We start from the raw sequence: 53454 nt of genomic DNA on the forward strand, positions 1-53454 counted from the left end.
CGTCGGAGTCGACGGCTCCGACTCGAGTCTGCGCGCCCTGGACTGGGCCGTGGACAGGGCCGAGGCGTACGGTGTGCCATTGCGTGTGGTCCATGCCTCCAGGTGGGAGTGGTACGAGGGACACACGCCGTCCTTTGACATCAACAGGTCGTCCGTGCAGGTCCTGTCGGAACACATCGTGGCCTCGGCGGTCGAGCGCGCGCAGAGTCGCGCGGGCGCCATGAAGGTGACCGGTGAAGTCCTGCCCGAAGATCCCTCCTTCGCCCTGGTACGGGTCGGTGCGGAGGCGGGGGCCGTTGTGGTCGGGAGCCGGGGGCGCGGCGAGCTGGCCGATCTGCTGCTCGGCTCGGTGAGCCTGTCCGTCGCCGCGCGTGCCACGGTGCCGGTGATCGTCGTACGTGGCGAGGCGAAGAACGTCGCGAGCGGCTTCCGCACCGTGGTTCTTGGTGTGGACGACGCGCGGGACTCGGCCCTCGCGGTGGAGTTCGCCTTCCAGGAGGCGCTGACGGCGCATGCCTCCCTGACCGTCCTCCACGCCTGGCGCTGCCCCGCGCGGGAGGTGCCGGATGTTCCCATGGCGGACCACGAGGAGCACCGAGACCGGGCCGAGGAGCAGGTGGAGCTGGCAGTTCGGGAAGCAACGGCCGCCCACCCCGAGGTCACGGTCCGCCGCGAGGTCGTCGAGGGCCACGCACGCACGGTGCTTCTCGACGCCGCCCGTGGGGCGGACCTCCTGGTCGTCGGCGCCCGCCGCCGCAAGGGGCACGTCGGCATGCAGCTCGGCCCGGTCAACCACGCCGTGCTGCACCACGCGGACTGTCCGGTGGCTGTCGTCCCCCACGGCTGAACACCGTGCCACCGGACCCGAAGCCACCGACCGGTCCTGGGCCGGCCGGCTCTCTCCGACTCACCGCAGGAGTATGTATCGTGCCCGATCGACAGCTCATCACGGCAGGTATCGACGGCTCGGCCGAAAGTTTGGCCGCTGCTGACTGGGCCGCACGCGAGGCGCTGCTCCGTGGCCTGCCTCTGCACCTCGTCCACGCCTTCGATCAGCCATCGGAGCGGACGCATCTGCCTGAGGTCGAGGTCCCCTTCCACCGCGAGAGCGGTGCGCTCGACCGCGCCGTGCTCAGGCTCTCCTCCTCACATCCCGCTCTCGGGATTCTCGATGAACAAGTCACCGCGTCACCGGTCGAGGCTCTGGTGGAATCAGCAGGGTCCTCCAGCATGCTCGTGCTGGGCTCACGCGGATTCGGCGCGTTCACCGGAACCCTGGTCGGCTCGGTCGCCCTGGCCGTCACGGCCCGTGCCTCCTGCCCCGTCATTCTGGTACGCGCCGTCGAGGACCCCGAAGACGCAGGATCCGCCGACCGGTTCGGGCCGGTGGTGCTCGGTCTTGATCTGGAACATCCCTGCGACGAACTCATCGAGTTCGCCTTCGTGGCGGCCACGCTCCGCGACGTGCCGCTCCAGGTCGTCCACACATGGGCAGTTCCCCTGGTACCCAGTGCCGCAGCCACGGATCCCGAGGCAGCGAAGTCGCGTCTGCTGACGGCCGCACTGGCTCCCTGGCGGCACAAGCACCCCAAAGCGCAGGTCACGCAGCGGCTCGTGCACGGTCTAGCACGTCACCACCTCGTCAAGGCCGCCGCGGACGCCGGGCTGCTGGTGATCGGCCGCCGCATCACTGCAGGAGAACGCCTTGGGCCGACGGCGCACGCGGCCATCCACCACGCCAAGAGCCCGGTCGCCGTCGTGCCGCACAACTGAGGGCGCCCGCGCGATCGGACCGACTCGGTCGCGCGGGCGAGTGCGGCACGCGCGCGCTGCGTCGCCGCATCGGAATGGTCCTGGTTGCCTGCTCTGCCACCGGGACCCTGATGGTCAGGACGTGGATCGTCGGTATGGGGTGGAGGGTCAGTAGTGCGGAACCACCACCACCGGGCACCGAGCGTGCTGCATCACTGCATGGACGGTGGGGCTGCTGTGCAGACCGAGATACGGGTGCGCGCCGAGCCGGTGGCCGACGACGAGCAGATCCGCGCCGTCGGTGTCCCGCAGCAGGGTGGAGGACGCCTTGCCTCTCCGAACGCTCTCGATCACCGGCACCTCCGGGTACTCGCCCCGTCGCACTTTCAGTACCGCGGTGAGGAGGCCACTGCGCTCCTCCTCTCGGTGTTCGGCCTCGACGAGCCCGATCTCCGTGGCCTCTCCTTCCGAGGTCGGGGGGTCGGACCAAGCGTGGACAACGCGCAGTCCACAGCGGCGCAGCCGTGCTTCCTCGAAGGCGAAGCCGATCGCCTCGGCACAGGGGTTGCCGAGGTCGACGCCAAGGACCACATCGCCCGTCCTCGGCACGTGTGCGCTCCGCCCCTGCCCTTCGCCCGCCCTCACCAGTGCGACGGGGCGTTCCACGCGACTGATGACGCCCCTGGCGACCGAGCCACCAGGGAGACCTGCCGGGCTCCGCTTCGTGCGCCTCCCCAGCGCCAGTAGTTCGGCTCCGTCCGCCAACCGCGACAGGGCCGTGACAGCCGGGCCCTCGACCTGGTCGGTCTTGACCCGCAGTCCGGGGCAGGCCCTCGCGATGCGGTCCGCGGCAGCGTTCAGAACACGCTCCGCCTCCGCCCTTTGGGCCGTGTTCGCCGCAACTGACACCATCGAGTACGGGCTCCGGCTCCAGGCATGGACCAGCAGCAGCGGTCGCCCTTTGTAGACGGCTTCTCGTGCCGCCCAGTCAGCTGCCGCCAAGGACTCCGGCCTTCCGTCGATTCCGGCGACCACGGATCGCGACATGACCCACCTCCAGCTCCCGGGCGAGCGGAACTCGTCCGGATCGTGAGCGCCGTTACCTTGCCGAGCCCACCTCGATGCCCGAGATATCCCTGCTTGCCACGTCCGACTGAACGGTCAGGTAGCTGTGGTGAGTCCGGTGCCGCGCGTCGCGCCACGTCAACCGGACGACCGTCCAGCAGTGCCCCATGCCACTGTCCTGATAGGTCACCTTCCACGCGCTCGGCACGGCTTTGCTCCGGAGAACTCCATCGCGATGGTGCGCGGACTCCCACTGCGCGAGGCTCTTGCGCAGTCCTGCCGTGAGGTATTGGTGTCGCAGGCTGTTCGCCAGCGAGTTGTGGCCCGTGTCATGGAGGACGTCGACGTACGCACCGTAGAAGTTCGCAACATGGTCCACGGTCGACGTCGGGCTACCGCTGCGCGCGGGGACAGTGCTCATGTGACGGGCCTGTGGGTGCACCGAGGCCGAGCTCGCGCCGACGAATGGCACGGTCAGTGTGAGCAAGGCCACCGACACACCCGAGACGACGCGTCGGGTCTTGGGGTCCAAGCTCATGGAGACCTCCCTCATCACCTCTATTGCAGTCCCGGAGACGCATTCTCCGTAGAGGGCAAGTGGCCCTCGAAGCAGAGCCGTTCGGTCCGCGTTCAGTGCCGAACAGCGAGCCCTGTGGGGGCCGAGTCGGCACTTCAGGTGCCCGACCGGCCCCACGCATGTGGGAGTCACCTGCGGCAGTGTCCTTGTTATAGGCACGGCACGTTCCGAGCGAAGGAGGGCACTCTCATGACCACGTTCGTCTTGGTCGGCGCCGCAGTGCTCGGTGCCGTCATGATCTTCGGTGCGACGCCTCCAGTGGTGGGCTGGACCTTGCTCATCGCGGGGCTACTCGGGCTGTTGGCAAGTGTCGACCGCCGGCACTACCGCTGAGCCGTTCGACTCCGGACGGGAGGCACCGAGAGCGACCAGCCCTGCCGTGGACCGGGTCGAGGGCACGGCAGGGGCGAGACCGGGAATCGGCGAGGAACATCTGAGGGAGGGGGAGGGGTATGTCGGCTCAGCCCGACGGCTCCGACCACGCGATCCACTACGTGGTCCGTGCGGCCATCACCGCGCCTTCGCTGCACAACTCGCAGCCCTGGCTCTTCGTCGGCCGCGGCGGGGACATCCTGCTGTACGCAGATCTCACCCGCCGTCTCCCGTCCACCGATCCGAATGGACGCGAGCTCGTTGTCAGCTGTGGCGCCGCCCTGTTCAATCTGCGTCTCGCCATGCGCCATCTCGGCTTCCGACCGGTGGTGCATCCCCTGCCCACACCTCGGCTGCCGCGACTGCTGGCCCAGGTGAGCTGGGGGGCGTACGCGCGCCCCACTGCCGGCGAAGAGTTGTTGTACCGCGCCATGCGCGAGCGGCGCACCCATCGCGGCCCGTTCCAGTCCACCCCTCTCCCCGCTCCGCTGATCGAGGCTTTACGACTGCAGGCCCTGGCAGAGGGCGCCGAACTGCACACGGTCGTCGATCCGGCCCAGCAGCACCGTCTGGCTGCCGTGGTGCACAGAGCCGAGAGCTTCCAACGCTCGGACCCCGACTGCACCGCTGAGCTGATGGGCTGGACTCAGCCTCACCGAAGCTGCCGCTACGACGGCGTGCCCTCGGAAGCGACCCCTTTCCACCCGGACTCGGCTCTCCTGGCCGGACGGGACTTCACCGGATGGAGCCGGCCGTCTCGCGGTGACGGCTCCGCCGGGCCCCTTCTCACGAGAACGGGACTCGTGGCGCTGCTCAACACACCACGTGACACCCCGCAGGACTGGTTACGCGCGGGCCAGGCCCTCCAACGCGTCCTGCTCTACGCCACCAGTCACACGATCAGCGCCGGTTTTCACACCCAACCGCTGGAAATCCCATCCCTGCGCGCGGATATCCGCACCATGATTCCTTCTCGGCAGTCTCCACAGATGATTCTTCGGCTCGGCCACACCAACTGGACGTGGCGCACCCCACGTCGCCCGGTGGAGGACGTGATGTTGGCCGACGTACCTCCACGGGCGTGCCCCCTGGACGTCTGACGGGGCATCCCGCAGACGTCGGCTGACCGAGAACGACGCTGGTCGGGTCAACCACCCGGTCCTAAGGTGGAAATGCTCCGGGTCTCCCGGACGGCGACGGAGAAGACTATGGCAGCAGCGGTACTCGCACGTCACGTGCCCCGTGGTGATCTTGCCGGTGCCTGAACACGCACCGCGTCGACCGTACTTCGTCGTCGGTGCGGACCTGGGCTGGGACGGTCGGCATCATTCCGCGGCCGCGCTCCATCATGCCTTCGAGAGGGCCGCGCAACAGGGGGCAGAACTGCGGGTACTGCACGTGTGGCATCCCCCCGTCCTCGGCGTTCTGGACGAGCGAGCAGCGTTGCGGGAGTGCCGTCGCCTGCTGACGGATACCGTGGCGTGCCTGCAGACCTTGCACCCGACCGTGAACGTTCGGCACTCGGTGCTCCGCGGGTCTGTGGCAACGGTACTGGCCGCGGAATCCGCGCAGTCGCTCGGTCTGATCGTGGGGTTCCGCAGATGCAGTGGCGCTCCCCGTCCCATCGTCGGCTCGGTCGCTGCGCGTGCCCTCCGTGAAGCGCAGTGCCCCGTCATCGTCGTGCCACAGGCCGGCATGTACGAGCACCCACGGAGATGGTCACGCGTCAGTCGACTGGCCTGCCTCGGCAGGAAAGCCGTCGGCCGTTGCATCTGCCTGCCCGTCCGCTCCGGCGCCCGTCTGTGCCGTTGGTGCTGGTGCTGGTCAGCGGTGCGGCGGACTGGATCCTCATCCTGTCCGCACCGACCGACATGACGCAGCAGGTCATCCGCCCCGGCCGGCCCGCCTTGGACTGCCGTGCTTTCCAGCAGCAAAGCTCAGCCGGAAAGCATGAGCCGACACGTATCCCCTGGTTGTAAGCGGATGGTTCGATTCGGAAGCCGTACGTCCACGGCAGACCGGTCGGATGCGGGCAGCGAGATCTTCAGCGTTTCTCGCTCCAGACGTAGTCGCAGGCCCCAGTGGCCCCGGTAGCGGAGGGCGAAACCGTAGGAGGAGAGCTCCGGCAGCGGCGCCGGGTCGAGCCACAGAGCACCGCTGCGCGTTTCCAGGCCGGAGAGGCCACGCTGGACGAAGTCGAGAGTTCCGGCCATGGCTCCGAGATGGATGCCTTCGCCAGTGGTTCCGCCCTGCAGGTCGGCGACGTCTCCCTGGAGCGCCTCTTGACAGTATTTCCACGCGTCGGACCGTCGGGCTCGTGCCAGGACCCAACCGTGGACCAGGCCGCTCAGGGTGGAGCCGTGACTGGTACGGCTCAGGTAGTAGTCGACAGTGCGTCGCCAGGTGGCCTCGTCGAGTCCGTAGCCCAGTCGCCCGAAGACCCGTTGAAGTTCCCTCGGCGAGAAGAGGTATCCAAGCATCAGGACATCGGCCTGCTTTGAGGCCTGGTAGCGATTTACGGTGTCGCCCTCCGCCTCGAGGATCCGGTCGAGCCGACGGATGTCTGCGTATCGCTCTCGATACCTCTCCCAGTCGAGCTCCGTGAGATCGCCGTATCCCTCGAACTGACTGATGACGTCGTCGTGGAAGGGCACATGAAGGGTGCGGGACACGTCCTCCCAGAGTTCGAGCTCTCCGCCGTCGAGACCAGCTCTCTCGACGAGTTCCTGGCGGCGTGGCGCGGGCAGGCCCCTCAGCACGTCGAGCGTACGGGCCAGCACCCACGCTGCGGTCACGTTCGTGTAGGCGTTGTCGTCGAGCCCCGGTGACGAGGCCCCCGGGTAGGCGTCGTGGTATTCGTCAGGGCCGAGGACGCCCCGGATCCGATGCCGCCCGAGGCTCTCGTCGTAGGTGGCCGAGTCCGCCCAGAAGCGGGCGATCTGCAACAGCATCTCAACGCCTTTGGTGTGCAGGAACTCGGCGTCCCCACTGGCCTCGCAGTACTGCCAGACGTTGAACGCGACGGCAGAACCGACGTGGTGCTGGAGCCGCGAGTGATCCGGGAGCCAGCGTCCGGAACGGGGGTTGAGGTGAAGCTCCTGTGTCTCCTCCCGCCCGTCGCTACCGCTCTGCCACGGATACAGGGCGCCGCGTCTCCCCATGCACCGGGCAGCGGCACAGGCTTGTTCCAGTCGACGATGGCGGTACCGCAGCAGCGCGCGGGACACCTCGGGGAAATGCAGGTTGAGGTAAGGCAGGACGAACAGTTCGTCCCAGAAGACGTGACCGCGGTATGCCTCACCGTGCAGCCCCCGGGCCGGGACCCCCACGTCGAGCTCGGCCGTGTGTGGAGAGAGGGTCTGCAGCACATGGAAGAGGTGCAGCCGCAGGATGCTGCCCGCTTCTCCGGGGACGTCCAGTTCGGCACGTCGCCAGAGCTGATCCCAAGCGCTGATGTGCGTATCGAGCAGCTCGTCGAAGCCGGCTGCCGCACGCATGCGATCGAGCGCGGCGCGCAGCGGATCACTGATCGCGGGGTCTCTCGAGGTGTGCAGAGCGACCGTTTTGTCGACGGTCGCCGTGCACCCGGGCTCCAGCTGCAGAAGAGTGCGTTGGGTGGCCTTCAAGGGTGTTCCTCCACTCGTGACGTCGCCCGTCACGGTGAGGCGGGCCGCGAACGCGATGCGGATGTCCGAAGTGCGGGTGCGACAGCGCAACCACACGGCGTCAGGCCCGGCGGTGCCGGTGTGCACATGAATCAGGTGGTCGGCGGCCAGGTCGTGGTAGCGAGGCACGCCGGCGTTGGTGACATCGCCGTCCAGAGCTGCCTCGACCTGCAGAGTCCCGGAGAAGTTCTCGGCCGTGAACTCGGTTCGCAATGCGGCCAGATGCGGGTCGCCCATGTGGACGAGGCGCAGTTGACGGACCGCGAGTCGCCGTCCCTCTGTGTCGGTGTACCGGCTGCGGCGCTCCAACAGGCCGCTGGAGAGGTGAAGGGTCTGACTGTGATCCAGCAAGGTCGCGGTCTCCGGGGAGAACCACGCTCCGGTCTCCTCGCCGCTGTACAGACGGAAACGGAGCGGCAGCCAGTTCGGCAGATTGACCATGTCCTCGTTCTCCACCCGGCGCCCGGCCACGTCCGAGATGAGGCGGTCGTAACAGCCAGCGACGTACGTGCCCGGATAGTGCACGTCGTCCGCACCGCATTCGGGCACCGCGCCGCGGGTCGCGAAGTATCCGTTGCCCAGCGTGCACAACGACTCTCTGAGCCGCTCCTCCGCGCGATCGTAACCTGCGTACTTCCAGGTCCAGTCCGTCACTTCGGCTTTCCTCCCAGAAGCAGTTCCCCCAGGTCGCCTACGACGAGGTCGGCCCCGTGGCGCAGCAACCTCGCGCGCGAGTCCCCGGTTCCCGCGCGGTCCACGCCGACGACCAGAGCGAATCCGCCCCGCCTGCCCGCCTCGACTCCCGCGAGGGCGTCCTCGACAACTGCCGTACGGCGGGCGGGCACACCGAGCCGACGCGCTGCCTCCAGGAAGAGGTGGGGCTGCGGTTTGCCCGGCAGTCCGAGCCGGGCCGCCTCACCGCCGTCGACGAGAGCGTCGAACAGCCCCGCCACTCCGGCGCGGGTGAGGATCTCACGAGCGTGACGGGAGGCGGAGGCTGCGGCAAGGGGCGTTCCCGCCAGCCGGAGAGCGTGCAGCAGGCGGACCGTTCCGGGGTACGCGTCGATGCCGTGCTCACTCAAGCGCCGCACGAACAGCCGCTCCTTCTCCTCCGCGATGCCCCGTACCGTTCCGGCGGAGCGATCCAGCCCTCGCGAAGCAAGGAACGCCTCCGCGCCGTCGAGGCGGGATCTTCCGTCCACGTACCGCAGGTAGTCGTCGTGCACATCGAACGGACGCCGCCGCATCGGATCGTCCGGCGTGAGCTCGCTCAAGTAGGCGTCGAAGGCCGTCTTCCATGCGGCGGCGTGCACGCGGGCGGAGTCGGTGAGCACGCCGTCGGTGTCGAAGACGACCGCGCGCACGTCGCGAAGCACGGCCGCCAGCTTGTCCAGGGGGTCGTCGGCTTCAGCGCTCGCGACCCGCGCGGTGACCTCGCCGCGGTCGCGGCCGAACCCCTCGGTGCTCCACGGTGAACGCATCACGTACTCCTCGCTGAATGGAGCGGGCGGCGGAAGCGGTGGTTCACGACAGTTGCGGCACGATTGCCACCGGGCAGTCCGCATGATGCAGCAGTGTGTGTCCCACCCTGCTGAGCTGGAGCCCGAAATGGCCGTGCCGGCGCCGGGCTCCGATGATCACAAGGTCCGCGGCGGCCGAGTGGCGCAACAGGACCTTGCGGGCCGGCCCGAGTATGTTCTCCGGCATCACGCGTGCGGCAGGGCCCTCCGGGCCTTCCTGACGCGCGGCACCCTCATAGAGCTCCCAGAGGGATGCGTACAGCAGTCGAAGCGGCAGACCGAGCCGGGCCGCCTCATCCACCGCCCAGTCCACGGCCAAGAGGCCCGCCTCGGACCCATCGACTCCGACCACCAGAGGCAGCACCATCACCCCACCGCCTTTCACGCTGTCGTGCGAAGCGCACGACGAAGGGGCGCCCACCCCACCGTGACACCGGCGTCCCGCACAGAGGAAGGACGGTTCGACCCCCGACTCGGGACCATCGGCCCATGCCGGGATGCGGGCCGGGCCCGCTCGCGCAGCGTCCATGAGGGCCAACTGGGCCTGCAATCAGGCTGATTTGCACTCGCACCCTGCGCGATCCAGTACGGCGTCGCCACCACATCGAAGTTCACCCAGGGAGCGTGGCTCGCTGTCCCCGCCACAGTCGTGCTCTGGGTCATCATGCGGGGTATCCACCACCATTACGACGCCATCTCTGCTGATGCCGCGCCCCGTTCCATCGGCGCCCGGTGCCGTCCGCCGCGGCCACCCCTCGGGCCGGCACAGGCACTGAACCATGAGCCGCCCCGCACCGCGCAGGATCCGCCGGTCAGGTCCTGGTCACGTCAGGACAAGGGTCCGGTCGGGCCAGGCAAGGGGCCGAACGATCCGGTGCGGCGATCACAAGCGCGGGCGTGCGTCGAGGACGGATGCCCACCCGAGCACCCGTCACGGCCGCTCCTCGAAGAGGGCAGGTCCGGTCACCCTGCCCCAGGCCGGGCCCGTGCAGCGCCGGGAGGGTGAGTCCCTCGGGCGGCGCCATCGGGCCCGGTTCGGCACGATCACCTCTGTCAGCGCTGCGGCAACCGGGCAGCGACGTACTCCGTGAGGTCGAGGAGGCGATTGGTGTAGCCCCACTCGTTGTCGTACCAGCCGAATACCTTCACCAGATCACCGCTGGCCTGAGTGAGCGGCGCGTCCAGAACGCATGAGGCGGGGTCACCGATGATGTCGCGGGAGACGATCGGCGCATCGGACACCCGCACGATGCCCCGTAAGGCCCCGTCGGCGGCCTCGCGGAAGGCCTCGTTGACCTCGTCCACGGTCACAGGCCGTTCGAGCACCGCACTCAAGTCGGTCAGGGATCCGTCCTCGACCGGCACCCGCACAGCGATGCCGTCCAGCGTCCCCGCCAGCTCGGGCAGCACGACACCGACCGCGCGGGCGGCTCCGGTGCTGGTCGGGACGATGTTGACGGCGGCTGTGCGGCCGCGACGTGCGTCCTTGTGCGGGCCGTCGAGCACCACTTGGTCGTTGGTGTAGCCATGGATCGTCGTCATCAGACCCTTCACGAGGCCGAAGTGGTCGTTCAGCACCTTCACCATCGGGGCCACACAGTTGGTGGTGCACGAAGCGTTGGAGACCACATGGTCCTTGTCATGGTCATAGGCGGACTCGTTGACGCCCATGACGAGCGTCGCGTCCACACCCTTTCCGGGGACGGAGAGCAAGACCTTTCGTGCCCCGCTCTTCAGGTGCAGTCCGGCGTCGGCGTGCGTGCGGAAACGGCCGGTCGCCTCGATCACCACGTCCACGCCGAGCTCGCCCCAGGCCAGACCGGCCGGATCGCGCTCGGAAGTCACCACGATTCGGCACCCGTCCACCGTCAGCGAGCCCTCGTCGTGTCCGATGGTGCGCCGCAGCCGTCCGTAGGTCGAGTCGTACTCCAGCAGGTGGGCCAGCGTGGCCGGTGACGTGATGTCGTTCACCGCCACCACCTCGACGGCACGACCACCGACAGCGTCGGCACGCTCCAACACGCAGCGCAGGTAGTTGCGTCCGATGCGCCCGAACCCGTTGATTCCCACGCGCACGCTCATGGTCGTCATCCTTCCGGGAGGGTGTGCGGTCTCCCGCGCAAGCCTGAGAGAGGGCGGACAGGCCGAACATGGGCCGCACGGGGACGAAACGGGGCCGTTCGGCCCAACGTTGAGGACCGGTGGGAACTGCCGTACGCCCATGCCCCCACACGAACCTGGGACCACGTGCTGCCGAATCGACGATCGACGTGACTGATGCGTCCCGAGCCAGACCCCGCGAGCGCCGGATCTGACCAACCTCGAAAGGAAGCAGGCATGCCCACGACTGCGTTCGTGTACGAGTTCACCGAGGGCAACCGCGACATGGCCGACCTGCTCGGCGGGAAAGGCGCCAACCTCGCAGAGATGACTCGGATAGGCCTACCGGTCCCCCCTGGATTCACGGTGACGACTGAGGCCTGTCGGGCTTTCATGACCACCGGTACGGAGCCGACCGGTCTGACGGAAGAGATACTCCGCCACCTGGAAGCGCTCGAAGAGTCCCTCGAACGACAACTGGGCCAGCCGGACGACCCATTGCTGCTCTCCGTTCGGTCAGGAGCCCGTTACTCCATGCCCGGCATGATGGAGACGATCCTCGACATCGGCCTGAACGACGACTCGGTGCGGGGCCTCGCGAAGTCGTCCGGGAACGAACGGTTCGCCTGGGACTCTTACCGTCGTCTCGTTCACATGTTCGGCAGCACGGTCCTCGGGGTCGACTCCGCCCTGTTCGAGAACGTCATGGCCGACGCCAGGGAAGTCCGTGGAGCCCCGGACGACCTGCACCTGGACGCCAGGGACCTGGCCCGCCTCGTCGAGGATTACAAGAGCCTCATCCATCGGGAGACCGGCAAGGACTTCCCCCAGCTCCCGGCGGAACAGCTGCGGCAGGCCGTCCTCGCGGTCTTCGCATCCTGGAACGGCGAACGCGCCCGACTGTACCGACGACGTGAACACATCCCCGACGACCTCGGCACCGCCGTGAACGTGCAGGCCATGGTCTTCGGCAACCTCGGCTCCGACTCCGGCAGTGGCGTCGCCTTCACACGCGACCCGGCAACCGGCAGCCCCGGCGTGTACGGCGACTACCTGCCCAACGCCCAGGGCGAGGACGTCGTCGCCGGTATCCGCAACACCATCCCCCTGGACCGACTGCGGGACCTGGACCCGTCGTCGTACGCCGAACTACGAGCTCACCTGGCGATGTTGGAGGAACACTACCGCGACCTGTGCGACGTCGAGTTCACGATCGAGCGCGGCACACTCTGGATGCTGCAGACCCGGATCGGCAAGCGGACCGCACAGGCGGCGTTCACCATCGCGGCACAGCTGGTGGACGAGGGACTGATCGACGAGAGCGAATGGCTCGCCCGGGTCACCGGTGACGGGTTGGCCCGCCTGATGTTCCCTCGGTTCGACCTCACGGACGCCGAGCGCCCCCTGGCTCGCGGCATCCCGGCTTCGCCCGGTGCCGCTGTGGGCGCGGCGGTCTTCGATTCCGCGGAAGCGGTACGACGTGCCGGTGCCGGAGAGCACGTCATCCTCGTGCGGCAGGAGACAACGCCCGACGACCTTCCCGGCATGATCGCCGCAGACGCCGTGCTCACCAGCCGCGGAGGTAAGACCAGCCACGCGGCCGTGGTCGCCCGCGGCATGGGCAAGGTCTGCGTCTGCGGCGCCGAAGCACTCACCGTGGACGCTGCGGCCCGGCGCTTCACCGCCGACGACGGAGTGGTCCGAGAAGGCACGGTCCTCTCGGTGGACGGGACGGACGGCACCGTGCGCCTCGGCGCGGTTCCCCTGGTGGACTCCGAGATCATGCGGTACTTCGAAACCGGAGACCGGCACGGCCAACTGGTCGGATCCGTGGCCCGGGTCATGGAACGGGCCGACGGCGTGCGGCGGCTCGGAGTGCGGGCCAACGCCGACACCCCCGAAGACGCCGCCCGGGCCCGCCGATTCGGCGCCGAGGGCATCGGCCTGTGCCGGACGGAGCACATGTTCCTCGGTGACCGCCGCCACTTGGTCGAGGAGATGGTCCTGGCCCGCACCGCGACCGACCGCGACCGAGCACTCGGCGCTCTGCTGCCCCTGCAGCGCGCTGACTTCGTCGGCATCCTGCGAGCCATGGACGGCCTGCCCGTCACCATCCGCCTCCTCGATCCCCCGCTGCACGAGTTCCTGCCCGACCGGACCGAACTGGCTGTGCGCATGGCCGCCGCCGAGGCCCACGGCGATCCGCCCGGCTCCCGCGACATCCAACTGCTCGACGCGGTGAATCGCATGCACGAGCGGAATCCGATGCTGGGTCTCCGCGGGGTGCGCCTCGGGCTGATCACACCTGGGCTGGTCGCCATGCAGGTGCGTGCGGTCGCTGAGGCAGTCGTCGAGCGCAAACGGGCCGGTGGCGATCCGCAGGCCGAGATCATGGTCCCGCTCGTCGGCACGGTGGAGGAACTGCGGCTCGTCCGCGTGGAGGTGGCCCGTGTACTGGCCCAGGTCTCCGAGGCCTCGGGGATAGGCGTCACATGCCCGGTCGGCACGATGATCGAGTTGCCGCGGGCAGCCCTGACGGCGGGCCGCATCGCGCAGGAGGCCGCCTTCTTCTCCTTCGGTACGAACGATCTGACCCAGACGACCTGGGGGTTCTCACGCGACGACGTGGAAGCGGCGTTCTTCTCCGCCTACCTCGACCAGGGTGTCTTCACGGTGTCCCCCTTCGAGACGATCGACGGTGAGGGCGTGGGCCGGCTGGTGCGCTTCGCCGTCGACGAAGGCCGCGCCGCACGCCCCGGGCTGAAGATCGGCGTGTGCGGCGAGCACGGCGGGGATCCGGAATCGGTGCACTTCTTCCATGCCGCGGGTCTGGATTACGTCTCGTGCTCGCCGTTCCGCGTTCCCGTCGCGCGCCTGGAGGCCGGGCGGGCCGCCCTCGAGGAGAGCCGCTTCACCGCACCTTGATCCGACGTCCGGACAGCACGGCAACACCAATGCGCACCCACAGCTCGCGCAGACCACCGACCCACGGTTCGCTGTGCGCAAGTCCTGCCAGACGGCGCACCGTGACGGGGTCCGTGACCGCCTCGGCACGGCCGCGTACGAGAACGCTCCAGCCCTGACTGAGCGCGTCGTCGATGCGGTCCACCTCGAAGGCGACACGCTTACCGACGGCCGCCGCAGGCGTGGTGCCGGGCGCGGTCCGCAAGATGACGGTCCCGTCGACGACGGTGTAATTGACCGGTACGACGACCGGTCCGTCCTCGTCGTCGTGCGCGAGCCGTCCGATGCCGTGCGACGCCAGTCGCTGCCGGCACTCGTCGTCGCTCATGACGACCAGAATCGGGTGCGAGGCGGCCCGGCCGACCCCGGGCGGCAGATCCGCGTTGGCGCCGCACAGGGACTTCACAGTGGTTTCCAACGCACCTGCCAAACGCATGAGGGTGCCCGGGCTCGGCGTGGCCGTGGCCTGTTCCTCCAGGTACTTGAGGTAGCCGGACACCATGCCCGCCCGGTCGGCTGCCGCTTGCCTGCTCAGACCGAGTTCCGTACGGCGCGCCGCGATCCGCCGCCCGGTGTCCCCTCGCGCCGTGTTCTCGGCGGGGACGGCGCTCGGTGGAGACTGTTCGGACATGGCTTTGCCACCTCTTCGGGTTACGCCATCCTGCGAGCCAGGAACCTTGGGGGGGAGCCCCCCGGCCCGGGGCTGGCGGGCTTCCTCTCTGCCTGCCCCGGGCCACGTTCAGCTGTGCTGTACAGGGATAGTCCGGGTGCCGGACTTCATTTCCGGCACGGGGATCCTGACGGTCAGCACCCCGTCCTTGTAGTCAGCGGTGGCGTCGTCTCCTCGAGCTCCCGCAGGCAACCGCACCGCACGGGCGAAGGCCCCGTAACGGAACTCGGTGTGGTGCTTCTCCGTGGTGTCCACCGTCCGTTCCGCGCGCACGGTCAGAACGCCCTCGGTGACGGCGAGTTCGACGTCCTCGGGGTCGACTCCGGGGAGCTCGGCGCGAAGCACGTACGCACCGTCCTCGACGGACTCCTCAATGCGGATGTTGTGCACTCCTGGGGTCTGGTGAACCCCGGGAAGCCCCGACTCGATCCATCCGAACAGTTCGGGCAGCAGGGGCGACCACCCCGGCAGCCTGTCCATCATGCCACTCATCTCGCCCTCCCTTTCTCGCCTCATTCCGTGCTCAGCCTCTCTCCATACCCTCTTCGGAACGAGTGCCGGACGACTCCGACGTGGGGCCCTCCGGCCCCTTTCCCAACCGGATCAACGCATCGGCGATGCGCTGCGCCCACCCCTCGATCTGCGTGAAGTCCCGGAAGTCGCCGCCCTTGCCGGAGTCCACCAACTTGCGCGCGATGAACCCTTTGGCTCCTTCTTTCAAGCATCCGCCGAAGGTGCGGTGCTCCTCCGCTTCCAGCCGGAACAGCACTGCCTTGGCTCCCCGCACGGGCGGGATCTCGCGCTGTGACGCCGTGGCGTCGAGCGGGCCGCTGCTGAAGAGCCACAGCGGGCGCGTGGCCAGCGCCCGCCGGTGCCGGCGGGCGAACCGGCGAGCGTCCTTGTGCCAGCGGCCGGCGTAGAGCGCGCCGCCCAGCACCACGGCGTCGTAGGAACCCACGTCCGCCACGGAGCGGGCCGGAATCGCCTCGGCTCTGAGTCCGTTGCGGCGCAGCACGTCGGCGATGGCTTCGGCTATCTGGGCGGTCGAGCCGTTGGTCGTCCCGTAGGCGACCAGCACCTTGCTGAGCATGGGAGCCTGTCTCCTCTCGCGATCTCAAGGTGTCCGCGGCCGTGCGTCGGCGTCACCGGCACGGGCCCGAGCCGACGATGGGCAGTTCGACGCTCGTCACCGTCGGGCCCCTGCCTCAAGGGTGCGCGACGACGGCGACCGGGATGGAGGCGTGGTGCAGCACGGCATGCGTGACGGGGCCGATGTGCAGGCCCAGCGCCCGTCGGCGACTGCGTCGCCCCACCACGAGCAGGGAGCCCTCGCGGGAGGCCTCGACGAGGTGCTTGGCCGCTGCGCCGAAGGGGGAGACCTCGACGATGTCGACGCCGGGGAACTTCTCCCGCCATGGCCGCACGACCTCGCTCAGAGCAGCGGCCTGCTGGTGGGAGAGCCTCTCGTAGAGCCCGGGTTCGGCGGAGAAGCCGTAGGGATAGTAGGGCGGACAGTCCCATGCATGGACGACGCGCAAGGGAGCGAGGTGCCGGGTTGCCTCGTCGAAGGCGAACTCTATGACCGAGTCGTCGGGCTGGTCGATGTCGAGCCCCAGGACGATGGGGCGGTGCGCGTTCGCGGTGGGCGCGACATCCGGCAGATCCGTGGTGTGCCCCTCGGCGGACTCCTCCTCGGCTCGAACCAGGACCACCGGCGTGGCGGTGCGCGCCACGACGGCCTGGCCGACGGAACCGACCAGGTAGCCGCCGACCCCGCTCAGTCCGCGGGATCCCAGTACGAGAAGAGCGGCGTCTTCCGCTGCGGCCGTCAGGGCGTCAGCGGGGCGGCCGACGGCCTGCTCGTCGACGATCTCGACGTCGGGGTGGCGCAGTCGAAGATCCCCGGCGGACTTACGGGGCACGCGTTCACGCCAGTACTGCAACGTCTCGGCGCCGATGAGCGGGGCCTGAGCCGTAGGAACCGGGATCGGATCCAAGACGTGAACCAGCTTCACCGGCATCCCGCGCAACTTCGCTTCACGGGCCGCCCATTCGGCCGCGGCAAGACTCTCTGGTGAACCATCGAGACCAACGGTGACGGTGACTGGCATGATCTCCACCTCCTGCTGTACCAGCCTTGTGGCCAAAGGGCAGGTCGTGCAGGGGCCGTAAGTCCCCACCGGGGACCGACCGGCCCAACGAAGCCCGCGGACCGAGCGGACCAGTCACGGGGGCAGACGGTCTTAGGCCCACTGGGTGCTCTGCAGGGTCAAGCCCGCGGCGAAGAGCCGCTGGATCGCCAGGTCGTGCAGGTCACGCACGATGTGGTCACGGTCTTGGGGCAGAGCGATCTGTTCGACGTCGCGGCGCCGTTCGGCAAGCTCCAGCACCATCGCCGCCTGGCAGACGTCGCCACAGGCCCGATCCTGCGCGCCAGGAGGAGACCGCCTCGTGGTCGCGCGAGTGACGCACTCGATGCATCCGCATCCGCATCCGCAGACATCGAGGCGTCGCTGTTCGCGTTGTTCGCCACCGGCATCAGTGCCTTCGGTGCCGCGCCCGCCTCGGTCCCGAGCTGGTCCGGGCGACGTGCTGGGCCTGTGCTCCTCGTCCGAATCTTCGCCCCGCTCAGCCCGACTTCAGCTGCCGCACCGGTTTCCCGCCGTTTCGCCGGCCTGGCCCCGAGGGCCATTGCCGCAAGGAACGAGAGAGCCGACACTGGCGCTGAGGGTGCCCTCCCGACGACGCACACCCGTTCCGTCCGAGAGGAGCGAAAACGTGCTCATCACCACCATCAAGGCCAGCGTCTGGACAGCGGACAACAGCGGTGCCGACACCGACGGCAACGTGGCCCTGGGCATCTGCGGCCGGGAGTTCGTCCTGGACACGGGGACGAATGACTTCCAGCGCGGCCAGTCCCAGACGTTCACCTTTGGCGCAGGTTCCAACGTCCTGAATCCGGTGGGCAACGACCCCCGCAAGCCGCAACTGGACACCGCCGAACTCACCTATTTCCCGGTGTACCTGCATTTCACTCCGCGCGACGCCAAGGACAACTGGTGCGTGGAAGGGGTCACCGTGACCGTCAACCCCGGTGCCAAGGAGATCACTTACGGCAACACCCCGATGCTGGGCGGCAGCGACAAGGAATTGTGGCTGGCGGCCGACTGCGGCCGAAGCCTGTACCTCAGGCAGCAGTGAGATCTCAGGACGCATCCGAGTAGCCGTCGGAAACCCGCGAACTGCCATCAGCAGCATCCGGGGAGGCGGCAGCGCCCCTCCTTTCCACAGGACACGCGTCCGCTTCATCGGGCGAACGCTACGGCCCAGCTCGTACTGGACTCACGCGAGCTGGGCACTGAACGGCTCCGCTCCCCGAAAGAGTGCGGTCGAATACCGAAGGGGCTCGACTGCAGCCTCGTCCGCCGAAGGCGGTGGGGTGGGGCGGGCCTTGGAGCGGTCACAGCGCAGTGATCAACAGGATTCTCTTCCGTATGAGGACAGGGGTTCTCCGGCGGGGCCTGCCACCTTGTTCTGGGAACTGGGGTGGCCTCGGGCGTTCGTGCTCGCACCGGGAAAGTGAGGCGATGCTCCATGGAGCTCGTAACACGATCTTGTTGAAGTGCTCTGGCCGGGCGTGACTGTTGTGACGATCTGACCGTTCGGGTGGGTGTGACGACTCGGCCGCGGATCGTGGATAACGGCTTGTGGGCGCTGATCGAACCGTTGCTGCCGCCCTGGCCCGAGCGGGCACCGGGGCCACGACCGGTGGCCGACCGGCGGTGCCTGCAGGGCATCCTGTACGTCCTGCACCAGGACATCGCCTGGCAACTGTTGCCCTTGGAGCTCGGCTTCGGATCCGGACAGACGCGCTGGCGGCGTCTGGAACGCTGGCAACAGGCAGGGGTGTTCGACCAGTTGCACCGCGTCCTGCTCGCGAAACCGAACGCGACCGGCGAACCTCGACTGGACTCGCGCGTGCGTAGACGGCTCCCCCATCCGCGCGAAAAAGGGGAGCCGCGACTGGTCCGTCGCCGGTCGACCGCCGGAAGACGGGCAGCAATCACCATCTGATCTGCGATGGACGCTGCATCCCGCTCAAGGTCATCACCAGGGCGCCCCGAACATCACGGGCCTGGGCAAGCTCCGCTACGTCGTCGAGCAGACCTTCGCCCTGCTCCACCGGTTCAAACGCCTCGCCGTCCGATGGGAACGCCGCCTCGAACTCCACGACGCCTTCGTCTCGTTGGCCTGCAGCCTGATCTGCTGGAGACGCCTCAAGAAGGCCCACTCATGATCCTTCTACGAGCTCTCAAGGCGCCGTCTCGGCCTGTATCGGAAGCCGTGAGCCGATGTTCTTGCCTTTGACCAGGAGCCAGATCATGAGGATGAGTTCCCCTACACCGGTGAACACGGCCGCCTCGGCCGAGTATCCGGAGGAGAGGAAGGCGCCGAGGCTGTCCACGAGGTAGCCGAGTCCCGCGAGGGCCAGCAGGACGCCGAGCACCCGGGGTACGTAGCCCGACCGGAAGGCGAGCAGCCCCAACAGCAGCAGGTGGACGCCGAAGAAGATGAGCCCGGCGTCCCAGATGTCGTGGAAGGCATCGATGCGCATGGCTGCTTCGGCGTCCAGTTGGTCCGCGCTGTACGCCCCCAGGGACTCCGCGTGCTTGACCGGAGGCAACGCCCCGACGAGTTGGGCGACGGCGACGAGGAGCACCGCGGCATAGGCGAGCCTGAACCAGGCCGCGAGCGTCGCGATTCCCTCGTGCGCCGGTCGGAAGAAGACCCTCAGCGCCCAGGCCACCACCACATCCAGCACGGCGACCAGGAACAGGGCCACGACGCCGAAGCGGAACAGCGCCTCGGAACCGCGGATGTCCCGGGCGGTTCGTGCCGCGTCGTTCTCGGCGACCAGGTTCTCCAGCACGCCGAAATTGGCGAAGACCGCCAACGGGGCCATGGCCAGGATTCCCGCTCCCGCCACCAGAGCGGCATTGCGCACCGTCAGCGAAGTCCCACCGGGCGGGGTCATCCGCGGGCCCCCTTGGGCATCGGCCGCCCGCCACGATCGCCCGCGACAGACTCCGGCACGACGAGGCGCAATCCCTTGAAGATCAGCACCAGCGGAAGCACCGCTTCGAACAGGCCACCAGGAACGTAGAACGCCCTCCCGGCACCGGAGTTGATGTCCACGAGCCCCAGCAGGTCACACGCCACTCCCGTCAGCAAAACGGCGTAGCCCACGAGCCCGAGTACCGAAAGCCACCGTGCGACCAGCCCGGAACGCAGCAGGAGGTGGGACAGGACCAGACCACCGGCGCCGGAGAACGCATAGACCAGAAGATCGTAGTCCGTCAACTCGTTCTTGCTCACGAGGAAATAGCACCCGAACGCGATGATCACAGCGCCTTCCGCGCACCTGAGAATCAGATACCCGACCGTGAGGCGCCTTCCGTGCGGCTTCAGCACGGGGAACAGTGCGACACCGATGCCGGCAACCGCAAAAGCTGTGTACGCCTCCAGCAGCACACCCGCAAGGAGCCCTCCCTCTCCTGAGTCCGTGCCGGAAAAGTAGTCCTCCAGGAGCGAGCTGCCGACGGAGAAGGTGAGCGTCGACGAGAGGAACAGCAATCCCACCAGCACAGCGGTCTTCCTGTACGGCATGCATCCGCTCCTTCTGTCCCGGCCCGCCGGGGCCTGGAACCTGAGCCTTGCTGCGACCAGGCCACGAGTCGGCCGCCGCCGAGCCATCGAGCGACGTCCTCCTGCCCGAGGAGTGTGCTTCTGGGCCCCAACTATCCTCCCTTTGCGGGCATACGCGCCGCCCGCGCGCGAGGAATCACCCCGGGCCCCACAGACGGCACGCCAACGGGGCCGGCCGATGCACGACCCCCAGCCACCACACCCCGTGGAGTGAGCGTTTTCCAACCTCGACGAGATGTTGACCGCGAGTTGGACGCTCCTGCGGAACGACGAAGCTCCTGGTAGGCGGGTTCTCGACCAAGGTCACCGTGTCCGCCAGGAGCTTCCGCCGGTCGACCGGCGACAGACCGGTCGCGGCTCCCCCTTTCGCGCGGACGTGGGAGCCGTCCACGCAGGCGCCAGTCCAGTCGAGTGCGTCGGCCGCGTGCAGTTCGACGAGCAGGAAGCGGTGTGGCTGGTCGAAGACACCGGCCTGCTGCCAGCGATCCAGACGCCGCCAGCAGGTCCGTGTGGAGCCGAACCTCAGCTCCAGCGGCAGGAGTTGCCACGCGATGTCGTTGAACAGGACGTACAAGATGCCCTGCAGACACAGCTGGTCGTCCACCGTCCACGGCCGAGTCGGCACGCACCACGAACGGCCGAATCGTCACTTCGGTCACGCCTGGCCAGGCCCAACAACCAAGATCCTGTTACGAGCTCTTAGGGCCGGAAGTTGGAGAGAGGAGTCCCTTTGCACGACGAAGCCGAAGCTGCCCGAAACAACCTTCCAGAGCAAGCGCATCAAGCAGGCGCCGGTGTGCCGCATGAGGGGCCTTCAGCCAGATATGTTGAGGCCCTCCTCACCAACGAGGCCATCCCGGCACACGTTCGCTCCCTTGTCGGAGTGCTCTGGGAGGGCAACGTAAAGTTGGACGACGCCCTCGCGTTGAACGTGGGAGACGTCATCCCCACCAGGCGTGAAATCCCTGTCAGCGAGCAGACCCTCCGGCTGCTGCAAGAGGCCATCGGCGACCGTGAGCAAGGCCCCCTGTTCGCCACCCCCTCGGGCCAGCGGGTGAGCCGCAGGGCCATCTCAACTCAGGTGCGGAGTATCACTCGGCGCTCCGCCCACGACATGCGGCTCGGCGGACACCGTGACCGCCACAGCGATCACGGTGCCCAGAGGGGAACGTCACAGACTCCGGGGATATTTCCGCGACCGAAGCCGTCTTGAAAGGGAGCGAAGAGTCACACGTGCACAGCCAGAACGGCGCGATATCGGAGACGGACGCCCCGTAAAGCCCCTCGCGCATCCGCGCCACCTGGGGCGGAACCGGCAGCGTCCAATAGGCTTTCCGGGCCCACTTCCCCGACAGCCCTAATGTTCTTGGTAGCGAAGTCCCGGCACGAGTAACCGGAGCCACGCGTATTCTTCCCGTGTCATCCGTAAGATAGCCACCGGAATCGCCTGTGGTTCGCCGTTCATCGGCAGGAGAAGACAGATGCTGGCGTTCGTAGCGGCCATGTGCTTCGTCATCGCCTTTGTCATCCACGCAACTGGGACGTCGACCGAGGCGGTCTTCAGTACGACGAGTCTCATGCTCGTCGGACTCGCCCTCCTCGCTGTGCACTCTGGCGGCGTGGGGTCGGGATGGTCCTCCCGGAGACGTGGTCGCCGGCGCTGAGCGTTCTCGGGCTCCGACTGGCCTGTCGAACGCGCGGCAAGGCCCCGCGCCGCCCATCGTCGTCCGGCACGCGCGACGCGTCCGCTGAATCCGGGCCGCCGCACGCGCCTACTTGAATGTGGCGCTACTGCACCCGGCCCTCGCTGGTCTCTGGTGTGTCCTCTTCGGGCAGATGCACGTCGTTGACGGAGATGTTGACTTCGACGGCCTCGAGCCCCGTCATCCGTTCCACCGCCGCGATCACGCTCTCGCGTACGTCCAAGGCGACCTCGGTGATGCTCACGCCGTATTCCACGACCACTTCCAGGTCGATGGCGGTCTGCTTCTCGCCGACCTCGACCTTGACACCACGTCCCGCGCTGGCGCGTGCGCCGGGGACGCGGTCGCGCACCGCGCCCATAGTGCGGCTGATTCCGCCTCCCAGGGCGTGGATTCCGGGCACTTCGCGTGCGGCGATCCCGGCGATCTTCTCCACGACGCCGTCCGCGATGGTCGTCCTGCCGCGGATCGCGGCCTGCTCCCTCGCTCCGGTCTGCAGCTTTCCCCGACGGTGGCATGAGGCTCTCTGGGTCGGGGCTTGGGCTGGGTTGGGCTGATCGACTCCGTCACGCGAAGCCACCTCCTTGGGGGCTCACGGACTTCCGTACGCAGACGACCATTGGTCGCCCGACTTGGTACCCGTCTCCACGTACCTTGCTGCACACCGGATATGCACACCAGGTACCGCCGAACCCCAGCCGAGGCCCAGCCCCTGAGAATAGGCGGCTTCCGGCCGCCTCCTGGTGCGGGTTGGGGGGCTATCCTGAGGTGCGGACGTCCTGGACCCCGGCGGACCTGTTGTTGCTCGACACAGATGGCTGCGGGGAGCGGACCACGTCGTCCGGTCCCCCGGTACACCCCTTGGAGGGAACCGAGTGGTTCCTTGTTCTGGTGGACAGATTGGTGGACCGCTTGTTCGCCTGCCTCCGCCGGGTGCATGCCTCTGCCGGGAGCGTCCCGTCAGGAGCCTGGAGTCAGGCTCCGCACTCTGGCTCTGCCCGGCGGGTCTCTGGAACTGAGGCGTCATGTCCTTACCGCAGTTGAACCCACGACAGAAGGACCCGGGCTCTGATCACCCTGGCCGGTGAAAGCGATCTGGAGACGGTACCGCTGATGCGTGCGGCGCTTGAGCGATGCCTCCGGGACGGCATGCGCACCATCGACGTCGATCTCATCCCTGTCACCTTCTGCGACCTCAGCGGCCTCAACGCCTTCATCGAGGCGTTCCTACGCTCCACCGCGGCTGGGGGAACACTGCGGCTGCACTACCCGCCGCCCATGCCGGCGAGGACGATCGACCTGACCGGTTGCGGCTCCGTTCTTATGGGGCTGCCTGCCGTTCCAGGACCAGCCCTTCTCCAGGCCCCCCTCTCTCCCATCCTTGTTCCACTCCCCGTGGCGTGTTCCGAGACCTTGCGTCGGATCGCTCCTGCTGTCTCGGGCGGTGCGCTGTGATGACCTGGCCCCGGCGGAAGCAGCCACGCAGGCCCGTTGCCGACGAGTCGTCCGGCGTGACCGCGGTCCGGCTGCGTCGGGTGAACCGCTGGCTGCTGGAAGGCTTGCGCCAGGATCTGGCGGATCTGTACGTGGCCTCCTGCGAAACGGACCCCGGCGAGGAGTACCGCAGTCCCAGCCGGGAGGACTTCCTGAACCGTCTCACCGATGACGTCCGTCGCCCGGGGTTCGCCATGGTGATCGCGGAAACGGACGGGCTGGTGGGATGCGTCTTCGGTCTCCCGGTGCCCGGCGACGGCTTCTGGTGGCTCGGCTTCGACGGTGAACTGCCGTGCAGCATCGAGCAACTCACCCGTTCCGACAGGGTCTTCGCCATCACCAACATCCTGGTCCGCCCGTATCCGCAGGTCCAGGGCCAGGATTTGGCCCGCCTTCTGCAGGAGCGGCTGTTGACCGACCATCAGGCATCGCTCGGCACCACCTTGGTGGAGCAGGCCGATCTCCCGGCCCTCCAATCCTTCCGGTCCTGGGGATGGCAGGACATCGGAGAGATCTGGCGGCCCAACGGCCACACGATGTTCCGCGTACTGGTGCTTCCCCTCGGAGAGCGGACCGTGGCGACGCTGGAGGGGCTGGCCCGTCATGCCTGGACGCGGTGGCCCGGGTGATGCCCTACAGCCGGTCGGCGCGCATTCGCGTGCTGGTCGCCGAGCAGGCGGCCCGGCGTGGTGGCCGTGTCGGGGTCGTGGACGTGTGTACCGCGGCGGTGGCCGCGCTGCCGGTCGACGGGGCCGGGCTCTCGGCGATGTCCCGGACCACGGCGAGCCATCCACTGTGCAGTACCGATGCCATCAGCGAGCAGTTGGAGGAGCTGCAACTCACATTGGGCGAGGGACCGTGCGTGGACGCCTTCGCGCACGGCGCGGCCGTCCTGACCCCCGACCTACGCATCGGTGAACTGCAGGAGTGCTGGCCGGTGTTCGCCGATGCGGCGCTGGAGGCCGGAGCGCTCGCGGTTTTCGCGCTCCCCCTGCAGCTCGGGGCGATCAGCCCAGGGGTTCTGGACCTGTACGCCCAGGTCCCGGTCCGGTTGGGCGAGGAGGAGCTGGCCGACGCTCTGGCCTTCGCCGAGGTCGCGACGCTGGTCCTGCTGGACGCCCGGATCGACGCGAAAAGCGCACCACCCGACGGCAGCGCGGCGAAGGAACAGAACGAGGACCTGGGCGGGTACCGGGCGGAGATCTCCCAGGCCACTGGCATGCTCACCGTCCAGCTCGGTGTCGGCATCGACGAAGCCTTCGTCCGGCTGCGTGCCTATGCCTATGCCCACGGGCGCCGGCTCACCGTTGTGGCCGCCGACGTGGTGGCCCGCCGTCTCCGCTTCTCCCCCGACGCGGAGCCGACCCGGAGCGACGAGGACCCGTGACGCCCTCGCTCGGTCCAGTGAACGCACGATGTGCCGCACTTCCCGTCCGATTCCGGCAGAGCTAGTCTCGATAAAGGGTGTAGAGGATGAATGAGCAGCTCCTGGCCAAGACCTTCGTCGAGTTGGCGGACAACCTGGTCGCCGACTTCGACCTGATCGACTTCCTGCGTCTGCTGACCGACCGCTGCGTGGGGATGCTGGGCGCGAGCGCCGCCGGAGTGCTGCTCGCCGACCGCGACGGCGACCTGCGCGTGATGGCCGCTTCCGACGAGCAGGTGCGCCTGCTGGAGCTCTTCCAGCTCCAGAACGACGAGGGCCCCTGCCTGGACTGCTTCCGCACGGGTATGCCGGTGACGGTACCCGACCTGCGTACGGAGACCGCCCGCTGGCCCCGCTTCGTCGCCCAGGCCCAGCTCCGCGGTTTCGGCGCGGTCCAAGCCCTGCCCATGCGCTTGCGGGACGAAGTCGTCGGCGCGCTGAACCTCTTCCGCTCCGCTCCCGGCTCCTTCGACCCGGTCGGCACGCCCATCGCCCAGGCCCTGGCCGACGTCGCCACCATCAGCCTCCTGCAGCAACGGTCCGCCCAGCGCACCACGGTCCTCAACGAGCAGTTGCAGACCGCGCTGAACAGCCGCGTCCTGATCGAACAGGCCAAGGGCAAACTCGCCGAACGCCAGGGCATCGACATGGAACAGGCATTCACCGCCCTGCGCGGCTACGCCCGCTCCCACAACCGCCGCCTGTCCGACGTGGCCCGCGCCTTCATCGACGACACCGAGCCTCTCGCTGGTCTGGCGTCCTGACCCCGTGCCACAAAGAGCTTCGGCTGCCGTTTCGGCCTCACCGGCGTTCTCAGAGGCCCGCTCTGGCTGACGCGCCTATGGCCGAACTGCCCGGCATGGCTGCTCCGGGTGCGAGCTAGGTCTCTGCGCCGGGAGCGCCGGATCCGGATCCAGCCCACCCGAAGGAGCCACGACGAGCTGATCCTTGCCGCCGTCTTGTGCGGGGTGGATGCTGGGTGTGAGGGAGCAGGACCACGGCCGGCTCTCCTCCGGCATGCGGTCGGGCTCATCTCGATCATGGACGCCGGTGACGCGAGAGTACATCGGCACCCATGGGAGCCCTAGAAGAGCACCTGGCGTGATACGGCTCTGGGCAGCCGCACCGGTTGCGGTCCCGAGCCTCGGCCTGAGTGCGACGGTCAGGCCCGGCAGCGCTCGCCGTGGACCTACTGGCCATAGAGGTCCCTGTTCACAGGCGGCGCCAGCGGGCTGAGGCGAAGGAGAAGGCTCCGAAGGGGGTGAGCCCGATCGCCACGGCGACCAGGAGCCAGGGGCCCGTCGGGGTCTGCGTGAAGCTTCGGACCGTGGCGTCCACCCCCTTGGCCTCGTCCGCGTCGAACTGGACGGCCGCGATCAGGATGGAGATGCCGACCGCCGCGAACACCGTGCCGCGGGCCACACCCCCGCCCACCCCCAAGCCGGTCACGATCTGCCGCGTGCGGCGACTCATCGCGCCCACGTCCAGCTGTGGCAGGAACTTGCGCATCGCCGCCCGTACCGCGAGCACGACACCGATGCCGATCAGGAGACAGCCTGCGGCGCCCACAAGGAATTGGCCGTACGACAGTTTCAGCACTGACGCCGTCCAGTCCTTCGACTTGGCGTTGCCGCTGGAGCCTTGGCCACCATCGGCGGCGAACCGGGCGGTTATCCAGCAGACGGACGCATAGAAGATCGCCAGGGCACCGATGAGGACGTACACGACACCACGCGCCATAAAACCCGCCCGGCCCGCGGCGGTCAGCGTCTCCTCCTTGGCAGCGTGGGCGGCAGAACCCGCACCTCTACCCCTGTCCTGCGCTTGAGACGACGTCACGAGGTCCTCCCCCACGGCCACGGTGCGCGCGATGCGGGTCCTGGCCCCCGAGTGCCCGCGTAAGAAGGCGTGATGCGACGTGCTCGCAGCAGCCTGTTCACCGTTGGTAGGGGTACTCGGCCGGCATGCGAACCCAGGAACCGCGTCCCGGCGACCGCACGAAGCTCGCCTCCTTGGCTGCCAAGGGTTTGACCGGCAACCGCAGCGCGCGCCGGGCCGCCCTGCGCGGCACCGGCTCACTCGCCCTGGTCTGCGCCGCCATCCAGGCCGCCACCAAGGTGCTCGACAAGCGCCGACCGCTGCGGCATCCGCCGAGCAGGGCGGCGTCCTCCCACCGCACGGCCGGTGCGGCCGCCTTCGCGACGGCCGCCACCTTGGAGACACCCCGGCTGGGGGCCGCCCTCCTTCCCGTCGCCACGGGCATCGCCCTCTCCCGCCTTCGCGCGGGAGCACACGCTCCCGGCCGCGTTCTGGCGGACGCCGTGTTCGGCGTGGGCATCGCCGTGGCAACCTGCCGCTGGTGGCCGCTGCACCGCGACGAGCCCGCAGACAGCGCCCGGCCGAAGCTCCCGGTCCCCGCTCTACCGTCCGGCGAGGGTCTTGTCGTCGTCGTCAACAGCGACGCCGGCGGCGAGGTCGCGGCCGAAGTCGAACTGCGCACCCTGCTGCCCAAAGCGGACCTGCGGGTCTGTGAAGCCGGCGAGGACCTGTACACCGTGCTGCGGCAGGCCGCCGCGCAGGTACAGGCGCGCGGCGGCGCGCTCGGCGTGGTCGGGGGCGACGGCACGGTCAACGCGGCGGCCGTACTGGCCGTCGACAACCGGCTGCCGCTCGCGGTGTTCCCCGGCGGCACTCTCAACCACTTCGCCGCCGACCTCGGACTGCCGACCTTGCAAGAGGCCGCCGACGCCGTAGAGGAGGGCCGCGGCGGAACCGTCGACCTCGGACGGATCACCGGCGACGGCACCTGCACCTATTTCCTCAACACCTTCAGCATCGGCGTCTACCCCCAACTCGTCCGGGCCCGTGAAGCCCGCGAGACGTCCCTGGGCAAATGGCCCGCCCTCGCCGTCGGCCTGCTCCGCGTCCTGGCCGACGGCACCCCCATCGACATCACCCTCGACGGACGGCCCCGGCGGCTGTGGCTGCTGTTCGTCGGCAACAGCCGCTACGACCCGCCAGGCTTCGCCCCCTCCTATCGCCCCACCCTGGACGACGGACTCCTCGACCTGCGCCTCGTCGACGCAAACCACCCCTTCGCCCGCACCCGCCTCGTCGCGGCCTTCCTCACCGGCACTCTCGCCCGCTCTCGCGTCTACCGGGAAACCACCGCCACCTGCCTGCGCATCGACGGTGTGAACAAGGCAGGCGACTACACCCGGGACGGCGAGGTGAGCCCCGCCGCCGACACCCTCGTCCTCGACAAAAGGAGCCGCGCGCTCACCGTCTACTTGCCCGCTCCCCGGTGATCCCGTGCCTTCGGCGCACGGCAACGGAGTGCTCGTCCGGGGCTATGCTGCAAAGCAGACGCCCCAGACCCCGGCCACGCACTGCCAGTTGGGCACGATGCCTGTCCCGCACGTCTTCCGGTCTCCTGAACCGAGGCGCCCCATGCACACACCGCAGCACTCACACGAACCCGACGGCTCGGAGCCGTCCGCCATGGACGCCGTGCGTCTGCGCCGGCTGAACCGCTGGCAGGCCGACGACCTGAGTGAGGATCTGGCGGACCTCTTCGTCGAGTCCTCCGTAGCCGCGCCGGGCGAGGAGTTCCGCGGGCGCGAGGAGTTCCTGCGCCGCCTGGCCGACGACGTACGTCTGCCGGGGTTCGACATGCTGATCGCGGAAACAGAAGCCCTGGCCGGGTGTGCCTACGGATTCCCCGTGCCGCGAGACGGCTCCTGGTGGCAGGGGTTCGACGGGCCGTTGCCACAGAACATCGAGCAACTCACCGCGTCCGGCCATCTCTTCGCGATCGCCGAAACCCTCGTACATCCCCACGAGCAGACCCGCGGACTCGCGCGCCACCTGCAGGAACACCTGCTCGCCGACCACGAATCGTCCCTCGGCGTCACCTTGGTGGATCCGTCCCACGGCGCGGCCCGCGCGGCCTTCGAGGCGTGGGGCTGGCAAGAGGTCGGGCAGGTCCGTCGCAGCTTGCCCGGCCCAACAATGCTACGCGCCCTGGTCCTTCCGCTCGGGCAGCGCACAACGGAGCATCCGGACGGCCTCGCCCACAATGCCCGGACCCAACGCTCCGAATAGTCGTCAGCGTTGGCGGCCAGAGCTCGTGGAGGCGGGGAGGATCGTGTGGAGTTGGCTCCGGAGCAGGAGGCACTACGGATCGTGCGGCGATGCGCCGTTGCGACGTACTGGACACCCCGCCCGACGGAGCATTCGACAGAATTGCCGCCCTTGCCGCTCGCCTCTTCGACGCACCGGCCGCGACAGTACCGATCGTGGACACCGACCGGGTCTGGTTCAAGGCCGCATACGGCCTGACGGGGGTCACCCAAGTCGGCCGGGCCCCGGGTCTGTGCACCTCGGCCATCCTCACCGACGGCCCTCTGGTCGTCCCCGACACGCTCCAGGATCCGCTCGCCCGCACCCACGAACTGGTCACGGGGCCGACGCGGGCACGCTTCTACGCAGCCGCCCCGATCGTCACCCGCGACGGTCACCGCCTGGGCACCGTCGACGTGCTGGACACCGTGCCGCGCCGGATCACGCCTGAGCAGGCCGCCGCCCCGGCCGACCTGGCCGCGCTGGTGATGGACGCGCTGGAACTGCGGCTGTCCGCGCTGCGGATGCTCCGAGTGGAGCGGGAGCTGATGGTGGCCGAACACACGGCGCGCAAGCGGGCCGAGCGGGACCGGTCGGAGATGGCCGCCTATGCCTCCACCCTGCTGCCGCCCGCGCTGCCGGAGGTGCCGGGTCTGGAAGCGGCCTGCCACTACACCACCGCATCGGTCCACGACGTCGGCGGCGACTTCTACGACGTCTTTGCGCTCAGCACCGGGCGGTGGGCGTTCTTCCTCGGCGACGTCAGCGGCCGGGGCGCCCCCGCCGCCGCCCTGACCTCACTGCTCCGCTACACGCTGCGCACCACCGCCCTGCTGGAGCCGGACCCGTGTGCCGTACTTCGGGCGCTGGACTGCACCCTGCTGTTCGACGATGCGGACGGCAGCCGCTTCTGCACGCTGGTCTTCGGCACCCTCGCCCCCGCCTCCGCGGGCGGCTTTGCCGTCACCCTGGCCGGTGGCGGCCACCTTCCGGCCTACTCGCCGTATCCGGCCCGCGCAATGGGCGCGCCCGAGCCGAGCCGACGAGCCTGCCCGGCGAGGCGCTTTTCCTCTACAGCGACGGAATCATCGAGGACCTCACCTCCAAGGGCGCCCGGTTCGGTGAAGCCGGACTTGCCGCCCACCTCACCCACCACGCCGCCACCAACCGGGCTCTCGGCGCCTCCGCGATCATCGACGACCTCACCGGGCTCCTCGCCACCTTCCCCACCGGTCCCGCCGACGACGTCGCGCTCCTCGCCCTGAGCGCGACCTCGACGATACCGGCCAGGGCGTCCTCGGGCGCATCGGGCACCGCCCACACCAGCGTGCCCCTCCCCGCAAAGGTTTGGGATCCATGCACAGGGCCACCCGATGAGGGCGTCCGCCGATCGGCCGGGACGAAGGCACCGGAGAGTTGAGGTCACAGCTCCCGGTGCCGCCCGCTGAACACCCGAGCCGTCACCAGCGGTCGTGGAGGCGCCCCATCGCACGGCGCAGTTCCCGCCGCATCTGCTCGGGGAGCTCCTCCTCTCGCGTCGTGGCAACGAGAGCCGCCGCCACGTCACGGAGCTTGACGTTGCAGTGCTGCGACACATCCACCAGCAGGCCCCAGGCCCGCTCACTGGAACACGGAGCCAGGGCCATCAGCATGCCGCGCGCCTGGTCGATCACCGCACGGCTCGACAGCGCCCTGGCCAACTGATCGTTCTCCGCCCGCAGTCTGATGACCTCGGCCACCAGAGACGCATCCCCTGCCGAAGCCGCAGCCGTCACCTGCTGTGCGGCATGGGGCATGGTCGCTCGACGCATGGTGGCTACCTCACAACGCAGTGACCGGAGCCATGGCCTATGCATGCCTTCCTGGGGTGCCACAAGCGGTCAGCGGCGGGCGAGTTGCCGCTCACCGGCCGCACCGGGCTCGTAGGGCAGCCCGTAGTGCTTGAAGATCCCTGCCTCGTGCTCGGCGGGCAGAATGTCATCGGTGCCGATCGAGGGGGCCGTCTTCACCAGTGCTTTGGCATAGGCGGCCTTGAGGTAGCCCGGCCCGGTGATCGCGCCGTCGAAGGGGACGAACATCAGCTGGCGCCGGGTGGGCAGCCCGGTCCTCACGGTGGCCATGGCCGGTTCGTCGGTGGTGGTGTCCACATAGATCGATTCGAGGACACCGATCTTGCGCGAGTCCGTGTCCACCACGTCGAGGCCGCGCCACTCACGGACATCGGCTGACTGGATCATGGTCTTCTCCCGTCTGGGTTCATCCGCTGGGTGACGTGTGCTCGGCGCGGGTCGTCATGTCCGGTCTGCCCCGTGCAGGCGCCGCAGCGCACCGCGTAGCGCCTGGTCCAGGTGCTTGGGGAACGGGCTTCCCTCGGAGGTGGCGACGAGGGCGGCGGCCACTTCTCGACGTGAGAGATCGCAGTGCCGCGCGACGTCCGTCAACAAGGTGCCGGCCTCCCTGCGGGGACAGGGAACCAAGGCCATCATCATCCCGAGGGCTTGGTCGATCACCGCCCGGCCGCCCAGGGCCCGGCGCAACCGGGCGATCTCGGCCCGCAGTTCGACGACGGCCAGGTCCAGGGCCGCATCGCCCCAGGCCACCTCGGCTGCCATCATCCACCGGTCTTCCTGGATCCTGAGTTTCTGATTCATGACACCTGCCTCACCACGCACTGAATGCGCCCGTCCGACAGAGTCGGCGCGGGACGCGTGGGCACCGGAATCCGCATCGATCACCGATGGTGCTGCTCGTCCCGACGGTCCTGGCGCCTCCGGAGTCCCTGGCGCTGTCGCCGGTAGCGGCGGTCCCATCAGTTCTCGCGGTCTCTGTGGTCCCGGTAGTCGCGGTACCCGAGATTTCCGCCCTGTCCCCGGCTGCCCGCACGCCCCCAGCCGTAGCGCACGGCCACGAAGATCAGCACGGCCGCGACGGCTCACCACAGGGGATTGAGGAAGCCGAGGCCGAACAGGGCCACGATCAGGATGGCGAACAAGACGATCACGGAGGGCCTCCCCAGGCGGAACGGATCGATGCCGGGGACTGGGGCCTCGCTCCGCAGCGTAGTCCTGTCAAGAGGCAGTGGATACGCTCGGCCCGACGACGAGCAGGACGGAACCGGTGAGAGCCGGCATCAGGACGCTCAGGCCCGCCCCCGCCACCCGCGACGAGGCCGACACGATCTCGGGCTTGGCCCCACGCCGGAACAGCGTGCGATGCGGCGCGGCCGGGGTGGCGAGCAGGGCCGTGGCCAGCACCGCGAGCAACAGCGTGGTGAGGTACATCGCGCGCTGTGCCGGATCCAGTTCGGGAAAGCGGGGGGGGTGAAAGCCAGCGTCAGCAGGAACGCGAACAGAATCTGGACCCCGGTTTGAATGATCCTCAGTTCCTGCAGCAGCTCGCCGTAGTTCCGGTCGGCCCGCTCCAGCGCCATCTCATCGCGAGGGTGCGGACGTTGTCCTCGGCGTCCTCGGTCATGTCCCGGCAAGCTACTCGCCGCCTGCCGTCCAGTCCTCCTGCCGGTCGTAACCGGCCCGGCTCGCCTCGTCGGCGGGAACCGAGCCGCGGGGTGCGCCAGCCCTCGTCCTTGCCTCTGCTGCCTTCCTGCACCGCCTATAGGGCTGGCTGCTTGCGACCTGTTCAGGGCATGTGGCGGGGGCTAGCGTGCGCGGTGCCGCCCCGGTGCCGCCCCGGTGCCCGGCAGCGTCCCTTGGTTGTCGCGCCCCAGGGCGCCCCCGCGTATCGGAGCAGGCGTCGACCGCGGCACGATCACGCGCGGCGCCGCCTCCGCCTCCGCCGCCCCCACAGGGATTGCGGCTCAGGCCCGATGTGCCCCGCGCGGGCAGCCCCGCCGGTGCCCGTCCCGCCGTACGCACGCATGCTTCAGCAGGCGGTACCCATGTACGCGCTGGTCGTTCTCGTTCCCTTCGTACTGCTCGCCACGGTGATGGGCCTGTCCTGGTGGGAGGACCGCATCCTGCCGTCCACCGATCCGGCCGACGCTCCCGGCACGGTTCCGGCAACCTCAACAGCTCCGGACCAGGCGCCCGACCCCGCACTGCTCAAGGGCCGTTGACACAGGAGCCGGGCGGGCGTTGACTGACGGCACTGCGTAGGGCTATGCCGCTCCGGACCGTTCGGGCGACGCATTCCACCTTTCCGATTCGCCCGGACCCCGCGGATACCAGGAACCATTCCGCGCGATCTGGAGGCCCGGCGATGCTCATGTGGATTCTCCTCCTTCTGCTGATCCTGGTGATCTTCGGGTTCGGCTTCACCATGCAGATCCTCTGGTGGGTCGCGGCCGTACTGCTGGCTCTGTGGGTCATCGGTTTCCTCATGCGAGGCCGCGGTGGCAGTCGCAGCAGCGGCAGTCGGCGCCGGTTCAGCCGTAGCGGCAGGTGACCTCGCACCCAACCCACCCAGTGGACGAACCAAGGACAGCCATGAGTACTGGACAGACGTTCAGGAACAAGGCACAGGGCCTCAAGGGCCGGATCACCGAGCGCATCGGCCGGGCCGCCCGGAACAGGCGACTGCAGCGCGAGGGCAGGACCGACCGGAACTCAGGGCACCTGAAACAGTCCGGCGGCAAGATCAAGAAGGCCTTCCGCCGCTGACCACCAACGCCCCGGGTGGCGCTGACGGCGCGTGGACGCCACTCGGCAGGCACCAGCAGGACACACAACTTAAAAGAGACCAAAAGAGGTTGAGAGAAATGAAGCACAGCAGCGTACGAGGCCCGAGCCGCAGCGGGCAGCCATGATCACCGTCGTGGTCATCGCCGTGGTGGTCATCGCGGCGGGCACCCTCCTCTTCATCGGACGCACCCGGGCTCCCGGCGGTGGCAGGCGCAGCCTGCAGCGGCGGTTCGGCCCCGAGTATCAGCAGTCCGTCGACCGCCACGACGGTGACGTGAAAGCGGCCGAGCAGGAACTCAGCGAACGCGTCAAGCATCACCTTTCGCTCCACGAGCAGACGCTGCCACCCGAGGTCCGCGCACACTACGCGGCCCAATGGGCTGATTGTCAGGAGCAGTTCGTCGAGTCACCGCCCAAGGCTGTCGCCGAAGCCGACGCGCTCCTCGCACGGCTGGCAGAGGACCGTGGCTATCCCGACGGCGACCAGTTCGAGGAGCAGCTCGCCGCGCTCTCCGTCCACCACGCTCACTACGTCCACGGCTACCGCAGCCTGCACACGGCCGCCCGCGGCCAGTGCGGCACCGAGGAGATGCGGGAGGCCATGATCGAAGCCCGCCCCCTCTTCGAGGCGTTGGTCACCGATCAGTCGGCGGGCTCACGCCGGCGTCGTCCGCGATCCCCCGGCGCCCGCAGCCGCACACCGCGGACACAGACCCGGCGCCACGCGAAGGGAACTGGCACACGATGATGTACGACCAGGAACGCGCACAACAGCCCCGGGCCGATAGGCCGAACCTCGCCGAGCAGCATGCCTCGCAGTTGCCCCGCTCCGAACCGGCTCGCACACCCGGTCAGCCGGTCATCAGCACCACCGATCCCGACCACACCCCAAGCCTCGTGCTTCTCCCCCAAAGCGATCGGGACAAGCTCACCCTGCGGCTCCAGCATGCCCTCAACACCTTCGTGGAGAGCCCACGACAGGCGCTGGAGGAGGCCGACGGCGTCTTCGACGAAGCCGTCACCCAGCTGACCGCGACCCTCACCGAGCGGCACCGTGTCCTGCGTGCAGGCTGGCGGGGCCAGGACACTGAAGCGCAGACGGAGGAATTACGGCTCGCGCTCAGGCAGTACAAGGAGACCACAGAGTTGCTGCTGCGCATGTAGCGCCCGCCGGTCAGTGAAGCTGCCACCACGCAGGAAGCACAGCCGCCGCAGGAACTCGGTGCGCAAGCCCGCACCGGTTGACATGCGGCGGCTGTGCCCTGGAGTCGGCTCGGTCTGATTGACGCCCGGCGACGCACCGAGCACGACATGGTGGACGCTGCTCGGAGGATTTCCCGTCGGCCGGGCTTGTCCCACGCGCAGCGCCACCGGCTTCATGCTCTAGCGGGTACCGCAGGAGGCTCCTTCTTGGACCGTGGCCGCGATGAGGAACCGCGGGGGGCATCAGGGGTTCCTCCACCTCGATCCTCAGATCGTGGCTCACCAGCTGCTCAATCACACCGTCGCCGCCCGGGAGGGCGGTCCAGGTTGTCTTGCCCGTACCGCTTGGCATCGTCATCACCACCGCGCCGAACTGTGCCGACGGCACCCCCAGGAGTTCGCCGGTGGCCTTGTTCTTCGACTGGACTCCGGCCCCGCAGGCCCCCGCGATCCGTCCACCCCGCCCGACCTGAGCCCGCTCCAACGTCGTCTCCTCGCGCGGCGTAGGGTGACCATGGTTCACTCCCCAAGTGAACACCTGGGTGCCGTCCATGGACGTCATTTCCCCGGTACGGCGAAGCGCAGGATGCGCCCCCAGGTGGAGCCGTACTGTCGCCACAGCGGCCCGGTGACGTAACGAATGCCGTACTTCTCGCAGAGTTCCCGCACGCGCGGGGCGATGTCTGCGTAGCGGTTGCTGGGCAGGTCGGGGAAGGCGTGGTGCTCGATCTGGTGGCCGAGGTTGCCGCTGAGGATGTGGAAGAGCGGGCCGCCCTCGATGTTGGCCGAGCCCTGGATCTGCCGCAGGTACCACTGTCCACGCGTCTCGCCCTCTATGTGCTCCTCGGTGAAGGTCTGGACGTCGCCGGGGAAGTGGCCGCAGAAGATGATGGTGTTGGTCCACAGGTTGCGCACGGTGTTGGCGGTGAGGTTGCCGAGCAGGCACGGCAGGGCGGATGGCCCGGCGAGAAGCGGGAAGAGGACATAGTCCTTGGCGAGTTGGCGGGTTGCCTTGGAGAGGAACCCGCTCAGGTCGGCCGCGAAGGAGCGCCATGTCTTGCGTCCCGCGGCGACGGCATCGGGCTCCAGGTCGTACAGCGCGATGCCCCACTCGAAGAACGGGGCGAGGACGAGGTTGTAGAGCGGCTGGGCGAGATGGCGCGGGCGCCAGCGCTGGTCGGCACTCATCCGGAAGACGATGTATCCGAGGTCTCGGTCGCGGTCGACGACGTTGGTCCAGGTGTGATGCAGGTGGTTATGGGTGTGTTTCCATGCCTCGGCGGGGGTGAGGAAGTCCCACTCCCAGGTGGTCGAGTGGATGGCCGGGTCGCCCATCCAGTCCCACTGGCCGTGCAGGATGTTGTGGCCCAGCTCCATGTTCTCCAGGATCTTGGCGATGGAGAGCATGGCCGTGCCCGCCGCCCAGGCGGGCGGGAACAGCGAGACGGCCAGAGCTGTCCGGCCTCCCGCCTCCAGGCCGCGCTGGGTGGCGATCACGGTACGGATGTAACGGGCGTCGTCGGCGCCGCGTGCGGCGAGGACCTCGGAGCGGATGCGGTCGAGCTCCGCACCGAATTCCTCGCAGAGATCCTTGCCGAGGTGCTTTCCGGGGGTCGTCTCGGTGGAATCGAGCGGGGTCACAGTCACGGGGACTCCTTGGTGGCTAGGCGTCAAGGGCCAGCGGTCCCACCGCCGCCGAGACACAGGTCTGGATCATCTGGCCGGTCCGTTCGTGGACTTCACCGGTACGCAGGTCGCGTACGCGGCCGTACGTCAGGGGGGGTGAGGCAGCCGAAGCAGATGCCGCGTCGGCATCCGTACGGCATCGCCACACCCGCCGACTCGCCTACGACGAGCAGCGGGGTCGTGGCGTCCGCCGTGCTCTCAGCACCGGTGCGCGTGAACAGCACCCGGCAGCCGCTGCCTGCGGTGACCATCAGGATGCGGGGCGGAGGTTGGTCCGGAGGAGCGAATTCCCCTTGTGTCGGGCAGAGTCGAAGGACAGTGTCCGGAAGGGTCCGATGGGCCGGCCGCGGCGACACCGTGCCGTCGGGCACCGCCTTGACGGTGATCGTCAGGAACCCGTCCTCTCGACCTGGCACCGAAGTGAGGGAGTACGTGCGCCAATGCCCCCGGCCGGGCCGGAGGGTGAGCGTGGCGGCGTCCGCGGTCTCCGGGCTCACCGCTGTCACCCGCCCCACCGGGAAGCGGGCATCGAGGGGGGCACCAGTCCGAGATAGTCGTCCGGGGTGAGCGGACTGGTCAGCCGGGAGACGGCGGTCAGCAATCCACGTACGAGAGCCGGTACGGCAGGCATCCACGGAGTCCTCTCGTCTCACAGCACGAGGAGCTGCGTACGTCGAGTCGTCCCGGGCCCGGCTGAAGCTACGAAACCACGACTGCGCGAATCGACGCGCGGCCAGGAGGCGCATCCCGCCACACGCGAGCTGCGGAATCCGGCGAGCGCGTATCCGCACGGCGCAGTGGGCTGCGAGGGCACGTCCGGATAGACCGGGTGGAAATGGCCGGAAGGCGGCGCCGATTCCGCGCTGCCCGACCGCTGCATGAAGCGACCGCAACTCCGCTCCGCGCAGGGCTCTCATCGAGCACAGGAAAACCGCTCCTGTTCCCAGGTCGGCCCGGCAACAGGAGCGACGCCGCCACACCTGACGGCACGGCAGGTTGTCTGCCAAACGCGCGTCGGACGATCGCGCCACCCCGGCCGGCCCCGAACGGTCAACCGCTCAAGGCTTCCTCGGCGTCACGCCGCGTCGGCCAGTTGTCCCGCCGCTCCTGGGCCACCTCCTCACGGCTGACGGCCACCTCCTCACGGCTGCCGGCCAGCTCTTCATGCAGAGAGGCCGACCGCGCGGGGGCCGGTGCGGGGATGGCGGGCTCCGGGATCACGGCCCCTGCGGAGAGCGCGGCGTGCCTGTCGCGCCGGCGCACGAGCCGCCCGTCGGACTCGGCACTGCTGTGCCCACCCTCGCGGCTCTGATGTTCGAAAAAGCGGAGCATCTCCACGGGGAACGGCATCACGAGGGTGCTGTTCTTCTCGGCTGAGACGTCCACCACGGTCTGCAACAGGCGCAGTTGGAGTGCTCCGGGGGTGTCGGCCATGGTCGCGGCGGCATCGGTCAGCCGCTGGGACGCCTGGAACTCTCCGTCGGCGGCGATGACCCGCGCGCGGCGTTCCCGCTCGGCCTCGGCCTGCTTCGACATCGAGCGCATCATCGATTCCGGAAGGGCGATGTCCTTGATCTCGACGCGCTCGATGCGCAGCCCCCAGGGTTCCTCAGTGGGGGCGTCCATCACCTTCTTGAGTTCCGCGTTGATGTGGTCACGGTCGGAGAGCAGCGTGTCCAGGTCGGCCCTGCCGATGACCGAGCGGAGCGACGTCTGGGCGATCTGGGAGACGGCGGCAGGATAGTCGCGCACGTTCACCAGGGCCTTCACGGGGTCGATGACCTTGAAGTAGACGACCGCGTCGACGGTGAGCGTCACGTTGTCGGCCGTAATGGACCCCTGCGGCGGGATGCCCAGGACCTCGGTCTGTACGGACACCTTCCGCATCCGGTCCCCGATCGGCCGGATGACACGCAGGCCCGGCCCGCGGATGTCCGGCAGCAGCCGCCCGAAGCGGAAGACCACGCCCTTCTCGTACTGCTGAACGTTGTGCAGGCTCAGGGCGAGCAGGACCAGCCCGGCCACGGCGCACACCGCCAGCACGGTGATCAGAACACCCATGGTTCTCACTTTCCTTACGTCGATGACGGTCCCGGACCCGAGCGGCCCGTGAAGCACACGGCACGGGAGAGCCCCAGCCTGTCGTCTGAGATGCGGCCGGGGTCTCGGGCTGCTGTCGAGTCTGTGGCGACCCGGCGTGCCGCCCGCTTCAGCCAGGACGACTCCGTGATGCGCCGGTCCGGTCGGCAGCGAGGCCACCACGCGACGTCGAACGCCCCCGTCACCTCGCCGTCGGCGGAACACAAACGGTCGGATCGGCCTGCGACACCGTGCGCAGGCGCGCCGCGTCCACCATCAGCCGGTCCACGCGCGAGGTGTGAAGCGAACCCCTCTCCGGACCGACCGGAGTCGGCTCGGCGAGGTCAGATCACCGAAAGCGACAACGGCATGGAAGCCGGTGCACGAAATACCCTCGGTAACACCAGCGTACTCCGTCGACCGGCCAAGCGGACTCCCCGTCCCGGCAGTGCGGCCGGTCCCGGACCGGGCACGTGCAGCCTGCCCAGCCGGGTTCGGCGACAACACCCCCAGGCCCGCGCCCGGGTGCCGCGGACCCGGGGGTGGACCGAAAGCCACCCTCAAAGAACTACGGCTCACAACCCCACGCTGTCCCACAAAGCAGTGGCCATACTCTCCATCAGCCGCCTGACCTCCGCGTCCGTGGCGGCAGGCGGCACCACCCGTAGGTCCCACCGGCCACAGCCGGGCGCCAGCAGACAGACGGTGGACGGGGAGTGCTGGGTGGTCGTGCGGCGCAGGCGTACGACCTGATGGGCGACGAGCAGTCGACCCGGGAACGGGGACCATACGGCCTCGTCCACGAGAACGCTGGTGACCTGTCCCCAGGCGTGCGGCAGTACGGCCAGCAGCCTGGGCAGTTCGCACACCAGATCGAGCGAGTGGGGCCACCAGGCGCCGTCGATGCGCCGAGGCATGTGGCCCTGTGCCGGCTGGGACACCAGACGCAGGCGGACAGCGGACAACGAGGAGAGCGGGGGCGGCGGGGCAAGTGTCATGACAACTCCTGAACGGGATGCGGTCGCTCGTGTTCACGCGCGGCGGGCGGCGAGACGGTCCGGGGTGGGGCAGCGCACGTCCCAGCCCCAGCCGAGGCGTTCGAAGAAGCGGACCACGGCAGCGGACGGGAGAGCTGGCCGCGGTCGACGCCGTGCCGGGCGCAGGCGGGAAGGCACGGTGCAGGTTGTGCCGGCTCTCGCCGAACGAGAGCAGGGCCAGGGGCCACAGGTTGGTGGCACGGCCGTGACGACGGGTACGGAACGGCCGCTCACCGATCACATGGCAGAGGGAGCTCCCGCCCCACGTGACGTGGTGGAGCAGGGCGACACGGACAAGTCCCGCCCACAGCAGGGCGGTCAGGGCGGACACCCAGCTGCCGCCGATCAGCCACCCCGCGGCGAAGGGCAGGGTGAGGATGAGCACACAGGGCCGGGAGGGCCCGGGACACGGTCCGGATGTCACGGTCGGCCAGCAGATCGGGAGCGTAACTCGCCGCGGGCGTGCGGTCGTTGCGGAACGGCCAGCCGACATGGGCATCCACCGGTCCGCGCAACTGGCCACGTACAGGGGTGCCGTAGCGATACGGAGAGCGAGGATCGCCCGGCCGGTCGGTGGAGGCGTGATGGCGAATGGGGTCTCCCTGTTCGAGCGAAGCCGAGAGCTCGGAGAAGGATGGCGACGCCGAGGCCCGTGACGGTGTAGAGCACCGCGGCGATCAGGACATCGAGGGGATGGAACAGGCGCCCCACAGCAGCCGGACGGCCGGATCGAGTGAGAGACGTGCGCGGTCCTTGATCTCGTTGACGACAGTGCGGCCGGGGCCCCGGTCTGCGCCTCTTCGACGATGAGTGCGTCACGGCATCGCTGAGAGCGGATGCGAGTCGCACGGACGGTGGGTGCGGGCGCTTGGACTGGCTGGGACGTGGAGAGTGGTCAGCGGGGCCATCGGGCGATCTCGCTCTGGTGGACACGATCGGTGGGCGGTCTGCTGGAGCCGAGCGGACCGGCGGCGCACGAGGGGCCCAGCGTGAGTCGAGCGCCCGTTCCTGAGGGGCCGAAACGAGGACCAGACTGGTCCGAACGCCGGAGTACGACGTGCCCTCGACGTTGTCAGCGTACTCCTGCCGCTCGGGACGGCCGTTCCTGCGCATCTCTGTGGTGCGGTGGCCGCCAACGGCCGATACCCGACGGCGGGTTGGTCGGTCCTGAACTGCTAGCTACTGCTCTACCTACGGCACCGGGCGGTGAGATCTGCTCGCCATCCTGCCCGAGGCCGAGGTGAAGTTCGCTCTTCGCCGCGGACCGAGCCGGGCACACAGTCCCGACGGCCTACGCACCGCTCGATCCGGACGAGGCCGGGGGTACGAAGGCGGTGCCTGCGCGACGTCCGCAGCGGTACCGACTTACGGGCACGCCCACGGTAGTCACCTGATCGTGGTGCCGGCCGCCAAGCAGGCCAGCACTTGTCCACAGGGCGACCAGGCACCCAACCGCCAACGCACGACGTTGGACGCGAGCTCCGCATGATCACCCACACTCGCAGGGCGAGGTCCCCGATGTACGGGCGCCCCGAATGATCCGGTCGTACGCCCTTCACGGCAGCGGGTACCCGCCCCACACGGCGTACGAGGCAGATGAGTCAGCCGGTGATGTGAGCACCGCCGCCGTCCATCGGCCTCTGGCTCCCGGTCCCCGGGTCGGCGCGGCATCATCGAAGCCCAGCTGGGGCCGTATCGCCGACAACCGCGGTACCAGCCTCCGTCCTCCCGACAGATGCGGGGTACTCCCGCGACCCCGCTGCCGACACCCCGCCGAAGGCGCCCGGTGTCCACGCGTTCCGCGGTCATGTGACGCCTGGGAGGAGTAGTGACACACGCCCCGGGAGCGGAGTGTGTGAACTCGGTTGCTCCACCTGGCCCGTTGAGCCCGGACCAGGAGTACCCTGGAGGTATCGAGAGCATTTCGCACACTGGCTTCCATGCTGACGTCGTTCTCGGTGAGCAAAGATGCCGGGCCGCCGTCCACGGACAGTCGCCTGGAGACGGGTTCGCGCCATGTCCGCGACCATCAGCCTTCTTCCACCGCTTCCCACCCGACCTGCGGCCCCCGCCGTCCGCCTCTCGCTGAAAGCTCCGGGGGCGCCCCGTGGCCTGCTGGACGGCGCTTGGTGGCCCCGCTCCCGCGACCTGCTGCGGGAACTGCCCGATCTGACCGACGTGTTGGACTCGCACTGGGGGCGCATCACCCGCATCGCCGTCAATCCCACCCACTGGCCCGTCATCCCGCGCAAGGTGCCCGTCCACGGGCACGTGGTGAAGGTCGGCTGGTTCACGACGGAGCTCGACCCGCACAAGGTCCTGCTGCTCTCCTACACCGTCGGCCGCTGGGACCTCTTGGTGATCCCACCCGGCACCGGCGCCGACGCGGCCGCACGGCTGATGGCCGCCGCGAGCGACCCCGCAGGCCCGGCGCTGACCGCGAGCGCGCTGATGGCCGCGGAGGAATCCCGGCACGGGGACGCGTGCGCCGACCGGGCACAGGATCCCGAGGAGTCGTGGGAGTACGAGGGCGGTGCGTCCTCGACCCACTCCGCCCCCGTGTCCGTGGCCGGCCGTCCCGGAACGGGGCGGTGACCGTGACGGACACAGCCCTGACCATCAGCGTCATCCTGATCATGGGCGTGGCGTACGTGATCCAGCGGCTCAACGCCCTGCTTGCCGGTCAGATGGCGCCGCCCCGCTCGGGCCGGTTCCTGCCCGGCGGCCGGGGCGCTCGGGGCAGCGCCACGCGACCGGTCCCGGGCCTGCCCGGGCCACCCGCCGTTCCCGAACGCCGCGACCATCGCGACGGGGGCCGCGGACGGCTGCGCCCTCGGCGCCGGATCCAGCGGGCGCGCGCACGACGCTGAACCGGAGCGCAATCGACACCAACGCCCCTTCCAAGGCGCGTAATTGAATGCGCGGCGCCTTCGGGTGGGGAGCGCACGTGCAGCTTCTGGTCTCTCTCACTCGTCGTCATCGTCGGTCGGCGCCCCCTGGCCGAGACGCTGTCGGAGGCCGACCGCAGCAACCTCGACATCCGCGCGACCTTGACGTCGCCACCACCGAGCGGGGCGTGGAAGTCACCCTCGTCGAGCTCAAGGACATCCAGCTGCCCGACAGCGTGAAGGGCGCTATGGCCCGCCAGGCCGAGGCGGAGCGCGAGGAGAGGGCGAAGTCCATCAACGCGGAAGGCGAATCGCTCGTCGCGGCAGCGCTCGGGGATGCCTCGGACATCATGACGGCCCGCCCTGTGTCCCTCCAACTCGGCACTCTGCAGGGCCTCGTGGAGAACGATGCCGACAAGAAAACCACTCGTCCTCCCGCCCCGCTGATGAGCACCATCGGCGAACCGGGCGCCTTCCCCTCCACAAGGAATGCATCGCCGCCACGGGGGTACCCGCCCCGTCGCAGACCGGGACCGCCGAACCCGGTCGCGAACCACGGCCGAACCACAGCCCGGCGCGACCCCACAGCCCGTCCCGACATCGACCGGCAGAGAGCAGGCCCCATGAGCGACCCCACAACGGTTCCGCCCGCGGGCATCGGTGAAACGTACTGGCCCAAGGAGGAGTTCGCCCAGATCCGCATCGCCGCGGCCCACCCCGACACGGCCCAGCGCGTCGCCCGGCTGCTGCACCAGGTCTTCGTCACGGACGAGCCCCACAGCTACCCGTCGGACGGCGGCGGCACCCGTCCCCAGTTGACCGTGGACACGGCACGCGAAACGACCTCGCCGCCCGCTGCCCGCACCTGGCCGGCGGCGAGCGACTCGCACGCACGGCGTACGCACGACGAGGAAGTGTCCTGACCCCGGATCACGAATGAATCCCGCTCCGCAGCCCCGGACCCCGGCAGCGCCGCCCACAGCGCCCCACCGAGGCCAAGGAGCCCTGAATGTCCGCCCGTTCCACCCCCCGATCAGCGACCTCTGTGCCGGACGAGGCGCGCCCTCGCCCCGCGTACGACGGAACAGCCCCCTTTCCCGCAGATGAACCAGTGCCGCCGCGTACCGGCGGCGAGCGGCTGTACGTGGCGGTGACCGCCGCGATCGTCGTGGTGCCTTTCCTCGCTCTCGGCCTTGCCGGGTGGCTGCTGTGGGGACGCCTCATCCACCCCGCCGACGTGCTGCTCGCCCTCGGCCTCTACACGGTCACGGGCCTGGGCGTGACCGTCGGCTTCCACCGCGGCCTCACCCACGGCAGCTACAAGGCCATCCGCCCCGTGCGCATCGCGCTCGCCGTAGCGGGCTCGATGAGCTTCCAGGGGGACGTCACCGGCTGGGTCGCGACACACCGCCGCCACCACGCCTTCACCGACCGTCCCGGTGACCCGCACTCCCCTTACCGCTACGGCACGCATCTGAGAGGTCAGCTGCGCGGGCTCGCCCACGCCCACATCGGCTGGCTCTTCAGCAACGACCGTACGCCCGCTGCCCGTTACGCGCCCGACCTACTGGCCGACCCCGGCATCCGTGCGGTCACCCGGGCCTTCCCCGCCCTGTGCGTCCTCACGCTGGCGCTTCCGTTCGCCGCGGGCTGGGCCATCGGAGGCACCTGGCAACGCGCCGTAACGGCCCTTCTCTGGGCGGGCCTCGTCCGCATCGCGCTGCTCCACCACGTGACCTGGAGCGTCAACTCGCTGTGCCATGTGATCGGGCGGCGCCCGTTCCGCACCCGGCGCCACGACCGGGCCACCAACCTGTGGCCCCTGGCCCTGCTCTCCTTCGGTGAGAGCTGGCACAACCTCCACCACGCGGACCCCACCAGCGCCCGCCACGGCGTGGGCCGCGGACAGATCGACCCCTCCGCCGCCGTCATCCGCCTCCTCGAACGCCTCGGCTGGGCACACGACGTGCACTGGCCCACCCCCGACCGCATCGCCACCCGCCGCGCCTGAAGTCTCACACCCCCGCACTGGAGGAACCACCCACCGAGAAGAAGCGGCCCACAGCCCATCGACGGCGTCTGGTGGCCCCGCTCCGACGACCTGACCGCCGAACTTCCGCTCCTGATCCGCGTATTGCCGTACAACTGCTCCCAGATGGCCCACGTGACCATGAACGACACCATGTGGTCCGCCTTCCCCTGCCGGATCCTCATCGTCAACCACGTCAACCAGCTGCACCGCTTCACCACCCGGCACACGCCGAACACGATCTGCCTCGTCGCACCCGGCAAAGGCAGGTGGGACCTGCTGGTCATCCCACCCCGCACCGCCACGCCCGAGGCCCTGCGCCTGATGACCACCGCCGACACCCCCGAGGGCCCCTCCCGGCCAGACCTCTCCCCGGAGCGGGCGCTCGCCCCATAGGTCAACCGGGGCGCCCGCCCCCAGGAACCGCCCTCAGGCGTCAGCAACGCCCCGGCGCACATCATGGGCACCGGGCGAAACGACGGGTCAGCGGCTCTTTTCGACGGACTCGAGGATTGCCACGCACTCGACATGATGGGTCATCGAGAACAGGTCGACCGTCACGGCACCTTGCCCCCTCGCACAGGCGCTGATGGCCCAGTGGCTCTCCGTGGGCGGCTGTGCTTCGTCGCATCGCCTCCTCCTTCGGCCGTTGTCAGAGGCATGGGGCAGGGTCAGCCCTCCTGACAACGCCGCACGACGACGAGGAAGCGCCTTGGACGACGTCATTCTGCGAGGACCCCTCGGGCAGATGGCGGCAGCCGAAGCAGCCTAGGCAGGGTTGAACCCGACAGACCTCTATGCGGGGGCTGCCAGCTGATGGTCCACAGCCGTCTCCCCCGCGGTCTCGATCGTCTCCTGGCCGAGTGCCCCGCTGACAGTCTGGATGTCCCGCGTGCACGACGAGGCGCCAGACCAGTCCCGGATCGTCGATGTCCTACGCCGCCGCCTCGGAGAGCCTGCTCCACTGACGACCCACCACAACGCCACCAACGACAAGATGTACAGCGCGGCAGTTCATGCCACCCGCCGTAGGGAAAACGTCGGTACGGGCACCTCAGCGTTTCTCCCGACCGGCTCGCCGTGCACGACACGCGCCGCTGCCGAACGCGCCGCCATCAACAGCGCCCGCATCGAGGCGGCATGGTCCCTCGCCCGCCGCACCGTTCGCGACACCTGCTGTCTTGTCGCCATGGACCGCGACACGGTGGATCAGGTCATCAAGGACGTGGACGACACCTTTCGCGGCATGTCGACGTCAGAAGACAAAGCCTCTCCCGCCCCTTCGGACAACCCCGAACGGCGGTCCCGCCACGAAGACACCCATGGGAGCCGTTCGCAGAACAGCGAGAACGCCGTCCGCAAGCTCAGGCGGTGGTAACGCGACTCCTGCCAGATCTGTGCCACCCCCCTGGTCCTGCCCTCGCCCCGCCATCGCTACAGCGAAGCGGCTCATATCCGGGCCAGGGAGCACGGCGGTCCCGACCTCACGGAGAACCTTCTGTACCTCTGTCCGAACTGCCACGTCCTCTTCGACGGCGGAGCGTACGTCCTGACCGACGACCTCACGGTCGTCGACACCGTGGCGGACCGCCTGCTCACCGAACTCGAACGCCACCGGTGGCACTACATCGACCGCAACCATGTTCGCGACCACCGCCCCCACTGGATCAGCCGCAATCCCTCCCCGCGCACTCCATGCCGGCAAGGCGCGACGCAGGCAAGGACCGGCATCCTGCCGCACGAAATGGCTGCGGCCTCAGGGCTCGGCGCGTTCCTGCAGTCCTCGCACGTGACCTTCACCGCCGCAAGGCCGATACTGCCGAGAGCAGTACTCCAGGCGCGACTCGCTCGAGCAGGAGAGGTGCCTGACGGATCGTCACCAAAGCCGACAACAGGTCAGCAACAGCACCGCCGGAAGCCGCTTCGGATCGCTACGCACCGCCAAGATCACACACTGGCCGAACCTACTCCGACCAGCAAAAACACAGGCGAGGGACCTGCCTGCTCCCCTTCCTAGGAGACCCCCATGAGAATGCTGATCAACGTCGCGGAGACCGTGGTCGCCGACGCGCTGCGCGGGATGGCCGCCGCTCATCCCGAGCTGACCATCGACGTCGAGAACCGCGTGATCGTCCGCAGGGACGCTCCCGTCGAGGGGAAGGTCGCCCTCGTCTCGGGCGGCGGCTCGGGGCACGAGCCGTTGCACGGCGGGTTCGTGGGGCCGGGGATGCTGTCGGCGGCCTGTCCGGGAGAGGTGTTCACCTCGCCCGTGCCGGACCAGATGGTGCGGGCCGCGGCCGCCGTGGACAGCGGCGCGGGCGTGCTGTTCGTCGTGAAGAACTACACGGGCGACGTCCTCAACTTCGACATGGCCGCGGAGCTCGCCGAGGACGAGGGCATCCAGGTGGCGAAGGTGCTCGTCAACGACGACGTCGCGGTCACCGACAGCCTCTACACCGCCGGGCGGCGCGGCACCGGCGCCACGCTCTTCGTGGAGAAGCTGGCGGGGGCCGCCGCCGACGCGGGCATGCCGTTGGAGCGGGTCGAGGCGATCGCCCGGCAGGTCAACGAGAACACGCGCAGCTTCGGCGTCGCGCTCAGTGCGTGCAGTACGCCCGCCAAGGGCAGCCCCACCTTCGATCTGCCGCCCGGTGAGCTGGAGTTGGGGGTGGGGATCCACGGCGAGCCGGGGCGCGAGCGGCGCGCGATGATGACGTCCCGCGAGATCGCCGACTTCGCCGTGAACGCCGTACTGGAGGACCTCGAACCGCACAACCCGGTGCTCCTGCTCGTCAACGGCATGGGAGCCACTCCCCTGTTGGAGCTCTACGGCTTCAACGCCGAGGTCCAGCGCGTGCTGGTCGAGCGGGGCGTCCCCGTGGCGCGCACGCTCGTCGGCAACTACGTCACCTCCCTGGACATGGCGGGAGCCTCGGTGACCCTGTGTCAGGTCGATGAGGAACTGCTGCGGTTGTGGGACGCGCCCGTGCGCACACCCGGGCTGCGTTGGGGGTGCTGACCCGCTCCGGGTCCGTTCGCCCGCCGTTCCTTTCGCCTCCACAACGCAAGGAGACCCTGTGCTCGACGCCGACTTCTTCCGCCGCTGGCTGACGGTCACCGCCGCGGCCGTCGACCGTGAGGCGGAACGACTCACGCAACTGGACTCGCCCATCGGCGACGCCGACCACGGCAGCAACCTGAAGCGCGGCTTCACGGCCGTCGCCGCCGTCCTGGAGAAGGAGGTCCCGGACACTCCGGGCGCCGTCCTCGTCCTGGCGGGACGGCAGTTGATCTCGACGGTCGGCGGCGCGTCGGGGCCGCTCTACGGCACGCTGCTGCGCCGCACCGGCAAGGCGCTCGGCGACGCCCACGAGGTCGACGAGGCGCGGTTCGCCGAGGCGCTGCGCACCGGGGTCGACGCGGTGGCCGCGCTCGGCGGTGCCGCGCCCGGTGACAAGACGATGCTGGACGCGCTCGTGCCGGGCATCGACGCGCTGGAGGACTCCTTCGGCGCGGCCCGCGAGGCCGCGCTCCAGGGCGCCCTGTCGACCACGCCGCTGCAGGCGCGCAAGGGCCGCGCGAGCTACCTGGGCGAGCGCAGCATCGGGCACCAGGATCCGGGCGCCACGTCGTCGGCGCTGCTCTTCGCGGCCCTCGCAGTGACCGCTGGGGCCGCGGAGGGGACCGGCACGCGAGAGGGCGACCATGGCTGATGACCGGCTGGTCGGCGTCGTCCTCGTGTCGCACAGCGGGCCCGTCGCCGAGGCGGTCGCCGCGCTCGCCACCGGGCTCGCGGGAGGCGGCACCACGGCGCCCGTGGCCGCCGCCGGCGGGACGGCGGACGGCGGGCTCGGCACCAGCGCGGAGCTGATCTCGGCGGCGGCCTCACGGGTGGACCGCGGCGCGGGAGTCGCCGTCCTCACCGACCTCGGCAGCGCGGTCCTCACCGTGAAGGCCCTGATCGCCGAGGGCGACGAACTCCCGGACGGCACACGCCTGGTGGACGCCCCGTTCGTGGAGGGCGCGGTGGCGGCGGTGGTGACCGCGTCGACCGGCGCCGACCTCACCGCGGTCGAGGCGGCGGCAGCGGAGGCGTACACCTATCGGAAGGTGTGAGCCGGGAGGCGCACTCGGTCCGGCCCCGTCAGTTCCGCCGCACGAACTCCCGCGCCAACGCGTCGCCCCGCGCGACCGCGGCCCGGTGGCTCTCGATCGGCTGTGCCTTGTGGCCCTTGAAGAGGATGTACGTGACGTCGTCGCCCGTGCCGCCCGTGCGCGGGTCGGGGCCGATGCCGAGGGCCCGGGCCGTCGCGTACGACGCCTCGCCGATGAGGTCGGCGGGGCCGGTGTCGCCGACGACGGCGTACTGGACCCGGTCGCGGTGGACGACGGCGGCGACGGTGCCGCCCGTGACGCCGTGCTCGGCGTGTTTCCAGCGGTGGCTCGCGCCGGGCACGACGACGTAGGGCAGGCGGGCCGCGTTCAGGTGGCGGCCGTCGGACTGCTGGAAGGCCGTGGTGGGCTGGAACAGCGGGTCGGTGCGACGGTTGCACGCCCTGGTCCGTCGGCCGTCGCAGTCGATGTCCATGTCGGCCTTCCAGTGGACAGCGCCGCGGGAGGCGCAGACGGGGACGTCCGCGCGGGCGCCGTCGTCGGTGCGGTACTTGCCGTGCGAGATCTGCTTGCAGCTCCGGGTCGCGGCCAGCAGGTCGGCGGCGCGCACCGTGCCTTCGCGGACCGCCCCCTCGCGGGCGGCGGCCACTGAACCCGGCGTACCGCGTGGTGACTTGGTGTCCGGTTCGGACGGCGACTGCTGTGCCGCGGCTGAGTACCAGGCGGGGGCGAGCAGGGCGACTCCGGCCGCGACGACCAGGGCCGTCGTTCTGTTGCGCACGAGAAGGGGCCTTTCGTTGGGGACAACTGACGGCTCGAAGGCCAGATATCCCAATTTGTGCGCCGTCGTATGCCCCTTCCGCCGATCACGGTCCGTACGGCGGACGCCGCACCCCTTGATGTGCTCTCGTCACCTGTGTCAAATAGGTCCGTACCAATGCCGTCGAGTGGAAGGCAGCACCGTGCGACGGATCCCCCGCCCGTCCGCCCATCAGGCCCCGCTGGCCCTGCTGACCGTCATGGCCGCGACCGCGGCCGCACTGGGCGGCTGCGCCTGGGGCGGCGACGACGCCGGGGACACCAACCCCCCGGCGGCACCCCGCGGCCTCACCGTGCAGGCCGGCAGCGCCACCACCGCCCACGTCATGTGGAACCAGGCCACCGACGACACGAAGGTCACCGCGTACGAGGTGTACCGCGGCGCCAAGAGGGTGAAGGAGGTGTCGGGACAGGAGACGATGGTGGACGTCGTCGGCCTGAAGCCGTCCGCCACCTACAGCTTCACCGTCCGGGCCCGTGACGCCGAGGGCAACGTCAGCGAGGACAGCAAGAAGCTGTCGGTCACGATGCCCGCCGCGGCCGCCGCCGACCGCAAGCCCCCCACCCGCCCCGCGGACCTGACGGGCGAGGCCGAGGGGAGCAGGGCGGCGATGCTCGCCTGGGGCAAGTCGTCGGACGACAAGAAGGTGGCCTCGTACGAGGTCTTCCAGGGCGGCTCGAAGATCCACAGCGTGGGCGGGAACCAGACCGCGACGCTCGTCACGGGACTGCGGCCCGGCACGGACTACACCTTCACGGTCAAGGCGCGGGACGCCGCGGACAACTTCTCGCCCGCGAGCCGCGAGGTCCGCGTCACCACCGCGGCGGGCAAGGACTCGGGGCGCGGCACCGCGCCGACCGGGTTCCGGGCGGGCACGCACCGCGCCGACGGGGCGTACTACATCGACCTGTCGTGGACGCCGCCGCGCACCGGCGGCGCCGTGGCGGAGTATCAGATCCAGCTGGACGGCCGCACCGCCACCTCGCTCGTCTTCGGCGGGACGGTTCCGCGGGACAAGGCCGAGCACAGCTTCTACATCGGTAAGAAGGACGGGGAGCGGCACCGGGTGCGCATCCGCCCCAAGCTGCCGGACGGGACCTGGGGCGGCTACTCCGCCGAGCGGACCGTCACCACCGGCTGACGCGGACCGCGCCCGACGCGAGCATCACGGCTGCCCGTGCGCGGCGGCGGCCCGCTCGCCGAGCAGCGCCGCCGCGCGTCGGCACCAGTCGCGGGACTCCCGCTCGAAGGCGAGGCCGCGCAGACAGGTCAGATAGGGGCCGACGCGCTCGCCGGTGCGCAGGAAGTCGTCCTCGTCGGTGTCGCCGCGCAGCCGTACAAGGAGCTTCTCCAGGACCTCGATCTTCGCGTCGGCGACCGCCGCCCGCTCCGTGAGCTGCTCGATGACGGGCTCGGCGGCCACGCCGTCGACGGCCTGCACCTTGACCAGCAGGTCGTCCCGGATGAAGGACGGCTTCGCGGCCCGGGCGGCGAACCGCTCCATCTCGGCGAGGCCCTCGTCGGTGACGTGGAACAGCCGCTTGTTGGGCCGCCCCTCCTGGACGACCTCCCGCCCGGCGACCAGGCCCTCCGTCTCCAGCTTGGCCAGCTCGGCGTAGAGCTGCTGGGGCAGCGCGTGCCAGAAGTTGGCCACGCCGATGTCGAAGCCCTTGGCCAGCTGGTATCCGCTGTACTCGCCGTCCAGCAGTGCCGCGAGCACCGCGTGCCGCAGAGCCATCTCCCGGAACCCCTTCCCTTTCGCCGTTCAGCACCCTCATCATAGTCATCAATGTGACTACTCAGATTCTTGACTATGGAGATCGCATGACGCATCCCACCGCCGCTCGCTTCCGCACCATCGTGGAGCAGGGCGATCTCGACGCCCTGGAGGAGCTGTTCACCCCGGACGTCCGCTTCTACAGCCCGGTGAAGTTCACGCCCTTCGAAGGGCGCCCCATGGTGCTCGGGCTCTTCGGCGTGCTGCTGCGCACGTTCAAGGACTTCCGGTACGTGGGTGCGTACGCGGGCGAGGCGCAGACCAGCGCCGACGGCAGCGAGGCCGAGTCGGACGTGCTGCTCTTCCGCACCACCGTGAACGGCAAGGAGATCCACGGCATCGACCTGCTGCACTTCGACGAGGAAGGGCGGATCAAGGAGTTCACCGTGATGGTGCGCCCGCAGTCCGCGGTCCAGACGCTCGGTCAGGCGGTGTACGAGGGACTCGTCGCGGACGGCCTGGTCCCCGCACCGCACTGACGCTCCCCCGTGACACCTCCGCCATGACACGTCTGCGCCGGACGATGGATTCCGTCACCTGCCCGGCGGCCGTCCGCATGCGGTCCCCGCTCGCGGCACGTTGGCTCTTCGTCAGGTAGCACGGGCCGTTCCCCGATTCCGGCGGCGCATGGGTTGTACCGCCTCCCGTGTCACCGGAGGGCAGACTCATGCGTACCAATCAGATATGCGTCCGTACCGGCCTGATCGCCACCGCCACCGCGCTGCCGCTTCTGCTGGCCGCTCCTTCGGCGTTCGCGGGCGGCGACCTCACCGTCACCGCCACCGGTTCCACCGTGCGGGCCACCACGGCCGCGTGCACCGACGGCGGCACGGCGTCGCTGATGGGCGCCGCCAATGCCAGCTTCGCCGGAGGCCAGCAGGCGGAGCTGGTGAACGGCAGCGCCACTTGGCAGAACGTCGGCGCCGGTTCCTACACCGTGCTCGTCTCCTGCAAGGACGGCACGTCGGTCGGACCTCAGACCGTCACGGTCGGCAGCGCGCCGACGACCTCCTCGACGACCGCGCCCGCGCGCGGCGTCCGCGGAGGGCTCGGGGGCGGTTCCGAGGACCGGGGCACGCTCACGCTCGTCGGCGGCGGGACCCTGGTGGCCGCGGCAGCGGTCGGCGGCGTCTGGTACCTGCGCCGTCGCGGAGCCGCCGGACGTACCTGATCGGGACCACGACCGGCACGGCAGCACCGACTGCCGCCCCTCCGTCACCACCGAGGAAGGGCGGCAGTCGCATGCCGAGGCACCCTTGCCCACCCCACCGAACCGACTTACCGTCCTCCCAGCCGACAGGGAGGGCGCGTTCATGCCACGACCGCTCAGCGTTCAGCTCTACACTGTCCGCGATCAGCTCGTCGACGACCGGGAGGGGACGCTGCGCCGCCTAGCCGGTCTGGGGTACGGCGCTGTGGAGCCGTACGACGTGCTCGGCGACCCGAAGGGGCTGCGGCGGATCGTCGACGACCTCGGGCTCACCGTGTCCGGCACGCACGCCGTGCAACTGCTCGGCCCGGAGCCGGGCCCCGTCCTCGACGCGGTGGCGACGCTCGGCACCGACCTGGCGATCGTCCCCGCGGGCATCCCGCCCGAGGAGTTCACCTCGCGCGACGGCCTCGCACGGACCGCCGACCGCCTCAACTCCCTGGCCGACGTGGCCCACGGACACGGCATACGCATCGGCTACCACAACCACTGGTGGGAGATCGAGCCCCGCTTCCACGTCGGAACCGACGGACACGACGGAGCAGACGGACACGACGGAGCAGCAGGGCTCCCGCACGCCGTCGACGTGCTCGCCGAACTGCTCGCCCCCGCCGTGTTCCTGGAGATCGACACCTACTGGGCGGCGGTCGGCGGCGCCGCGGTCCCCGAGCTCCTGCGCCGCCTCGGCGACCGCGTGCGGGCCCTGCACCTCAAGGACGGGCCCGGCACGAAGGAGGACCCGAACGTCGCGGTCGGCGGCGGCACCATGCCCGTTCCGGAGATCCTCGCCGCCGCGCCGGACGCCTGGCGGATCGTCGAGTTCGATTCCTGCGCGGGCG

At 69.4% G+C, this 53454-nt stretch carries 57 protein-coding genes and 4 pseudogenes; 35 read left to right on the forward strand and 26 right to left on the reverse strand.

Going from position 1 to position 53454, the window contains the following annotated elements; translation table 11 throughout:
• Nucleotides 1–847 (forward strand): universal stress protein (locus AOK03_RS08830; protein WP_244177529.1); only part of this gene is annotated, 847 nt, incomplete at its 5' end.
• An 80-nt stretch (nt 848–927) separates the two neighbouring features.
• Nucleotides 928–1773, forward strand: a complete 846-nt coding sequence (locus tag AOK03_RS08835) for a universal stress protein (protein WP_063792451.1) — start codon at nt 928–930, stop codon at nt 1771–1773.
• Between the two features lie 147 nt (nt 1774–1920).
• Here AOK03_RS08835 and AOK03_RS08840 read toward each other — a convergent pair whose 3' ends face one another.
• Both AOK03_RS08840 and AOK03_RS08845 read right to left on the reverse strand, forming a co-directional pair.
• Nucleotides 1921–2799 carry a universal stress protein gene (locus AOK03_RS08840; protein ID WP_063792452.1) on the reverse strand — a complete coding sequence of 293 codons (879 nt, stop codon included), beginning with the start codon at nt 2797–2799 and terminating at the stop codon, nt 1921–1923.
• A 52-nt stretch (nt 2800–2851) separates the two neighbouring features.
• Nucleotides 2852–3355, reverse strand: a complete 504-nt coding sequence (locus AOK03_RS08845) for a hypothetical protein (protein WP_244177530.1) — start codon at nt 3353–3355, stop codon at nt 2852–2854.
• A 228-nt stretch (nt 3356–3583) separates the two neighbouring features.
• Between AOK03_RS08845 and AOK03_RS42470 the strand changes: the two genes are divergently transcribed.
• The 3 genes from AOK03_RS42470 to AOK03_RS45135 all read left to right on the forward strand — a co-directional run bounded on the left by AOK03_RS42470 (nt 3584) and on the right by AOK03_RS45135 (nt 5641).
• A complete protein-coding gene (locus AOK03_RS42470) occupies nt 3584–3727 on the forward strand; it encodes a hypothetical protein (protein WP_157868891.1) in 144 nt (47 codons plus the stop codon).
• A gap of 119 nt (nt 3728–3846) precedes the next feature.
• On the forward strand, nt 3847–4866 hold the full coding sequence (locus tag AOK03_RS08850) for an Acg family FMN-binding oxidoreductase (protein WP_055564620.1): 1020 nt from the start codon (nt 3847–3849) through the stop codon (nt 4864–4866).
• Nucleotides 4867–5023: 157 nt separating this feature from the next.
• The gene (locus tag AOK03_RS45135; protein ID WP_157868892.1) at nt 5024–5641 is read left to right on the forward strand and encodes a universal stress protein; all 618 of its coding nucleotides are present in this window, start codon (nt 5024–5026) and stop codon (nt 5639–5641) included.
• A 62-nt stretch (nt 5642–5703) separates the two neighbouring features.
• Here AOK03_RS45135 and AOK03_RS08855 read toward each other — a convergent pair whose 3' ends face one another.
• From AOK03_RS08855 to gap, 4 genes are all read right to left on the reverse strand, one after another.
• On the reverse strand, nt 5704–8085 hold the full coding sequence (locus AOK03_RS08855) for a glycoside hydrolase family 65 protein (RefSeq protein ID WP_055564621.1): 2382 nt from the start codon (nt 8083–8085) through the stop codon (nt 5704–5706).
• On the reverse strand, nt 8082–8912 hold the full coding sequence (locus tag AOK03_RS08860; RefSeq protein WP_079074570.1) for an HAD family hydrolase: 831 nt from the start codon (nt 8910–8912) through the stop codon (nt 8082–8084). The genes AOK03_RS08855 and AOK03_RS08860 overlap by 4 nt, the downstream gene beginning before the upstream one ends.
• A gap of 43 nt (nt 8913–8955) precedes the next feature.
• A complete protein-coding gene (locus AOK03_RS08865; RefSeq protein ID WP_079074578.1) occupies nt 8956–9318 on the reverse strand; it encodes a universal stress protein in 363 nt (120 codons plus the stop codon).
• Between the two features lie 686 nt (nt 9319–10004).
• Nucleotides 10005–11033: a type I glyceraldehyde-3-phosphate dehydrogenase gene (gene gap / locus AOK03_RS08870; protein ID WP_055564623.1), complete on the reverse strand. Its 1029-nt coding sequence runs from the start codon at nt 11031–11033 to the stop codon at nt 10005–10007.
• Nucleotides 11034–11288: 255 nt separating this feature from the next.
• Between gap and ppdK the strand changes: the two genes are divergently transcribed.
• Nucleotides 11289–13976 (forward strand): pyruvate, phosphate dikinase, encoded by a 2688-nt coding sequence (gene ppdK, locus AOK03_RS08875; protein ID WP_055564624.1) that lies wholly within the window; start codon nt 11289–11291, stop codon nt 13974–13976.
• Here the strand turns inward: ppdK and AOK03_RS08880 are convergent.
• From AOK03_RS08880 to AOK03_RS42475, 5 genes are all read right to left on the reverse strand, one after another.
• On the reverse strand, nt 13963–14646 hold the full coding sequence (locus AOK03_RS08880) for a helix-turn-helix domain-containing protein (protein ID WP_055564625.1): 684 nt from the start codon (nt 14644–14646) through the stop codon (nt 13963–13965). The two genes, ppdK and AOK03_RS08880, sit on opposite strands and share 14 nt — an antisense overlap.
• A gap of 108 nt (nt 14647–14754) precedes the next feature.
• Nucleotides 14755–15177, reverse strand: coding sequence for an Hsp20/alpha crystallin family protein (locus AOK03_RS08885; RefSeq protein WP_055564658.1), 423 nt, complete (start codon nt 15175–15177; stop codon nt 14755–14757).
• Nucleotides 15178–15208: 31 nt separating this feature from the next.
• Complete coding sequence (locus AOK03_RS08890; RefSeq protein WP_079074571.1) at nt 15209–15775, reverse strand: flavodoxin domain-containing protein; 567 nt, start codon at nt 15773–15775, stop codon at nt 15209–15211.
• 115 nt (nt 15776–15890) lie between these two features.
• A complete protein-coding gene (locus AOK03_RS08895) occupies nt 15891–16796 on the reverse strand; it encodes a universal stress protein (RefSeq protein ID WP_055564659.1) in 906 nt (301 codons plus the stop codon).
• 132 nt (nt 16797–16928) lie between these two features.
• Nucleotides 16929–17078, reverse strand: coding sequence for a hypothetical protein (locus AOK03_RS42475; protein ID WP_157868893.1), 150 nt, complete (start codon nt 17076–17078; stop codon nt 16929–16931).
• Nucleotides 17079–17463: 385 nt separating this feature from the next.
• On the opposite strand from AOK03_RS42475, the gene AOK03_RS08900 reads away from it, so the two are divergent.
• Together AOK03_RS08900 and AOK03_RS40650 are read left to right on the forward strand one after the other, a co-directional pair.
• Nucleotides 17464–17886 carry a hypothetical protein gene (locus AOK03_RS08900; RefSeq protein ID WP_055564626.1) on the forward strand — a complete coding sequence of 141 codons (423 nt, stop codon included), beginning with the start codon at nt 17464–17466 and terminating at the stop codon, nt 17884–17886.
• 471 nt (nt 17887–18357) lie between these two features.
• Nucleotides 18358–18982: pseudogene (locus tag AOK03_RS40650) on the forward strand (transposase).
• 15 nt (nt 18983–18997) lie between these two features.
• On the opposite strand, the gene AOK03_RS08905 reads toward AOK03_RS40650, so the two are convergent.
• From AOK03_RS08905 to AOK03_RS08930, 4 genes are all read right to left on the reverse strand, one after another.
• The gene (locus AOK03_RS08905; protein WP_055564627.1) at nt 18998–19720 is read right to left on the reverse strand and encodes a DUF4386 domain-containing protein; all 723 of its coding nucleotides are present in this window, start codon (nt 19718–19720) and stop codon (nt 18998–19000) included.
• A complete protein-coding gene (locus AOK03_RS08910; RefSeq protein WP_055564628.1) occupies nt 19717–20352 on the reverse strand; it encodes a DUF4386 domain-containing protein in 636 nt (211 codons plus the stop codon). The genes AOK03_RS08905 and AOK03_RS08910 overlap by 4 nt, the downstream gene beginning before the upstream one ends.
• A 175-nt stretch (nt 20353–20527) precedes the next feature.
• Nucleotides 20528–21016, reverse strand: coding sequence for a transposase (locus AOK03_RS40655; protein WP_079074573.1), 489 nt, complete (start codon nt 21014–21016; stop codon nt 20528–20530).
• Nucleotides 21017–22179: 1163 nt separating this feature from the next.
• Nucleotides 22180–22593 carry an Asp23/Gls24 family envelope stress response protein gene (locus tag AOK03_RS08930; RefSeq protein ID WP_244177535.1) on the reverse strand — a complete coding sequence of 138 codons (414 nt, stop codon included), beginning with the start codon at nt 22591–22593 and terminating at the stop codon, nt 22180–22182.
• Nucleotides 22594–23207: 614 nt separating this feature from the next.
• Here AOK03_RS08930 and AOK03_RS08935 point away from each other — a divergent pair.
• The 4 genes from AOK03_RS08935 (at nt 23208) to AOK03_RS08950 (ending at nt 25778) form a co-directional block, all read left to right on the forward strand.
• On the forward strand, nt 23208–23549 hold the full coding sequence (locus AOK03_RS08935) for an STAS domain-containing protein (protein ID WP_341845784.1): 342 nt from the start codon (nt 23208–23210) through the stop codon (nt 23547–23549).
• Nucleotides 23549–24217 (forward strand): hypothetical protein, encoded by a 669-nt coding sequence (locus AOK03_RS08940; RefSeq protein WP_079074574.1) that lies wholly within the window; start codon nt 23549–23551, stop codon nt 24215–24217. The genes AOK03_RS08935 and AOK03_RS08940 overlap by 1 nt, the downstream gene beginning before the upstream one ends.
• Nucleotides 24217–24975, forward strand: a complete 759-nt coding sequence (locus AOK03_RS08945; protein WP_055564661.1) for a GAF and ANTAR domain-containing protein — start codon at nt 24217–24219, stop codon at nt 24973–24975. The genes AOK03_RS08940 and AOK03_RS08945 overlap by 1 nt, the downstream gene beginning before the upstream one ends.
• Before the next feature lie 86 nt (nt 24976–25061).
• Entirely contained in the window at nt 25062–25778 is a 717-nt protein-coding gene (locus AOK03_RS08950) for a GAF and ANTAR domain-containing protein (RefSeq protein WP_055564633.1), read from the forward strand.
• A gap of 448 nt (nt 25779–26226) precedes the next feature.
• Here AOK03_RS08950 and AOK03_RS08955 read toward each other — a convergent pair whose 3' ends face one another.
• On the reverse strand, nt 26227–26754 hold the full coding sequence (locus AOK03_RS08955) for a DUF1206 domain-containing protein (protein WP_167355588.1): 528 nt from the start codon (nt 26752–26754) through the stop codon (nt 26227–26229).
• A 224-nt stretch (nt 26755–26978) separates the two neighbouring features.
• Between AOK03_RS08955 and AOK03_RS08960 the strand changes: the two genes are divergently transcribed.
• The 4 genes and pseudogenes from AOK03_RS08960 to AOK03_RS43860 all read left to right on the forward strand — a co-directional run bounded on the left by AOK03_RS08960 (nt 26979) and on the right by AOK03_RS43860 (nt 30556).
• Nucleotides 26979–28322: a bifunctional phosphatase PAP2/diacylglycerol kinase family protein gene (locus AOK03_RS08960; RefSeq protein ID WP_079074575.1), complete on the forward strand. Its 1344-nt coding sequence runs from the start codon at nt 26979–26981 to the stop codon at nt 28320–28322.
• Between the two features lie 193 nt (nt 28323–28515).
• The gene (locus tag AOK03_RS08965; RefSeq protein WP_244177531.1) at nt 28516–29118 is read left to right on the forward strand and encodes a GNAT family protein; all 603 of its coding nucleotides are present in this window, start codon (nt 28516–28518) and stop codon (nt 29116–29118) included.
• Nucleotides 29119–29735: 617 nt separating this feature from the next.
• Nucleotides 29736–30074, forward strand: a pseudogene (locus AOK03_RS44835) (PP2C family protein-serine/threonine phosphatase); the annotation flags it as partial.
• Nucleotides 29984–30556 (forward strand): SpoIIE family protein phosphatase, encoded by a 573-nt coding sequence (locus AOK03_RS43860; RefSeq protein ID WP_279616312.1) that lies wholly within the window; start codon nt 29984–29986, stop codon nt 30554–30556. The pseudogene AOK03_RS44835 and the gene AOK03_RS43860, both read left to right, overlap by 91 nt.
• Nucleotides 30557–30596: 40 nt before the next feature.
• On the opposite strand, the gene AOK03_RS08975 is transcribed toward AOK03_RS43860, so the two are convergent.
• The 4 genes and pseudogenes from AOK03_RS08975 to AOK03_RS08990 all read right to left on the reverse strand — a co-directional run.
• Nucleotides 30597–30932 (reverse strand): ANTAR domain-containing protein, encoded by a 336-nt coding sequence (locus AOK03_RS08975; RefSeq protein WP_244177532.1) that lies wholly within the window; start codon nt 30930–30932, stop codon nt 30597–30599.
• An 84-nt stretch (nt 30933–31016) separates the two neighbouring features.
• Entirely contained in the window at nt 31017–31373 is a 357-nt protein-coding gene (locus AOK03_RS08980) for a PRC-barrel domain-containing protein (protein WP_055564637.1), read from the reverse strand.
• 54 nt (nt 31374–31427) lie between these two features.
• Complete coding sequence (locus tag AOK03_RS08985; protein ID WP_063792454.1) at nt 31428–31787, reverse strand: ANTAR domain-containing protein; 360 nt, start codon at nt 31785–31787, stop codon at nt 31428–31430.
• A 444-nt stretch (nt 31788–32231) separates the two neighbouring features.
• Nucleotides 32232–32566 (reverse strand): annotated as a pseudogene (locus tag AOK03_RS08990) (DUF6328 family protein); the annotation flags it as partial.
• Nucleotides 32567–33010: 444 nt separating this feature from the next.
• On the opposite strand from AOK03_RS08990, the gene AOK03_RS08995 reads away from it, so the two are divergent.
• The 5 genes from AOK03_RS08995 (at nt 33011) to AOK03_RS09010 (ending at nt 34937) form a co-directional block, all read left to right on the forward strand.
• Entirely contained in the window at nt 33011–33208 is a 198-nt protein-coding gene (locus AOK03_RS08995) for a hypothetical protein (RefSeq protein WP_157868895.1), read from the forward strand.
• 143 nt (nt 33209–33351) lie between these two features.
• A complete protein-coding gene (locus AOK03_RS09000) occupies nt 33352–33537 on the forward strand; it encodes a hypothetical protein (RefSeq protein WP_055564639.1) in 186 nt (61 codons plus the stop codon).
• A 41-nt stretch (nt 33538–33578) separates the two neighbouring features.
• Nucleotides 33579–33752: a CsbD family protein gene (locus tag AOK03_RS40660; RefSeq protein WP_079074576.1), complete on the forward strand. Its 174-nt coding sequence runs from the start codon at nt 33579–33581 to the stop codon at nt 33750–33752.
• 142 nt (nt 33753–33894) lie between these two features.
• A complete protein-coding gene (locus AOK03_RS09005) occupies nt 33895–34521 on the forward strand; it encodes a hypothetical protein (RefSeq protein WP_055564640.1) in 627 nt (208 codons plus the stop codon).
• Complete coding sequence (locus AOK03_RS09010; RefSeq protein ID WP_055564641.1) at nt 34518–34937, forward strand: hypothetical protein; 420 nt, start codon at nt 34518–34520, stop codon at nt 34935–34937. The genes AOK03_RS09005 and AOK03_RS09010 overlap by 4 nt, the downstream gene beginning before the upstream one ends.
• A gap of 597 nt (nt 34938–35534) precedes the next feature.
• Here the strand turns inward: AOK03_RS09010 and AOK03_RS09015 are convergent.
• The 4 genes from AOK03_RS09015 to AOK03_RS09025 form a co-directional block, all read right to left on the reverse strand.
• Nucleotides 35535–36617, reverse strand: a complete 1083-nt coding sequence (locus AOK03_RS09015) for a fatty acid desaturase family protein (protein ID WP_055564642.1) — start codon at nt 36615–36617, stop codon at nt 35535–35537.
• A gap of 547 nt (nt 36618–37164) precedes the next feature.
• Nucleotides 37165–37293 (reverse strand): hypothetical protein, encoded by a 129-nt coding sequence (locus AOK03_RS45140; RefSeq protein ID WP_425264364.1) that lies wholly within the window; start codon nt 37291–37293, stop codon nt 37165–37167.
• A gap of 419 nt (nt 37294–37712) precedes the next feature.
• A complete protein-coding gene (locus AOK03_RS09020) occupies nt 37713–38723 on the reverse strand; it encodes an SPFH domain-containing protein (RefSeq protein ID WP_079074577.1) in 1011 nt (336 codons plus the stop codon).
• 593 nt (nt 38724–39316) lie between these two features.
• Nucleotides 39317–39739, reverse strand: a complete 423-nt coding sequence (locus AOK03_RS09025; RefSeq protein ID WP_055564643.1) for a DUF5994 family protein — start codon at nt 39737–39739, stop codon at nt 39317–39319.
• 2055 nt (nt 39740–41794) lie between these two features.
• On the opposite strand from AOK03_RS09025, the gene AOK03_RS09030 reads away from it, so the two are divergent.
• The 10 genes and pseudogenes from AOK03_RS09030 to AOK03_RS09070 all read left to right on the forward strand — a co-directional run bounded on the left by AOK03_RS09030 (nt 41795) and on the right by AOK03_RS09070 (nt 48811).
• Complete coding sequence (locus tag AOK03_RS09030) at nt 41795–42373, forward strand: DUF5994 family protein (protein ID WP_055564644.1); 579 nt, start codon at nt 41795–41797, stop codon at nt 42371–42373.
• A gap of 2 nt (nt 42374–42375) precedes the next feature.
• Nucleotides 42376–42648 carry a hypothetical protein gene (locus AOK03_RS09035; RefSeq protein ID WP_244177533.1) on the forward strand — a complete coding sequence of 91 codons (273 nt, stop codon included), beginning with the start codon at nt 42376–42378 and terminating at the stop codon, nt 42646–42648.
• 206 nt (nt 42649–42854) lie between these two features.
• Nucleotides 42855–43589: an SPFH domain-containing protein gene (locus AOK03_RS43405; protein WP_208609517.1), complete on the forward strand. Its 735-nt coding sequence runs from the start codon at nt 42855–42857 to the stop codon at nt 43587–43589.
• An 86-nt stretch (nt 43590–43675) separates the two neighbouring features.
• Nucleotides 43676–44677, forward strand: a complete 1002-nt coding sequence (locus AOK03_RS09045; RefSeq protein WP_055564645.1) for an acyl-CoA desaturase — start codon at nt 43676–43678, stop codon at nt 44675–44677.
• 48 nt (nt 44678–44725) lie between these two features.
• A pseudogene (locus AOK03_RS43410) lies at nt 44726–45091 on the forward strand (DUF5994 family protein); the annotation flags it as partial.
• A 496-nt stretch (nt 45092–45587) separates the two neighbouring features.
• Nucleotides 45588–46073 (forward strand): hypothetical protein, encoded by a 486-nt coding sequence (locus AOK03_RS09055; RefSeq protein WP_055564646.1) that lies wholly within the window; start codon nt 45588–45590, stop codon nt 46071–46073.
• A 15-nt stretch (nt 46074–46088) separates the two neighbouring features.
• Nucleotides 46089–46712: an HNH endonuclease gene (locus AOK03_RS41780; RefSeq protein WP_107097958.1), complete on the forward strand. Its 624-nt coding sequence runs from the start codon at nt 46089–46091 to the stop codon at nt 46710–46712.
• Nucleotides 46713–46721: 9 nt separating this feature from the next.
• Nucleotides 46722–47714, forward strand: a complete 993-nt coding sequence (gene dhaK, locus AOK03_RS09060; protein ID WP_055564647.1) for a dihydroxyacetone kinase subunit DhaK — start codon at nt 46722–46724, stop codon at nt 47712–47714.
• A 58-nt stretch (nt 47715–47772) separates the two neighbouring features.
• Nucleotides 47773–48408 carry a dihydroxyacetone kinase subunit DhaL gene (gene dhaL / locus AOK03_RS09065; protein ID WP_055564648.1) on the forward strand — a complete coding sequence of 212 codons (636 nt, stop codon included), beginning with the start codon at nt 47773–47775 and terminating at the stop codon, nt 48406–48408.
• Entirely contained in the window at nt 48401–48811 is a 411-nt protein-coding gene (locus AOK03_RS09070; RefSeq protein WP_055564649.1) for a PTS-dependent dihydroxyacetone kinase phosphotransferase subunit DhaM, read from the forward strand. Before dhaL ends, AOK03_RS09070 begins: the two co-directional genes overlap by 8 nt.
• Nucleotides 48812–48839: 28 nt before the next feature.
• Here the strand turns inward: AOK03_RS09070 and AOK03_RS09075 are convergent, their stop codons facing one another.
• On the reverse strand, nt 48840–49589 hold the full coding sequence (locus AOK03_RS09075) for a glycoside hydrolase family 75 protein (RefSeq protein ID WP_055564650.1): 750 nt from the start codon (nt 49587–49589) through the stop codon (nt 48840–48842).
• A 238-nt stretch (nt 49590–49827) separates the two neighbouring features.
• Here AOK03_RS09075 and AOK03_RS09080 point away from each other — a divergent pair, with 238 nt between their 5' ends.
• A complete protein-coding gene (locus AOK03_RS09080; protein ID WP_055564667.1) occupies nt 49828–50769 on the forward strand; it encodes a fibronectin type III domain-containing protein in 942 nt (313 codons plus the stop codon).
• Between the two features lie 24 nt (nt 50770–50793).
• On the opposite strand, the gene AOK03_RS09085 is transcribed toward AOK03_RS09080, so the two are convergent.
• Entirely contained in the window at nt 50794–51366 is a 573-nt protein-coding gene (locus tag AOK03_RS09085) for a PadR family transcriptional regulator (protein ID WP_055564651.1), read from the reverse strand.
• Between the two features lie 86 nt (nt 51367–51452).
• Here AOK03_RS09085 and AOK03_RS09090 point away from each other — a divergent pair, with 86 nt between their 5' ends.
• The 3 genes from AOK03_RS09090 to AOK03_RS09100 form a co-directional block, all read left to right on the forward strand.
• Nucleotides 51453–51884 carry a nuclear transport factor 2 family protein gene (locus tag AOK03_RS09090; RefSeq protein WP_055564652.1) on the forward strand — a complete coding sequence of 144 codons (432 nt, stop codon included), beginning with the start codon at nt 51453–51455 and terminating at the stop codon, nt 51882–51884.
• A gap of 188 nt (nt 51885–52072) precedes the next feature.
• The gene (locus AOK03_RS09095; RefSeq protein ID WP_055564653.1) at nt 52073–52576 is read left to right on the forward strand and encodes a hypothetical protein; all 504 of its coding nucleotides are present in this window, start codon (nt 52073–52075) and stop codon (nt 52574–52576) included.
• Nucleotides 52577–52718: 142 nt separating this feature from the next.
• A partial coding sequence (locus AOK03_RS09100) for a sugar phosphate isomerase/epimerase family protein (RefSeq protein ID WP_055564668.1) occupies nt 52719–53454 on the forward strand: 736 nt, incomplete at its 3' end.

It is taken from the genome of Streptomyces atriruber (assembly GCF_001418325.1).
Classification (GTDB): domain Bacteria; phylum Actinomycetota; class Actinomycetes; order Streptomycetales; family Streptomycetaceae; genus Streptomyces; species Streptomyces atriruber.

What these genes read in the sequence shown, in the direction of transcription:
- AOK03_RS08840 (WP_063792452.1), bottom strand. Translation starts at nt 2,799, where the DNA reads ATGTCGCGATCCGTGGTCGCCGGAATCGACGGAAGGCCGGAGTCCTTG.
- AOK03_RS08865 (WP_079074578.1), bottom strand. Translation starts at nt 9,318, where the DNA reads ATGGTGCTGCCTCTGGTGGTCGGAGTCGATGGGTCCGAGGCGGGCCTC.
- AOK03_RS42475 (WP_157868893.1), bottom strand. Translation starts at nt 17,078, where the DNA reads ATGGTGCTGGAGCTTGCCGAACGGCGCCGCGACGTCGAACAGATCGCT.
- AOK03_RS09005 (WP_055564640.1), top strand. Translation starts at nt 33,895, where the DNA reads ATGATCACCGTCGTGGTCATCGCCGTGGTGGTCATCGCGGCGGGCACC.
- AOK03_RS08885 (WP_055564658.1), bottom strand. Translation starts at nt 15,177, where the DNA reads ATGAGTGGCATGATGGACAGGCTGCCGGGGTGGTCGCCCCTGCTGCCC.
- AOK03_RS08955 (WP_167355588.1), bottom strand. Translation starts at nt 26,754, where the DNA reads ATGGCGCGTGGTGTCGTGTACGTCCTCATCGGTGCCCTGGCGATCTTC.
- AOK03_RS40660 (WP_079074576.1), top strand. Translation starts at nt 33,579, where the DNA reads ATGAGTACTGGACAGACGTTCAGGAACAAGGCACAGGGCCTCAAGGGC.
- AOK03_RS08960 (WP_079074575.1), top strand. Translation starts at nt 26,979, where the DNA reads ATGCGAACCCAGGAACCGCGTCCCGGCGACCGCACGAAGCTCGCCTCC.
- gap (WP_055564623.1), bottom strand. Translation starts at nt 11,033, where the DNA reads ATGAGCGTGCGCGTGGGAATCAACGGGTTCGGGCGCATCGGACGCAAC.
- AOK03_RS09030 (WP_055564644.1), top strand. Translation starts at nt 41,795, where the DNA reads ATGTCCGCGACCATCAGCCTTCTTCCACCGCTTCCCACCCGACCTGCG.
- AOK03_RS09080 (WP_055564667.1), top strand. Translation starts at nt 49,828, where the DNA reads ATGGCCGCGACCGCGGCCGCACTGGGCGGCTGCGCCTGGGGCGGCGAC.
- AOK03_RS09010 (WP_055564641.1), top strand. Translation starts at nt 34,518, where the DNA reads ATGATGTACGACCAGGAACGCGCACAACAGCCCCGGGCCGATAGGCCG.
- AOK03_RS08975 (WP_244177532.1), bottom strand. Translation starts at nt 30,932, where the DNA reads ATGCCCCATGCCGCACAGCAGGTGACGGCTGCGGCTTCGGCAGGGGAT.
- AOK03_RS08965 (WP_244177531.1), top strand. Translation starts at nt 28,516, where the DNA reads ATGGACGCCGTGCGTCTGCGCCGGCTGAACCGCTGGCAGGCCGACGAC.
- AOK03_RS09070 (WP_055564649.1), top strand. Translation starts at nt 48,401, where the DNA reads ATGGCTGATGACCGGCTGGTCGGCGTCGTCCTCGTGTCGCACAGCGGG.
- ppdK (WP_055564624.1), top strand. Translation starts at nt 11,289, where the DNA reads ATGCCCACGACTGCGTTCGTGTACGAGTTCACCGAGGGCAACCGCGAC.
- AOK03_RS08880 (WP_055564625.1), bottom strand. Translation starts at nt 14,646, where the DNA reads ATGTCCGAACAGTCTCCACCGAGCGCCGTCCCCGCCGAGAACACGGCG.
- AOK03_RS08945 (WP_055564661.1), top strand. Translation starts at nt 24,217, where the DNA reads ATGCCCTACAGCCGGTCGGCGCGCATTCGCGTGCTGGTCGCCGAGCAG.
- AOK03_RS08905 (WP_055564627.1), bottom strand. Translation starts at nt 19,720, where the DNA reads ATGACCCCGCCCGGTGGGACTTCGCTGACGGTGCGCAATGCCGCTCTG.
- AOK03_RS45140 (WP_425264364.1), bottom strand. Translation starts at nt 37,293, where the DNA reads ATGCCTGCCGTACCGGCTCTCGTACGTGGATTGCTGACCGCCGTCTCC.
- AOK03_RS08985 (WP_063792454.1), bottom strand. Translation starts at nt 31,787, where the DNA reads ATGAATCAGAAACTCAGGATCCAGGAAGACCGGTGGATGATGGCAGCC.
- dhaK (WP_055564647.1), top strand. Translation starts at nt 46,722, where the DNA reads ATGAGAATGCTGATCAACGTCGCGGAGACCGTGGTCGCCGACGCGCTG.
- AOK03_RS08845 (WP_244177530.1), bottom strand. Translation starts at nt 3,355, where the DNA reads ATGAGCTTGGACCCCAAGACCCGACGCGTCGTCTCGGGTGTGTCGGTG.
- AOK03_RS08935 (WP_341845784.1), top strand. Translation starts at nt 23,208, where the DNA reads ATGCGTGCGGCGCTTGAGCGATGCCTCCGGGACGGCATGCGCACCATC.
- AOK03_RS09020 (WP_079074577.1), bottom strand. Translation starts at nt 38,723, where the DNA reads ATGGGTGTTCTGATCACCGTGCTGGCGGTGTGCGCCGTGGCCGGGCTG.
- AOK03_RS08950 (WP_055564633.1), top strand. Translation starts at nt 25,062, where the DNA reads ATGAATGAGCAGCTCCTGGCCAAGACCTTCGTCGAGTTGGCGGACAAC.
- AOK03_RS09000 (WP_055564639.1), top strand. Translation starts at nt 33,352, where the DNA reads ATGCTCATGTGGATTCTCCTCCTTCTGCTGATCCTGGTGATCTTCGGG.
- AOK03_RS08850 (WP_055564620.1), top strand. Translation starts at nt 3,847, where the DNA reads ATGTCGGCTCAGCCCGACGGCTCCGACCACGCGATCCACTACGTGGTC.
- AOK03_RS42470 (WP_157868891.1), top strand. Translation starts at nt 3,584, where the DNA reads ATGACCACGTTCGTCTTGGTCGGCGCCGCAGTGCTCGGTGCCGTCATG.
- AOK03_RS09025 (WP_055564643.1), bottom strand. Translation starts at nt 39,739, where the DNA reads ATGACACTTGCCCCGCCGCCCCCGCTCTCCTCGTTGTCCGCTGTCCGC.
- AOK03_RS08995 (WP_157868895.1), top strand. Translation starts at nt 33,011, where the DNA reads ATGCTTCAGCAGGCGGTACCCATGTACGCGCTGGTCGTTCTCGTTCCC.
- AOK03_RS09085 (WP_055564651.1), bottom strand. Translation starts at nt 51,366, where the DNA reads ATGGCTCTGCGGCACGCGGTGCTCGCGGCACTGCTGGACGGCGAGTAC.
- AOK03_RS09045 (WP_055564645.1), top strand. Translation starts at nt 43,676, where the DNA reads ATGTCCGCCCGTTCCACCCCCCGATCAGCGACCTCTGTGCCGGACGAG.
- AOK03_RS08910 (WP_055564628.1), bottom strand. Translation starts at nt 20,352, where the DNA reads ATGCCGTACAGGAAGACCGCTGTGCTGGTGGGATTGCTGTTCCTCTCG.
- AOK03_RS08860 (WP_079074570.1), bottom strand. Translation starts at nt 8,912, where the DNA reads ATGCGTTCACCGTGGAGCACCGAGGGGTTCGGCCGCGACCGCGGCGAG.
- AOK03_RS09090 (WP_055564652.1), top strand. Translation starts at nt 51,453, where the DNA reads ATGACGCATCCCACCGCCGCTCGCTTCCGCACCATCGTGGAGCAGGGC.
- AOK03_RS08940 (WP_079074574.1), top strand. Translation starts at nt 23,549, where the DNA reads ATGACCTGGCCCCGGCGGAAGCAGCCACGCAGGCCCGTTGCCGACGAG.
- AOK03_RS08895 (WP_055564659.1), bottom strand. Translation starts at nt 16,796, where the DNA reads ATGCCAGTCACCGTCACCGTTGGTCTCGATGGTTCACCAGAGAGTCTT.
- AOK03_RS08980 (WP_055564637.1), bottom strand. Translation starts at nt 31,373, where the DNA reads ATGATCCAGTCAGCCGATGTCCGTGAGTGGCGCGGCCTCGACGTGGTG.
- AOK03_RS08890 (WP_079074571.1), bottom strand. Translation starts at nt 15,775, where the DNA reads ATGCTCAGCAAGGTGCTGGTCGCCTACGGGACGACCAACGGCTCGACC.
- AOK03_RS09095 (WP_055564653.1), top strand. Translation starts at nt 52,073, where the DNA reads ATGCGTACCAATCAGATATGCGTCCGTACCGGCCTGATCGCCACCGCC.